The 56,339-nt window shown below is 70.2% G+C and carries 56 protein-coding genes and 1 tRNA gene (1 of these 57 running past the window's edge); 33 read left to right on the forward strand and 24 right to left on the reverse strand.

Features of this window, described 5'->3' with window-relative positions; all coding sequences use genetic code 11:
• Positions 1–275 precede the first annotated feature (275 nt).
• From OUY22_RS03105 to OUY22_RS03130, 6 genes are all read right to left on the reverse strand, one after another.
• Positions 276–881 carry a hypothetical protein gene (locus OUY22_RS03105; protein WP_270153166.1) on the reverse strand — a complete coding sequence of 202 codons (606 nt, stop codon included), beginning with the start codon at positions 879–881 and terminating at the stop codon, positions 276–278.
• A gap of 161 nt (positions 882–1,042) precedes the next feature.
• A complete protein-coding gene (locus OUY22_RS03110) occupies positions 1,043–1,840 on the reverse strand; it encodes a hypothetical protein (RefSeq protein ID WP_270153167.1) in 798 nt (265 codons plus the stop codon).
• Complete coding sequence (locus OUY22_RS03115) at positions 1,837–2,685, reverse strand: ABC transporter ATP-binding protein (RefSeq protein WP_270153168.1); 849 nt, start codon at positions 2,683–2,685, stop codon at positions 1,837–1,839. The genes OUY22_RS03110 and OUY22_RS03115 overlap by 4 nt, the downstream gene beginning before the upstream one ends.
• A complete protein-coding gene (locus tag OUY22_RS03120; RefSeq protein ID WP_270153169.1) occupies positions 2,682–3,488 on the reverse strand; it encodes a zf-HC2 domain-containing protein in 807 nt (268 codons plus the stop codon). The genes OUY22_RS03115 and OUY22_RS03120 overlap by 4 nt, the downstream gene beginning before the upstream one ends.
• Positions 3,485–4,012, reverse strand: a complete 528-nt coding sequence (locus OUY22_RS03125; RefSeq protein WP_270153170.1) for an RNA polymerase sigma factor — start codon at positions 4,010–4,012, stop codon at positions 3,485–3,487. The genes OUY22_RS03120 and OUY22_RS03125 overlap by 4 nt, the downstream gene beginning before the upstream one ends.
• 124 nt (positions 4,013–4,136) lie before the next feature.
• Positions 4,137–5,309 (reverse strand): macrolide family glycosyltransferase, encoded by a 1,173-nt coding sequence (locus OUY22_RS03130; RefSeq protein WP_270153171.1) that lies wholly within the window; start codon positions 5,307–5,309, stop codon positions 4,137–4,139.
• A gap of 42 nt (positions 5,310–5,351) precedes the next feature.
• Between OUY22_RS03130 and OUY22_RS03135 the strand changes: the two genes are divergently transcribed.
• Entirely contained in the window at positions 5,352–5,942 is a 591-nt protein-coding gene (locus OUY22_RS03135) for a TetR/AcrR family transcriptional regulator (protein WP_270153172.1), read from the forward strand.
• Here the strand turns inward: OUY22_RS03135 and OUY22_RS03140 are convergent.
• Together OUY22_RS03140 and OUY22_RS03145 are read right to left on the reverse strand one after the other, a co-directional pair.
• Complete coding sequence (locus OUY22_RS03140) at positions 5,869–6,192, reverse strand: hypothetical protein (protein WP_270153173.1); 324 nt, start codon at positions 6,190–6,192, stop codon at positions 5,869–5,871. The two genes, OUY22_RS03135 and OUY22_RS03140, sit on opposite strands and share 74 nt — an antisense overlap.
• 113 nt (positions 6,193–6,305) lie before the next feature.
• Positions 6,306–6,857, reverse strand: coding sequence for a GNAT family N-acetyltransferase (locus OUY22_RS03145; RefSeq protein ID WP_270153174.1), 552 nt, complete (start codon positions 6,855–6,857; stop codon positions 6,306–6,308).
• 232 nt (positions 6,858–7,089) lie between these two features.
• Here OUY22_RS03145 and OUY22_RS03150 point away from each other — a divergent pair, with 232 nt between their 5' ends.
• From OUY22_RS03150 to OUY22_RS03180, 7 genes are all read left to right on the forward strand, one after another.
• Positions 7,090–7,611: a SigE family RNA polymerase sigma factor gene (locus OUY22_RS03150; RefSeq protein ID WP_270153175.1), complete on the forward strand. Its 522-nt coding sequence runs from the start codon at positions 7,090–7,092 to the stop codon at positions 7,609–7,611.
• Complete coding sequence (locus OUY22_RS03155) at positions 7,608–8,804, forward strand: hypothetical protein (protein ID WP_270153176.1); 1,197 nt, start codon at positions 7,608–7,610, stop codon at positions 8,802–8,804. Before OUY22_RS03150 ends, OUY22_RS03155 begins: the two co-directional genes overlap by 4 nt.
• Before the next feature lie 380 nt (positions 8,805–9,184).
• Positions 9,185–9,556, forward strand: a complete 372-nt coding sequence (locus tag OUY22_RS03160) for an NUDIX domain-containing protein (RefSeq protein WP_270153242.1) — start codon at positions 9,185–9,187, stop codon at positions 9,554–9,556.
• Positions 9,557–10,031: 475 nt separating this feature from the next.
• Positions 10,032–11,657: an MFS transporter gene (locus tag OUY22_RS03165; protein WP_270153177.1), complete on the forward strand. Its 1,626-nt coding sequence runs from the start codon at positions 10,032–10,034 to the stop codon at positions 11,655–11,657.
• A 1,122-nt stretch (positions 11,658–12,779) separates the two neighbouring features.
• Positions 12,780–14,045 (forward strand): ATP-binding protein, encoded by a 1,266-nt coding sequence (locus OUY22_RS03170; protein ID WP_270153178.1) that lies wholly within the window; start codon positions 12,780–12,782, stop codon positions 14,043–14,045.
• An 867-nt stretch (positions 14,046–14,912) separates the two neighbouring features.
• Entirely contained in the window at positions 14,913–15,314 is a 402-nt protein-coding gene (locus tag OUY22_RS03175) for a hypothetical protein (protein WP_270153179.1), read from the forward strand.
• A gap of 84 nt (positions 15,315–15,398) precedes the next feature.
• Entirely contained in the window at positions 15,399–17,465 is a 2,067-nt protein-coding gene (locus tag OUY22_RS03180) for a KAP family P-loop NTPase fold protein (RefSeq protein ID WP_270153180.1), read from the forward strand.
• Positions 17,466–18,030: 565 nt separating this feature from the next.
• Here the strand turns inward: OUY22_RS03180 and OUY22_RS03185 are convergent.
• Positions 18,031–18,579, reverse strand: a complete 549-nt coding sequence (locus OUY22_RS03185; protein WP_270153181.1) for a flavoprotein — start codon at positions 18,577–18,579, stop codon at positions 18,031–18,033.
• Positions 18,576–19,991 (reverse strand): helix-turn-helix domain-containing protein, encoded by a 1,416-nt coding sequence (locus tag OUY22_RS03190; RefSeq protein ID WP_270153182.1) that lies wholly within the window; start codon positions 19,989–19,991, stop codon positions 18,576–18,578. Before OUY22_RS03190 ends, OUY22_RS03185 begins: the two co-directional genes overlap by 4 nt.
• A 346-nt stretch (positions 19,992–20,337) precedes the next feature.
• Between OUY22_RS03190 and OUY22_RS03195 the strand changes: the two genes are divergently transcribed.
• From OUY22_RS03195 to OUY22_RS03235, 9 genes are all read left to right on the forward strand, one after another.
• Positions 20,338–20,640: a hypothetical protein gene (locus tag OUY22_RS03195; RefSeq protein WP_270153183.1), complete on the forward strand. Its 303-nt coding sequence runs from the start codon at positions 20,338–20,340 to the stop codon at positions 20,638–20,640.
• Positions 20,637–20,930, forward strand: a complete 294-nt coding sequence (locus tag OUY22_RS03200) for a hypothetical protein (protein WP_270153184.1) — start codon at positions 20,637–20,639, stop codon at positions 20,928–20,930. The genes OUY22_RS03195 and OUY22_RS03200 overlap by 4 nt, the downstream gene beginning before the upstream one ends.
• A gap of 155 nt (positions 20,931–21,085) precedes the next feature.
• Positions 21,086–21,817 carry a GntR family transcriptional regulator gene (locus OUY22_RS03205; RefSeq protein WP_270153185.1) on the forward strand — a complete coding sequence of 244 codons (732 nt, stop codon included), beginning with the start codon at positions 21,086–21,088 and terminating at the stop codon, positions 21,815–21,817.
• Positions 21,818–21,939: 122 nt separating this feature from the next.
• Positions 21,940–22,356, forward strand: coding sequence for a plasmid replication, integration and excision activator (locus OUY22_RS03210; RefSeq protein WP_270153186.1), 417 nt, complete (start codon positions 21,940–21,942; stop codon positions 22,354–22,356).
• Positions 22,353–22,655: a hypothetical protein gene (locus OUY22_RS03215; protein ID WP_270153187.1), complete on the forward strand. Its 303-nt coding sequence runs from the start codon at positions 22,353–22,355 to the stop codon at positions 22,653–22,655. The genes OUY22_RS03210 and OUY22_RS03215 overlap by 4 nt, the downstream gene beginning before the upstream one ends.
• 87 nt (positions 22,656–22,742) lie before the next feature.
• Complete coding sequence (locus OUY22_RS03220; RefSeq protein WP_270153188.1) at positions 22,743–24,155, forward strand: FtsK/SpoIIIE domain-containing protein; 1,413 nt, start codon at positions 22,743–22,745, stop codon at positions 24,153–24,155.
• Entirely contained in the window at positions 24,152–24,334 is a 183-nt protein-coding gene (locus OUY22_RS03225; RefSeq protein ID WP_270153189.1) for a hypothetical protein, read from the forward strand. The genes OUY22_RS03220 and OUY22_RS03225 overlap by 4 nt, the downstream gene beginning before the upstream one ends.
• Entirely contained in the window at positions 24,331–25,947 is a 1,617-nt protein-coding gene (locus OUY22_RS03230; RefSeq protein WP_333486588.1) for a replication initiator, read from the forward strand. The genes OUY22_RS03225 and OUY22_RS03230 overlap by 4 nt, the downstream gene beginning before the upstream one ends.
• A complete protein-coding gene (locus OUY22_RS03235) occupies positions 25,947–27,083 on the forward strand; it encodes a tyrosine-type recombinase/integrase (protein ID WP_270153190.1) in 1,137 nt (378 codons plus the stop codon). Before OUY22_RS03230 ends, OUY22_RS03235 begins: the two co-directional genes overlap by 1 nt.
• 79 nt (positions 27,084–27,162) lie before the next feature.
• On the opposite strand, the gene OUY22_RS03240 is transcribed toward OUY22_RS03235, so the two are convergent.
• From OUY22_RS03240 to OUY22_RS36745, 7 genes are all read right to left on the reverse strand, one after another.
• Positions 27,163–27,237: transfer RNA gene (locus OUY22_RS03240), tRNA-Val, on the reverse strand.
• A 17-nt stretch (positions 27,238–27,254) separates the two neighbouring features.
• A complete protein-coding gene (locus tag OUY22_RS03245; RefSeq protein WP_270153191.1) occupies positions 27,255–28,205 on the reverse strand; it encodes an ROK family protein in 951 nt (316 codons plus the stop codon).
• A gap of 52 nt (positions 28,206–28,257) precedes the next feature.
• Complete coding sequence (locus OUY22_RS03250; protein ID WP_270153192.1) at positions 28,258–28,566, reverse strand: hypothetical protein; 309 nt, start codon at positions 28,564–28,566, stop codon at positions 28,258–28,260.
• A 13-nt stretch (positions 28,567–28,579) separates the two neighbouring features.
• Complete coding sequence (locus OUY22_RS03255) at positions 28,580–29,044, reverse strand: peroxiredoxin (protein ID WP_270153193.1); 465 nt, start codon at positions 29,042–29,044, stop codon at positions 28,580–28,582.
• A gap of 38 nt (positions 29,045–29,082) precedes the next feature.
• On the reverse strand, positions 29,083–29,511 hold the full coding sequence (locus tag OUY22_RS03260) for a DUF3052 domain-containing protein (protein WP_270153194.1): 429 nt from the start codon (positions 29,509–29,511) through the stop codon (positions 29,083–29,085).
• Positions 29,512–29,628: 117 nt separating this feature from the next.
• Positions 29,629–30,036 carry a secondary thiamine-phosphate synthase enzyme YjbQ gene (locus OUY22_RS03265; RefSeq protein ID WP_270153195.1) on the reverse strand — a complete coding sequence of 136 codons (408 nt, stop codon included), beginning with the start codon at positions 30,034–30,036 and terminating at the stop codon, positions 29,629–29,631.
• Between the two features lie 9 nt (positions 30,037–30,045).
• A complete protein-coding gene (locus tag OUY22_RS36745) occupies positions 30,046–30,516 on the reverse strand; it encodes a DUF1918 domain-containing protein (RefSeq protein ID WP_333486589.1) in 471 nt (156 codons plus the stop codon).
• Positions 30,517–30,658: 142 nt separating this feature from the next.
• Here OUY22_RS36745 and aceE point away from each other — a divergent pair, with 142 nt between their 5' ends.
• The 3 genes from aceE (at position 30,659) to OUY22_RS03285 (ending at position 35,836) form a co-directional block, all read left to right on the forward strand.
• On the forward strand, positions 30,659–33,406 hold the full coding sequence (gene aceE, locus OUY22_RS03275; RefSeq protein WP_456299844.1) for a pyruvate dehydrogenase (acetyl-transferring), homodimeric type: 2,748 nt from the start codon (positions 30,659–30,661) through the stop codon (positions 33,404–33,406).
• 164 nt (positions 33,407–33,570) lie between these two features.
• Complete coding sequence (locus OUY22_RS03280) at positions 33,571–35,085, forward strand: alpha/beta hydrolase (RefSeq protein ID WP_270153197.1); 1,515 nt, start codon at positions 33,571–33,573, stop codon at positions 35,083–35,085.
• A 10-nt stretch (positions 35,086–35,095) separates the two neighbouring features.
• Positions 35,096–35,836: a maleylpyruvate isomerase family mycothiol-dependent enzyme gene (locus OUY22_RS03285; protein ID WP_270153198.1), complete on the forward strand. Its 741-nt coding sequence runs from the start codon at positions 35,096–35,098 to the stop codon at positions 35,834–35,836.
• A gap of 241 nt (positions 35,837–36,077) precedes the next feature.
• Here OUY22_RS03285 and OUY22_RS03290 read toward each other — a convergent pair whose 3' ends face one another.
• Positions 36,078–36,806 (reverse strand): helix-turn-helix transcriptional regulator, encoded by a 729-nt coding sequence (locus OUY22_RS03290; protein WP_270153199.1) that lies wholly within the window; start codon positions 36,804–36,806, stop codon positions 36,078–36,080.
• A gap of 56 nt (positions 36,807–36,862) precedes the next feature.
• Positions 36,863–37,882 (reverse strand): PHP domain-containing protein, encoded by a 1,020-nt coding sequence (locus tag OUY22_RS03295; protein ID WP_270153200.1) that lies wholly within the window; start codon positions 37,880–37,882, stop codon positions 36,863–36,865.
• A gap of 101 nt (positions 37,883–37,983) precedes the next feature.
• On the opposite strand from OUY22_RS03295, the gene OUY22_RS03300 reads away from it, so the two are divergent.
• The 9 genes from OUY22_RS03300 to OUY22_RS03340 all read left to right on the forward strand — a co-directional run bounded on the left by OUY22_RS03300 (position 37,984) and on the right by OUY22_RS03340 (position 46,143).
• Positions 37,984–38,403, forward strand: a complete 420-nt coding sequence (locus tag OUY22_RS03300; protein ID WP_270153201.1) for a hypothetical protein — start codon at positions 37,984–37,986, stop codon at positions 38,401–38,403.
• A 3-nt stretch (positions 38,404–38,406) separates the two neighbouring features.
• Positions 38,407–39,555 carry a glutathionylspermidine synthase family protein gene (locus OUY22_RS03305; RefSeq protein WP_270153202.1) on the forward strand — a complete coding sequence of 383 codons (1,149 nt, stop codon included), beginning with the start codon at positions 38,407–38,409 and terminating at the stop codon, positions 39,553–39,555.
• On the forward strand, positions 39,552–39,983 hold the full coding sequence (locus OUY22_RS03310; protein ID WP_270153203.1) for a DUF350 domain-containing protein: 432 nt from the start codon (positions 39,552–39,554) through the stop codon (positions 39,981–39,983). Before OUY22_RS03305 ends, OUY22_RS03310 begins: the two co-directional genes overlap by 4 nt.
• 70 nt (positions 39,984–40,053) lie before the next feature.
• Positions 40,054–41,178 carry a PucR family transcriptional regulator gene (locus tag OUY22_RS03315; RefSeq protein ID WP_270153245.1) on the forward strand — a complete coding sequence of 375 codons (1,125 nt, stop codon included), beginning with the start codon at positions 40,054–40,056 and terminating at the stop codon, positions 41,176–41,178.
• Between the two features lie 103 nt (positions 41,179–41,281).
• Entirely contained in the window at positions 41,282–42,178 is an 897-nt protein-coding gene (locus OUY22_RS03320; protein WP_270153246.1) for an ACP S-malonyltransferase, read from the forward strand.
• The gene (locus OUY22_RS03325) at positions 42,175–43,131 is read left to right on the forward strand and encodes a beta-ketoacyl-ACP synthase III (protein WP_270153204.1); all 957 of its coding nucleotides are present in this window, start codon (positions 42,175–42,177) and stop codon (positions 43,129–43,131) included. Before OUY22_RS03320 ends, OUY22_RS03325 begins: the two co-directional genes overlap by 4 nt.
• A gap of 74 nt (positions 43,132–43,205) precedes the next feature.
• Positions 43,206–43,445 (forward strand): acyl carrier protein, encoded by a 240-nt coding sequence (locus OUY22_RS03330; RefSeq protein ID WP_148030187.1) that lies wholly within the window; start codon positions 43,206–43,208, stop codon positions 43,443–43,445.
• A gap of 40 nt (positions 43,446–43,485) precedes the next feature.
• Entirely contained in the window at positions 43,486–44,718 is a 1,233-nt protein-coding gene (gene fabF / locus OUY22_RS03335; protein ID WP_270153205.1) for a beta-ketoacyl-ACP synthase II, read from the forward strand.
• Positions 44,719–46,143: an acyl-CoA carboxylase subunit beta gene (locus OUY22_RS03340; RefSeq protein ID WP_270153206.1), complete on the forward strand. Its 1,425-nt coding sequence runs from the start codon at positions 44,719–44,721 to the stop codon at positions 46,141–46,143.
• 64 nt (positions 46,144–46,207) lie between these two features.
• Here OUY22_RS03340 and OUY22_RS03345 read toward each other — a convergent pair whose 3' ends face one another.
• Entirely contained in the window at positions 46,208–46,702 is a 495-nt protein-coding gene (locus tag OUY22_RS03345; RefSeq protein WP_270153207.1) for a DUF3145 domain-containing protein, read from the reverse strand.
• A 178-nt stretch (positions 46,703–46,880) separates the two neighbouring features.
• Here OUY22_RS03345 and OUY22_RS03350 point away from each other — a divergent pair, with 178 nt between their 5' ends.
• The 4 genes from OUY22_RS03350 (at position 46,881) to OUY22_RS03365 (ending at position 51,860) form a co-directional block, all read left to right on the forward strand.
• Positions 46,881–47,894 carry a S8 family peptidase gene (locus OUY22_RS03350; RefSeq protein ID WP_270153208.1) on the forward strand — a complete coding sequence of 338 codons (1,014 nt, stop codon included), beginning with the start codon at positions 46,881–46,883 and terminating at the stop codon, positions 47,892–47,894.
• 72 nt (positions 47,895–47,966) lie between these two features.
• Positions 47,967–48,503, forward strand: coding sequence for an RNA polymerase sigma factor (locus OUY22_RS03355; RefSeq protein ID WP_270153209.1), 537 nt, complete (start codon positions 47,967–47,969; stop codon positions 48,501–48,503).
• On the forward strand, positions 48,500–48,946 hold the full coding sequence (locus tag OUY22_RS03360) for a hypothetical protein (RefSeq protein WP_270153210.1): 447 nt from the start codon (positions 48,500–48,502) through the stop codon (positions 48,944–48,946). The genes OUY22_RS03355 and OUY22_RS03360 overlap by 4 nt, the downstream gene beginning before the upstream one ends.
• A gap of 94 nt (positions 48,947–49,040) precedes the next feature.
• Positions 49,041–51,860: a CHAT domain-containing protein gene (locus OUY22_RS03365; RefSeq protein WP_270153211.1), complete on the forward strand. Its 2,820-nt coding sequence runs from the start codon at positions 49,041–49,043 to the stop codon at positions 51,858–51,860.
• 123 nt (positions 51,861–51,983) lie between these two features.
• Here the strand turns inward: OUY22_RS03365 and OUY22_RS03370 are convergent, their stop codons facing one another.
• From OUY22_RS03370 to OUY22_RS03385, 4 genes are all read right to left on the reverse strand, one after another.
• Complete coding sequence (locus OUY22_RS03370) at positions 51,984–52,799, reverse strand: sulfurtransferase (RefSeq protein WP_270153212.1); 816 nt, start codon at positions 52,797–52,799, stop codon at positions 51,984–51,986.
• Positions 52,796–53,917, reverse strand: a complete 1,122-nt coding sequence (locus OUY22_RS03375; protein ID WP_270153213.1) for an alkaline phosphatase family protein — start codon at positions 53,915–53,917, stop codon at positions 52,796–52,798. The genes OUY22_RS03370 and OUY22_RS03375 overlap by 4 nt, the downstream gene beginning before the upstream one ends.
• Before the next feature lie 90 nt (positions 53,918–54,007).
• A complete protein-coding gene (locus OUY22_RS03380; RefSeq protein WP_270153214.1) occupies positions 54,008–54,598 on the reverse strand; it encodes a DUF5998 family protein in 591 nt (196 codons plus the stop codon).
• Between the two features lie 94 nt (positions 54,599–54,692).
• A protein-coding gene (locus OUY22_RS03385; RefSeq protein ID WP_270153215.1) for a bifunctional acetate--CoA ligase family protein/GNAT family N-acetyltransferase crosses the window boundary here: on the reverse strand, positions 54,693–56,339 show its 3' portion. The gene runs 1,164 nt beyond the window's last position; 1,647 of the gene's 2,811 nt are visible here — the last part of the coding sequence; the start codon falls outside the window, past its right edge — the gene reads right to left on this strand; its stop codon occupies positions 54,693–54,695.

Genomic DNA, 56,339 nt, shown 5'->3' on the forward strand with positions numbered 1-56,339 from the left:
TCGGTCAGGCCGCCCGCGTCGGCCGTGGCCAGATCCTGTCCCTGCCCGGCGAACGGGTTGCCCGTCGGGACGACGATGGACACGTAGGTGGTCGTGGCCTGCGCGTTGTCGAGCGTCCGGTCGTCGTTCGGCCGCGGGGACCGCTGGGCGTCATCGTCCGAGGAGGTCCGCGATGGGGTCGTCGTTCATCGCGGTCATCGGCTGACGTCAGCGGGCCCTTCGAGATCCCATGAGTTCCGGCGCTCCCAGGAGTTGTCCCGGTCCCACGAATCGTCCTAGTCCCAGGAGATATCGCGGTCCCGCGAATTGTCCCGATCCCAGGAGTTGTCCCGATCCCAGGAGTCGTCCCGATCCCAGGAGTCGTCCCGATCCCACGAGATATCGCGGTCCCGCGAATCGTTCCGATCCCAGGAGTCGTCCCGCTCCCAGGAGTTGTCCCGATCCCAGGAGTTGTCCCGATCCCAGGAGTTGTCCCGATCCCAGGAGATATCACGGTCCCGCGAATTTTCCCGGTCCCAGAAATTGTCGCGGTCCCACGAGATATCACGGTCCCGCGAGTTGTCCCGGTCCCACGAATTGTCGTAGTCGCGGGTGTCCCAGGAGCGGTCCGGGTCGTCGGCGTTCCAGCGGTTGGGGCGCTCGCCCGAGACGGCGCTGTCAGGACCCGGCCGGTCGGCCGTGCCGGCGTACGCGGGTCCCCATGAAGCCAGGGGAACCGCGAGAGTGATCGACGCCGCGGCGACCCAGAGCAGGCCGTTCCGGCGATGTGCCTTCTGTGTTTGTCCTCTTGTCATTTTTCTTCCCGTATACGTCCAGGCGCGGCTATTGCTTTCCTGTCGCTTCGCCTCTGTACGACTTATACGGAAATACCCGTAGGCCATCCGCCGAACCTGCCGATATCGCCAGCTACCGGCAAAGTCCTACCATGCGAAAATGCCGCGACGACCCGCCAGGAACCGCATAAATCACCATTACAACCGATTCCTCATATCGGCAATTTGCCCCTATTTAGTCCGCTTCAGGAGCATGCCGGTCATGGGGATCACCACAGTTGGGCCATCCCGGTCATGACCGCGCTCACCACCGCCGCCACCCCGGACGCCAGCCAGATCCCGGGCCGCGATCCATCCTTGAGCATCGCCAGCGCCCCCGCCCCGAGGCCCAGCGACAGCAGGTAGAGCGCGTGCGGCCCGCCGTGCACCGGGATGAACCCGACCGCGTCGAGGTACGGCGAAGGACCCCAGAGCGCGAACTCCAGGTAGATGGAGAACATGTACCAGTCCCGGGTGTCGATCAAGAACATGTTGACCGCGATCAGGCCCAGCATGACCAGCACCGGGGCCCCGCGCCACGGCAGCCACCGGGCCACGGCGACCGCGAGCAGGCATCCCGCCAGCATGTTCACCGGCCCGGCGGCCAGCTCCCCCAGGGTGGGGAAGCGCTCCAGCTCGTTGCCCGTCACCTCGTACAGCCCGACGAGGACCGCCAGGGCGGCGCAGGACAGTGCGAACGGTCCCAGAGCGGCCAGGCAGAGCGCCGCGGTGCGCCTGGCCTGGTCGCTCGGGACGGCCGCGAACAGCTCCTCGGCGCGCCTGGCGGAAGTCGCCACCAGGTGCGCGGCGAAGAACAACGGGATCCCCCAGTAGATGGTCATCTCCGAGGTCAGCGCGCTGAACGCGGGCCGCGGCCCGTCCCAGCCGTCGTCGGCCACCCGCAGGACCCACAGGGTCAGGCCCACGAGCGTCAGCGGATGCCTGACGAAGCGCCAGGCCTCCTTCATCGCGAGCGCCGGCAGGACCTGGGGCTGCTCGGGCGGCGCCCACATTCCCTCGGCCCTCATACCGCCGCCTCCACCTTGTCGCCGTCGAGCAGCAGCAGGTACCCGTCCTCGACGGTCGGCGGGACGAGCGTCGCGTCCGCGGGCGGCGAGCCGATGTTGCGGAAGTCCCCCTCACCGGTGCGCCACGACAGCACCCCGGCCCGTCGCGGGGACTGCCACACCCGGCCGCGGGCGACCCCGCGCAGTTCCTCCGGGGTCCCGGCGAAGACGCAGCGGCCGTCCTTCAACACCACGGCCCGTTCGCACAGCGCCGCCACGTCCTCCGTCTGGTGGGTGGACAGCAGCACCGTGCGGTTCTCGCCGATCCGGGAGATCAGCGCGCGGAAGCGCAGCCGCTGCTCCGGGTCGAGCCCCGCCGTGGGCTCGTCGAGCAGCACCAGCTCGGGGTCGCCGAGCAGGGCCTGGGCGATGCCGACCCTGCGCCGCATGCCGCCGGAGAGCGTCCTGATCTTCTTGCCGCTCACGTCGGCGAGCCCGACCTCGCCGATCACCCGGCGGACCTCGTCGTGCCGGGCGCGGCGGTCGACCATCTCCTTGAGTATCGCCACGTAGTCGACGAACTCGAACACGGTGAACCCGCGCTGGTACGCGGGCTCCTGCGGCAGGTAACCGAGCCTGCGCCGGATCTCCAGCCTGTCGTACACCGGGTTCCAGCCGAGCAGCCGCACCCGGCCGGAGTCGGCGGCCAGCACGGTGGCCAGGAGCCGCATGAGCGTGGTCTTGCCCGCGCCGTTCGGCCCGAGCAGGCCGGTCACTCCCTTCCGCGCGGTGAAGGACAGCCCGGACAGGGCCCGGCTGCGCCCGAACGACTTGCTCACGTCGTCGACGACGACCGTGTCGTTCACGAGAACTCCCTGCGACGAATGAAGATCACGAACGCCGACACGGCGAACACGGCCAGCGACGCGAGCTGGCCCACCGAGCCGAACAGCACCGGCCGCACCTCGTACACGGCCACGGCGGCGAACCCGGCGAACCACAGCGCGGCGACCGCGCCCCCGCTCATCAGCGGGTCGAGCCACCCGGCCAGCGCGAGCGTCAGCGTGGTCAGCGCCAGCGCGGGCAGCAGCCATACGGCCATCAACCCCCCGTCGCCCAGCACGGCGAGCCCGATGACCAGCGCCAGCGCCACGCACACCCCGAGCACGGCCGCGGCGCGCAGCAGCGTCAGCCTGACGACGGAGTACGGGGCGGCGAACGCGATCTCGTGAGCCGGGTCGGCGCCGCGCCCATAGGCCAGCACCACGCCCGCCACCGGCAGGATCGGCGCCACCGCGAGGAAGACGAGCGTCCCGAACCGGCTCGTCTCCCCACTGGCCAGGGCCGCGAACAGCAGCGCCACCGCGCCCGCCGCGATCCACGCCGGCTTCAGCGAGGACGTCACGGCGAGCAGCCGCGCGGTGTGCTCGGGCACGCCGAGCACCCGGAGCAGCCGTTCGAAGGACGTCGGCCGCGGCGCGTCCACGGCCGCCGTGATCTCGTCCCAGACCCGGTCCAGCCGAGCGCGCGGCACCTCGGGCGCCAGCTTCCCCCGGCAGGCGGCGCAGGCCAGCAGGTGGGCCTCGACCGACGCGGCGAGCGTCGGCCCGGTCCGCCCCCGGGCGTAGTCAGCGGCCAGTTCGTCGTCCATGTGCCAGGCCGTGCTCATGCCAGCACCTCCCTCAGCTGCGCCTTGGCCCGCATCATCCGGGTCTTCACCGTTCCCGCCGGGATGCCGAGCAGCTTGCCCGCCTCCCGGGTCGTCAGCCCGTCCAGCACGGTCGCCTGGACGACCGCGCGCAGCTCGGGCGAGAGCCGGTTCAGCGCCGTCCCCAGCTCGCCGTACTCGATGCCGAGCAGCACCTGCTCCTCGGCGGACACCACGATCTCCTCGCCCGCCCTGACCAGGGCGAGCGGCCGGCCGCGGAGCTGGTCGAGCAGCCGCCGGATCCCGATCCCCCAGATCCACGCCGCGACCTGACCCTTGCCGCGCCAGGCGCGCGCCGTCCGCCACACGGCGACGAACGTGTCCTGCACGGCCTCGTCCACCACGCCCGGATCGGCGCACCGGCGCGACAGCCGCACCACCAGCCAGGGCGCGTGCCGTCCGTAGAGCGTCTCGAAGGCCCGCCGATCACCGTCGGCGACGGCCTCCAGCAGGTCTGGATCGCTCCACCCCGCGTAGTCGTTCATCACATTCCCATCCGTTCCACGCCCTACCTGTCGCACCACGGGAGCGGAACGGTTCATCATGTCCCATTTCTCGCCTGGTGGGCCCGTAGGGAAGGGCGAGCTCAGGTCGGCGGGAACGGCGGTCTCATGGGCGCGGCACCTTCTCGATCTCGTCGGCGGCGGCCTGCGCGCCGCCCGCCGCCTCCAGCTCGCCGCGCATCCAGTCGAGCCGGTCGCGCACGCGGGCGTCCGACGCCACGTCCTCGATGGCCTGCCACAGCGTCGCGGCCGTGACCCGGTCGGGCGGCAGGGCTCTGCCGAGGCCGAGTTCGGCGATGCGGTCGGCGTTGGCGCGCTGCTCGGCCATCTGCGGCACCGCCACCAGGGGGACGCCGAAGTGGAGGCCCTCCATGGTGCCGCCCATCCCGGCGTGGGTGACGAACACCCGGGCGTGACGCAGGACCGCGAGCTGCGGGACCTGCCGGTGGACCTCGACGTTGGGCGGAATCGGGCCCAGGGCGGCGGGGTCGGCCTGGCCCGACGCGAGCACGACCCGCCACGGGCGACCGGCCGCCGATTCCAGGACCGTACGGTAGAAATCCGGCCGGTCGTTGTAGCCCGTGCCGAGAGAGACGAGGACGACGGGTAGGTCGTCCGGCGGCTGCCAGTCGCCCTGGAACGCGCGGCCGGTCAGGGCCGGCCCGACGAAGCGGTATCCGGTGCCGAAGGTCTCGCCCGCGTACTGGAAGGCGCGCGGCAGCATGACCAGCCGCATCGCCGCCCGCGAGCCCTGGAGGAAGCCCGGGAGGTCGCCGCCGACGCCCTCCCGGCGCAGGAGCGCGGACAGGCGCGCGAGCAGGAGCAGGAACCTGGGGCTGAGCGGGTTGAAGGTCGTGTAGTCGCGGTGCAGCGACCAGTGCTCGTTGCCGACCAGGTTCGGCCAGGTCTCGACCGACGGGACGCCCCACTTCCTGGCCAGCACGCGGCCCCACCAGGCCATCGGGCCGTCGTGGACCACCAGGTCGGGGCGTTCGGCGTCGCGGAGCTGGGCGAGCACGGCCTTGGTCTCGGCGAGCAGCAGGTGGGTGGCCCGGACGAACTCCTTGCCGTGCATCTGCGGCGGCCCGGTGCCGTCGAGCTCCTTCCACGTGGAGGTGAACGGGACGACCTCGGCGCCGGTCTCGGCGACGCGGGACGCGAACTCCTCCGTGGTGGCGTAGGTGACGCGGTGGCCCCGGCGCACCAGTTCGGCGGCGACGCCGAGGGTGGGGTTCACGTGGCCGGCGGCGGCGGGGGCGAAGAAGGCGATGGTTCCCATACTGGTGTATTTTAATACATATATATTAAGTAAGGGGAACCCGTGCCGAAGAAGGTCGACCACGACGAGCGCCGCGCTCACATCGCCGAGGCCGTGCTGCGCATCGCGGGCCGCGACGGGCTGGACGCCGCCACCCTGCGCGACGTCGCGACGGAGGCGGGCATGTCACTCGGCGCGGTGCAGTACTACGTGCGCAGCAAGGAAGAGATGCTCCGTCACGCCTTCGCCCACCTCGGCGAGCGGGTCACGGCGCGGATCATGGCGGGCATCGACGCCGAGCCCGTGACCGTACGGAACTTCTTGGTGTCCATGGCGACGGAGATGCTGCCGCTGGACCCCCGCAGAAGGGCCGAGCGGCGGGCGTGGCAGGCGTTCGTGGTCCGCGGCGGTGAGGTGCCCGAGCTGGCCGAGGCGCTGCGTGAAGGGCGTTCGTGGCTGCTCGGCAAGGTGGCCGAGCTGATCGCGGAGGGGCGGAGAACCGGCGACGTGCCGCCGGAGCTGGACCCCTGGCACGAGTCGGTGGCGCTGCTCGCGGTGATAGAGGGCCTGTCCGCGGACCTCATGCTCGGCCTGCGGGAGCCGGAGGCGACGCTGGCCACCGTCCGCTACCACGTGCGCCGGATCCTGCCCTGATCACGATCAGGACCGGCGCCGTTCCCCAGCGGTCCCAGAGGGCGGGCAGCTCCGTCTCCAGGAAGCGGTACAGCTCGGCCACGTTCGCCAGGCGCTCGCGGCGTCCGGGGTCGGCGCCGGACAGGACGGCGAGGCCGCGCTCCGCCACCTGGCGGAAGGCCGCGGTCTTGGCGTAGCGGGCGGCGAGCATCCGGCTCCAGCCGTCGGCGGCGATGCGGAAGTACTCCTGCCGATCGCCGCGCCGGCGCACGCCCTCGACCAGGCCGCTCGGGGTGACGGCGGTGAGGACGGGGATCGCGTGCCGCCGGCTCAGCAGCGCGTTGTCGTTGCCGCTCGATCATCCCGGCGCCGCTCCCCCGCTGCTCAGCCTTCGTGCGCCCGGAGATCCTTGTGGTAGACGCGGAAGTCGCAGGCCCCGGCCAGATGCGGGGCGAGCTCGGGATAGCTCTCCTCCAGCAGCCCCACGCGCACGAGCCGGTAGCCGATCCGGGTGTACCACCGGCTCAGGTACTCCTTGAAGGGATGCCTCCCCTCCCGGGGCGCCAGCAGCTCCAGCCGCATGACCTCCGCGCCGCGCTCGCGGCCCAGCTGCTCGGCGAAGTCCACCAGCCGCGAGCCGATGCCGGCCCCGCGATGCGCGGGATCGGTCGCCAGCATCCCGAACTCGGCCTCCCCGCTCTCCAGCCGCCGCACCCGGACAGCGCCCACGATCCGCCCGTCCAGCCGGGCCACCGCGATCTCCCCCGCGCCGATCAGCGCCGCCATCTCCTCCGTGCTCGTACGGGACACCTCAACGGCCCACAGCCCCTCCTCGGCCGCCCGGTAGACGCGGTTGACCAGCTCGGTCAGCTCGTCGACGAGCGCGCCGTCGCCCGCGGCGGCGGCGGGCAGCAACCGGACCTCGACCTGCGCCATCGGACCTCCGCACCGGCGTGACAAGGGGTGGGCGCGCACCAATCTACGCCGCGTTCCACCGTCACGCCGAACCCCGCATATCTCCTGCGTTGATCTCTCAGACAGGCGCCGCGCTCGGCCTCCGTGCGGGAAGAGCGCCACCGCTACCACCGCCGGCCCCGGCAGTTCCAGTCCCGGCGGACCCAACCTTTCGACACGTCACCGGAGTCGGTAACGGTCGAAAGGAGTCGCCTTGGATCGCAATGACAGCTTCCGTGAGTTCGTCGTCGACCATCAGCAGGCGCTGATGCGCACCGCGTACCTGCTCACGGGAGACGCCCACCAGGCCGAGGACCTGCTGCAGAACGTCCTGCTCAAGGTGCTCGGACGCTGGTCCAGGCTGGCACGCGTCGAGCACCCCGAGGCGTACGCGCGTAAGGCGCTGGTCAACCAGCACATCTCGTGGCGGCGGCGGCGGGTCAGGAGCGAGTTCCCGACCGCCGAACCGCCCGACCGGCCGTACTCCAGCGAGGACTCCACCGTTGTACGGCTCGTCATGCGGCGGGCACTCATGCGGCTGCCGCCCCGGCAGCGGGCGGTGATCGTGCTGCGCTACTACGAGGACCGGACCGAACGCGAGACCGCCGAGCTGATGAACTGCTCGGTCGGCACGGTGAAGAGCCAGGCCCACTACGCGCTGGCCCGCTTACGCGAACTGGCGCCCGACCTCGCGCCGAAGCTCACCGATCTCGAAGCCGAGGAGGCCTACCGATGACCTGGCTGCGTAACGTACTCGTCGACCTGGCCGACGACTCTCCGGAAGTGGACCTCGCCGAGCGGACGATCGCGGCGCATCACCGCAGACGGCTCACCGCGATCTCGTACGGCGCGGCAGCCATGGTCGTGGTCGTCGCTCTCGGTGTGACGGCCGCCATCCGCCTGCTGCCGGGCGTGCCGCAGGACGCCGCTTCCGTACGCGACCTGCCGGCACGCGGGGTCGGGCCGTTGAGTCACGCGTACCAGACCTTCTGCAAGCCCCACAGCGGGAAGGCCCCGGCGGGCTGCCGGGACGGAGGGTGGCGGGTGGTCACCCGGAGCGGCAGGACCTACCACGTGCCGGAGGCGCTGCCCGGCCTCGCCCCCGGTCGCACCGGCGTGCGTGACAGCCCGCTGGCGATCAGCCGGGACGCCCGGAAGATCGCCTACTACAGCGCCGAGGAAGGCACCTTCCAGGTCCGCGACCTGGCCTCGGGCCGGACGACGACGGCTGCGAGGAAAGTGCCGGAAACCCGGCTGGGCAGGCTCTCGCGGCTGATGCTGTCGGACGACGGGCGGTTCCTGGCCTTCAGCAAGGTCCCGGATCTCACGGATCCCGCGGTGCTCTTCGACCTGCGCGACGGGATCGCCCGCGACCTGCCGAACCGCTGGGTCCCCATCGGCCTGTCACCGAACGGCTCCACCATCACGCTCGCGGAATACTCCCCCAGGTCACGGCTGCGGACGATCTCCAACCTGTGGCCGAGTTCCTCGAAGAGCGACACCACCTCGGTCACCCTGCCGGCGCACTACCTCATCAGCCCGCTCGCCCCCGACGGGAAGACCGTCGCGGTGATCGAGAACCTCAGCACCGCCGAAAAGCCGTGCCGTCACGGCAGGCTCGCCTTCATGGACACGCTCACCGGCGAGAAGCGGAAGACGACGGCCATCAGCGGCCTGCCTTCTGACGTCTCCCAGATCTCTCTGCGTACCTGGCTCAACACCGAGGAGGTCACAGCTCTCACCTCGTCCGTGCGGTGCAGGCCCGCGTCCGAGGAGCCGATCAAGGTGGGCGTGGCGATCGAGCAGCCGTACCGGACCATGACCGCCTACGCCGTGAACGTCAGGACCGGCAAGGCCAGGAAACTCGCCACGTACAGAGCGCAGGGCATCGTCGCGATCGTCCTGCCCGGCCCACCCGGGACGCGGTGACCTCAGATCTCGGAAGCTCTCAAGCAGGCTGTCAGGGCAGCGCCCGGCCGTACTCCAGATAGACGGTCTCCCCCAGCTCATGGGCGGTGGCGGCGGCTTTGAGGCGGCGGGCGAGAGGCCCGATCAGCAGATCGTCAAGCTCTTCGACAGGACGGAACTCGTACGCGCTCAGCCAGCCTGATCAGCGTCATCCGGCTCAACCGCTCCACCAGCATCCCGCGGGCATGGCAGTGTGCATCACGCCAGCCCCGCGACCCGCCTGGGCAGGAGGCTACGGATGGACCGAAGGGAGCATCGTGAACAGACTGGTCAGCCGCCTATGGCTGCTCATCCGCGGGCCACTCCAGTGGCGGCTCCTCTGGCTATGGCACGCGAAATTCATGATCGGCGTTACGGGCGTCGTCCGCGACGAAGAAGGTCGCGTGCTCCTCCTGCGGCACCGCATGTGGCCCCCGGAACGGCAGTGGGGCTGCCCCTCCGGCTACGTCGAAAAGGGCGAGACCTGGGAGGACACCATCGTCCGCGAGGTGCGCGAGGAGACCGGGCTGCACGTCAAGGTCGGGCGTCTCCTCCACCTGAAGAGCGGATACCAGCTGCGGGTCGAAGCAACCTACGAGGCCCTGCTCACCGGCGGCACACTCAAGATCGACCCTGCTGAGGTCCTGGAGGCGAAGTGGTGTTCGCCGTACGACCTTCCCGATGGGCTGCAGGAGTCGCACCGGCTCCTGATCCAGCAGATCGCCAGACTGTAGCCCTGGGACCGGACATCGGTGCCGGCTGTCGGGTCCCCCTTCGCCATCAGTACGCGACCTGATCCGCGTTCAGGTGCGGGCCAGGTCCGCGCCGGCCTGCCGCACCACCGCTACCGGCACGACCGGCCCGCTGCCGCTCTCCCTGATGATCGCGCCCCTCAGACCTGAACAATCGGGCCTGCATTACAGGAAGATCGCTGAGAGCAAGATCCGCACACGTCGTTTCACCTGTGGGCGGTGGCGCGAGACGTTCGACCTCGGCTTGCTGCCGCATGACCTCCAGGTCCCTGGCACGCGCCTGCCGAGCGAACCAGCTCCTCAGCCACAGATATCCCACGGATACGGCAGGCGTAAAAGGCCGCCGCCCGAGATGGGATTCTCACGGCACCCTCTTCGTGGACCTTTTGCGCACTTCGAGGATGCGACCACGGCGAGCCATCGAGGTACGCCGCTCCGCCGCCCGGATCATGTGTGGATGAGCGAGTCCGCGCAAGCCGCTTCGACGAGGCTCGTCCTGCTGACGCTGGCCGCTGGACAGTTCTTGATGGCCCTCGACACCTCCGTGATGAACGTGGCGATCGCGACGGTGGCCGAGGACGTGGGGACCACGGTGGCCGGGGTCCAGGGCACGATCGCGGCGTACACGCTGATTATGGCGGTCTTCATGATCCCCGGCGGCAAAGTCGGGGCGATCATCGGCCGTAAGCGCGCGTTCATGCTCGGTTGCATGGTCTACGGCGCCGGATCGTTCACCACCGCGATATCTCCGAACCTGCCTGTCCTGCTGCTGGGCTGGTCGTTCCTGGAGGGCATCGGGGCGGCACTGATCTTGCCCGCGATCGTGGCACTGGTCGCGGGAAACGTTCCCCGGGAGCAGCGGCCGGCCGCCTACGGGCTGGTGGCGGCGGCTGGGGCGATCGCGATCGCAATCGGCCCCCTCGTCGGGGGGCTCGCCACGACGTACTTCTCATGGCGATGGGTGTTCGCCGGGGAGGTTGTGATTGTGCTGGGCATCCTGCTGTTCGCCCGGCGGGTAGCCGACGCGCCCCCGGTCCGCCGCCCGCGCATTGACGTCGTCGGGGCCGTGCTCTCGGGGCTGGGGCTCGGGATCTTCGTGTACGGGGTGCTGCGATCGGATGAGTGGGGTTGGTTCAGCCCCAAGCCGAACGGTCCCGCCTGGTTCGGGATCTCTCCTGTCGTGTGGCTCATGCTGGCGGGCCTGTTCCTGATGTGGATGTTCCTGGAGTGGGAGGGCCATGTCGCACGGCGCGGCAAAGAGCCCCTGGTAGACCCCGGACTGCTTCGCAACAGGCAGCTCGTGGGCGGCCTGACGATGTTCTTTTTCCAGTACCTGACGCAGCTCGGCGTCTTCGTCGTCATCCCGCTCTACCTGTCGGTCGCCCTAGGGCTTTCCGCCTTGGCCACCGGCGTGCGCATCATGCCGCTCTCCCTGCCGCTGCTGGCAGCGGCGCTGGTCATCCCCCGCCTGCTTCCCGAAGCCTCTCCGCGGCGGCTGGTCAGGGCGGGGATGATCTGCGTGATCCTGGGCGCCGCGGTCCTGCTGGCGGCCTTGGAGGTCGAAGCGGGGCCAGAGGTCGTCACTGTTCCGCTGCTGCTGGTGGGGCTGGGCATGGGCACACTTGCCTCCCAGCTCGGGGCGGTCACCGTTTCCGCGGTACGGGACGAGCGGAGCGCGGAGGTCGGCGGTGTCCAGAACACCGTCACCAACCTCGGCGCCTCCATCGGCACCGCGTTCGCCTCCTCGATCATGATCGCCACGCTGACGGCCTCATTCCTCAACACCGTGGAGCTCAACCCGGCGATCCCCCCGCAAGTCAAGCAGCAAGCCCAGGTGCAGCTCATCAGCGGCGTGCCGTTCCTCTCGGACGCCCAGCTATCGGCAGCCCTTGACAAGGTCGGCGTGCCTCCCGACGTGGCCCAGGCCGCGCACGACGCCAACGCCAACGCCCGCATTGTCGGGCTCAAGGCCGCCCTCGCCATCCTGGTTCTCACAGGACTCATCTCGCTGTTCTTCGTCCGCCTGATCCCCACAACCCAGCCCGGCTCGGCCCGCCGCGAGACCTTGCCTCCCCACTCCTGATCCCCCATTGCGGGAGCTTTCGACCTGAAATATCCAGAAGCCGGCGCTCGTGCCTGAGAGGCGCTTGATGCGCCATGATGGATTTAGTCCAATGGCACGCTGATCATGCCACCGGACTGGTCCAGCAGCGAGAGAACCTGACGGTATGACGGATCAATGGCGATCAGGAATCGCCGTCCGCCGGGGACGGTGAGACAGACAACCGTCGCGTTCAGCACGGATCGGGCTTCTGCCGCAGTAGCGGCACGGATTACGACGAAAGCATCCTGACGCGGAATCACGCGCCGTAAGATCTTTCCTTCGCGATCGATCGAGTGGTCACAGTGTCAGCCGCGACAGTGACATATCCGCCTATCCAGCCGCGGTGGGAGGCGTAGGATGGCACGTTGAAGCCGTAAACCAGGCCCGGAACCGTAACGGAGCCGTCGGGATGTGACACGGGACGAGCCATTCCCCGCCCCCTGCCCAGCCTCTCGCCTATAAGGCCGCCGAGCCAATCTGCGATCACTTCCAGGAGAAATCCGAGCATGGCATCCTCGCATTGATCCGCCGTCACGGAGTCCGGATTCTCCTGGGCAACGAATCGAGGCTGTTTCAAGTTCCTTTCGCCATTCCTTCACCCATCAAGGGAGCGGACAGGGCTCAGGATGTGCGGTGGGCCGGGCTGAGACATCCGATGGGCGGGACGTGTCAAATCGTGTGGAGCGGTCGTCGACGCGAGCGGCGAGATGTGGGCGCGACGAGGTGCGCGTCGGCGGTTCCTCCGGCGCGCGGGGTTCGGGGCTGGGAAATCCTCAGCGACAATGGCGATCAGCCCGCGTGGATTCGCAGGGCGGCGGCATGGCGATCGCCGTGTTCTTTGCGTCGGTCGTGGTGAGCGCGGGTGCCAGGTGAGGCGGTCAGGGCCGCGAACGACCACACCAGAAGCTCCTGTCCAGGCAGCTGCAGCCGCACGAGACGGGCCACTGCTCTTGCAGGGGGCTGCCCGGGCGCGAGGGCGTGCGAGCCGCTCGGCCAGCGACCAACAGCCCATATCAGTGGCGACCATTTCACCATGAACATGGCGACCAACTCACCGCGGGTACGGCGACCAATTCACCGCGAGGGATTATGATAGAAAGCATGGTCACCACCCCGCTCGGGCGCCTGATCCACCGTCACGCGGAGCAAGCAGTCGCGGACGCCTTGGCCGATACGCGCGTCGTCCTGGTCAACGGCGCACGACAGTCGGGCAAGAGCACGCTGGTCCGGCGGCTCGCCAAGACGGACGGCACCGAGTGGCGCGACCTCGACGATCCGCTGACCTTGCAGGCTGCGTTGAGCGACCCCAGCGGCTTCGTGGACTTTCCGGAGCCCATGGTCATCGATGAGATCCAGCGTGCTCCGGAGCTACTGCTCGCCATCAAATCTCAGGTGGACGCCGATCCGAGACCCGGCAGATACCTGCTCACCGGCTCCTCCCGGCTACTCGCCCTACGCGGTCTGCCGGACACCCTGCCCGGTCGGATGGAAACCATCGAACTGTGGCCTTTCGCGCAGGGCGAGATCGACGGCCGTCCCGATGCCTTCATCGACGCGGTGTTCACGCACGGCCCGGCCCTCCGGCACACCTCCCGGCTCACCCGGGCCGACTACGCGGACCGCCTGGTCCGCGGCGGCTACCCCGAAGCTGTCGCCCGCACCAACCCTCGACGCAGGCAACGCTTCTTCGACTCCTACGTCGGCGATCTGATCAACCGTGACGTGATGCAACTGTCGGAGATCGAACGTACCGCGGAACTACGCGCGCTGGTCAGGTCTCTGGCGGCCAGATCCGGTCAACTCCTCGTCGTTCAGGCGCTGGGCCGTGACCTCGGCCTGCCCGGCACAACCACCGCCAGATTCCTGGCACTGCTGGAAGAAGTCTTCCTGATCAAACGCGTGCCCGCCTGGTCGAAGAACATCAGCAGCCGGGCCGTACACACCCCCAAGGTCACCTTTGTCGACTCGGGAGTGGCGGCGAACCTGCTGGGCGTCGACGCCCACAGCCTCCTCCGGCCCGGGTCCGCATTCGGGCCGCTGCTCGAGGGCTTCGTCCTGACGGAACTGGCCCGGCAGACGACCTGGGCGCACACCTTGGTCGACCTTTACCACTACCGGACCAAGGACAAGGTGGAGGTGGACGCCGTCCTGGAGAGCCGCCAGGGCCGGGTCGTGGGCATCGAGGTCAAGGCCGCCTCCACCGTACGACCGGACGACTTCAAAGGACTCCGCCACCTTGCGGAACGGGTGGGCCCCGACTTCGTCGCCGGTCTGGTCCTGCACACCGGCACGCAGACATTCTCCTTCGGCGACCGAATGCTGGCCGTCCCGGTCAGCGCCCTGTGGGAGGCAACGGCCACGACCTAGCCGGCCGCCACTCGATATACCACCGGACCCCCACGAGCCCTGGAACAGGTGGGCGGTACTGGGTTCGAACCAGTGACCCCTCGCTTGTAAGGAGCCAAGATCTCCCCTGGCGGTACGCTGACCTGCGATCCGACCTGGGACCCCGATCCCCCGCCGACCGTCTCCGAGCTGCCCTTATGGCACGCTAATGGCACGGTGATCATGCCTCTTGTCGCAGCTCGCAACCTCATATGATCACGGTTTGTCGGCCACCTTCCCGCCGTCAAATGGCACGCTAATGGCACGACGATCAAGGGGTGTCCCGCGAGGTGCAGACCTGCACGCATCTCCCCTGCCTGATCTTCCCGTCTGCCTCGACCCACCGCGAAGCGGCAGCGGGCCGGCGACGGAAGGTCAAGCCCGTCCTCGCGTGTACCTCAACCGGCCGCCGTTCCTCGATCATCAGACGCCAACGGCCACGGACGGGCTTGAGCTGGAGGAGTCGGGCTGCTGGGCTCTGCCTGGGTCGCGGCAGGCGGGAAGATCAGGCCCACCTCAGCCACTACGGACCCGGCTCGCGCTCGTCGCGATCATCCCGGAGCCGAGGCCCCCGCCGGAGGCGCAATACGTCGGCAGGAAACTTCGACGGCGTCTGGAGAGTTAAGAGTGGAGAACCTATGGCGGAGGGGCTAAGTGGCACTGAGCGACACCTTAGTCTCGACCTTGACAGGCGGCGCTTTGGCGACCCTCGGCACATGGCTTGGGACGCGATGGCAGGGACGTGAGGCCAAAAGGTCGAGGTTGGAACAATACGAGAGGGACGATCGCCTTCGGCACGAAGCCGATCGCCGAGCGCTATATGCGCGGTTTGCAAGACTCCTTACTGAGGTGCTCGACTTAGTAGATGCGCCCGAAGCTTACGACAAGCTCGAGGACCTGGAGCGGCTGTATTGGGAAATAGCCATGATTGGCTCCGCCGACGTGGTCTACCGCGCGAGGAGTGCCATCATGGCTGTGGCAACCGGACTTGAGGTTGACCCTGAGCTGCTAGTGGCATCTTTCGTGAGGTCTGTTCGCGAGGAGCTTGGCTTGGCGCAGGAAGGACTACCCCGCAATCTGCTGAGAGACAATGAGCAGCACCTTAGTCGGGAAGCTCAAATCTCTCGCCAACTGCGGATGACCGCCCTCGCTCAGGAACAGGGAAAATCTCGAGGACGGCCCACGCTGGCCGCGCGCGAGAACGGCCCCCAGGCCGCACGCGCAGCGCGGCGGCCGAGCGTGGAGCCGTAAGGCGGCGCGGAGCGCCGCCCTTGATGTCTAAAAGAACAATTCGGCAAGCGATCTAGTGATACTAGCTCGTATGAAAATCCAGAGTTGACGACGGAGGCTGCAGTGATTGTTGGAGATGACCCGGTATACGCAGAGAGTGACCGCCTGGGACGGAAATCTCTGGCCGGAAACTGGGCCGACACCATTATCAATACAAAGGCGCCATTCGGCCTCGTATTCGCTGTTACTGGCCCGTGGGGGTCAGGAAAGACTTCCATGCTGAATATGATGGAAGAAAAGCTACGGGCATCAGATGTGACAGTACTCAAGTTCAACCCATGGCTATTTTCTGGCACCGATCAACTAATCAGCCATTTTTTCGGAGAGATGGCGAGCCAACTCGATTACGAAGACCCCAAACAGAAGGAGATTGCAGGCAGACTAAAGAAGTATGGCACCCTATTCTCCCCCCTTAAGGCAATACCGGTTATCGGTAGCACTCTTGGCGGCGCAGCAGACGCTGCTACGACTATTGGAAAGTATTTGGAGGACACGCAAAGTCGAGGCGTGGAAGAGCAACGAAGATTGATCGAGGATTCTTTGCGGGAACTCGATAGCCCCCTGGTTCTAGTCGTCGACGATATCGACCGCCTCACGGGTCAAGAAATACGCGATGTACTCCGAATGGTCCGTCTTACCGGCGCGTTCCCCAACCTCATCTATCTACTTTCCTTCGATCGACAGCGCGTTGAATTGGCGCTGAACGAGGACGGCCTTCCCGGAAGAGCCTATCTCGAGAAGATTGTTCAGGTTATGTATGATGTTCCGGTTGTCGTACGAGACAGCCTGCGCAATATTCTGCTAGACGAACTGAATCATGCCGTTCAAGACACCGGCTACTCCCGATTCTCAGCCGAAGCATGGCCGGACGTGCTGGTTGAGATCATTGATCCACTCCTGAATAACATTCGCGACGTTCGGCGCTACATAGGCCCACTGCGAGCAGTCCTCACCTCTCTAGAGAACGAAGTTGAACTTGTCGACGTCTTAGCTCTGGAGGCTCTGCGCATATTTCTCCCCGATTCCTATGCACTGCTGCCCCACGCTGCTCGTTCGTTGACTGACACGGCAGACGCGAGCCACGAGTCTTCTGAGCTTAAAGCGCAGGCCGAAGCGTTCGTCAACTCAGATCAAAATCATGCGAACATTCTTCGTTCTCTTTGTGCGCGAATTTTCCCTGCATCGCGACGCCGTTTGGGCGAGTACCAACGCTATGGAGGCGATTGGGAACGGACATGGCTACGAGAACGCAGAGTGGCCAGTAATTCCGTCCTATCTTTCTACCTCGAGAAATCCATGCCCTCGACTGTGAAGAGTGCCATCACTGCCGAGACTATCTTCAGCCGGTTTGAGGACCGAGCCTACCTTGAGCATGTCTTCCAGGACATGGATCCCGCCGGCGCGGAAGAAGTAATCAGAGCTCTGGAAGCATACGAGGAGCAGTTTTCCAATTGCGACCCGATTCCTTCGGCCATAGTGCTGCTCAATCAGCTGCCACGCCTACAGCGTCCTAAGCGTGGGCTCCTTGACCCAGGCCCTACGATAACCATATCAAGGGTCGTACTTCGCCTTCTCCGCCCGATCGCTGACCCCGAGCAGGTCCTAAGGATTGTCAAAGACATCCTCCCCAATCTAGAGCAGTATTCTACAAAGTTCGAGCTTACGAGACTAGTAGGACACGCGAAAAATGCGGGGCACAAGCTGATATCAGAAACAGCATGGAAGGACCTCGAAACAAGTCTTAAGAACGAGGTGCGTGGCGCTTCCGCTGATTCTCTCGCGACGGAATGGGATCTGTTGCGCCTTCTCTGGCAGACAGGCCAAGGCGAGGATTCTCAGGAATGGCATATACCTCTCGAGTTTATCGATCACCCCGCTCTTGCTAGAGCAATTCTCACCGACTCTGTCGGAACGACGCAGTCTCAGAGCCTCGACTCCCGAGCGATCACCAAAAAGAAGCATCTCGCCTGGGACATCTTGGTGGAGGTTCTCGGCGACGAGAATGCAATTATTCGCTGTCGAGATGCCGCTGCAAGCATCGATGAAACAGCAAATGACGTGATAGAGCTGGTTGATCTATACCTATCAGGGTGGCGTCCCCCTAGGTGGTAGCGCCACAAAAGGTGGAGCCTTCACAGGCAGGCTTGGCGCGGATCAGCTGCTCCTTGATCGAGGAGCGCGCCAAGCCTGACTCCTGCATGTATCACTGTCAGCCTAAGACCTACTTACCTTGGGGATAGTAGGATATCTCTAGTACGCGAGGACAACAGCCGGTACCTTCCAGCCGTGGCAACCAAAAGCGGGAACCGTCTGGTCAAGTATTGGGGCTTCATAACTTTTGGAATTCTTGTGGCGGGCATCTTCGGATGGATTCCAGACTTGGCTCCGATACTGCTAGTGGCTTTGTCCATAGCGACAAGCTACTTCTTCATCTTTCGAATGCCCGTATGGTGTGGTGCCGTGAACAGAGATGGGACCTACTGTCGCGAGAACGCTTACGGGTTGCTCTTGGGCTGCCACCGCCGGCAGCACAAATGGCAGAAGCTCAAGATGCGCGTGGCACGATCAAAGTGGGCGCAGCTCAATCGAGGACTTTGGACTCAACCACGCGACTGCATCGCCACGCTCGGCGGAATTGCAACTGTGTTATCTGGAGTAGCAGCTGTCATTCCTTTGATCATGAAGTGAGCGGCGCTCGGCCTAGGCACGTTAACGTCAGGTGCCAAGGGTAGGAATCGATGCGGTCCCCTCCCATACTTGCCGGGTGAGGCTGAAAATGGCCAGGGCCTAGGAGAACCCGAACTCCCTCCACACGAAGCGTCTCGACGCTGCGCTGGAACGGCTCGCGAGCTGCGAGGGCGCTGTTTACGAAGGGCAGAATCACCATCGGGATACCGAGGCCGGGCGCTTCGGCGAGCAGGCCGAGGGCGTAGGTGTCGGCGATACCTTGAGCGAACTTGTTGATGGTGTTGTAGGTCGCGGGGGCAACGATGATCGCATCCGCCCTCGGCGGCTTGGGATCGCCTGGTTTGCGGTACTGGCTGCGCACGGGGCGGCCGGTCTGCTTCTCCAGCGCGGGCACGTCGATGAAGTCGAGCGCGTTCGGGGTGGCGACGATTTGGACGGTCCATCCGTCGTCCTGTGCCATCGTGACGAGCTTGCCGACGTCGCCGGCGGGTCCTGCGGCGCAGACGATGATGTACAGGACCTTGCCGGTGTTGGTCACGCGGTGACTCCCAGAGATTCGGCGTACTCCCGCGCTTCGCGTCGGATGCTGATCGGCGCGGTGGCGAGGATGTCGCGGACCAGCCTATGAGTGGTGGGGCGGCTGGTGATTTCCTCGGGGGCGATGTCTCCGGCGGCCCGCAGGATGTACAGGGCGCGGTCGTGCTTGCCCCACGCGAGGAACGCGCGAGAGGTGTCCAGGAGGACGGTCGCCTTGCGCTCATTGACGGGCAAGGCGTTGATGTCGATCCTGCGAGCGTTCTCGATCGCGCTTCCGGCATCGCCAAGGGAGAGGGCGATGTTCACCCGGTGGCACAGGACGTTGTTCGGGCCGAACGCGGTCCACATGTGGTTGCCGTCGTAGCCGAGTCGCCGGCCTGCGTCCTCGGCCTCGTCCAGGAGTTCGGCGGCGGTGTGCCGGTTGCTGTGCTGGGCGGCGGCAACGGCCCCGCGCAAGAGGAGTGTCCCGTACACCGACAGGTCGTTCGGGGACGGATGGGCCAGGGCGGCGTTCAGGCGTTGAGCGGCGCTGCTCGCCATGCCGGTCGCTGCTCGGTGGTGGCCACCGTCCATCAGGGCGTGGGTGATGATGCGGGCGCTTGAGCCCATCATCAGCGGGCTCTCGCTGGCCTGGGCGGCGTGGACGCTGCGGTCGGCAGCAAGCCAAGCGAGGCCCTTGTCCTCCTGCTTGAGCAGGATGGAGGCGGCCACATGGTGCGCCTCAGCGGACAGGGCGTGCGCCTTGAGCCGAGCGTCCCCGTCGAGCGTGGCGCACGCAAGGCGCAGAGAGCGGATCAGCGTGGGAAGCATGGCCGCGACCTCGGAGTATCGGCACGCCTGGTAGCTTCGCTTCGCCCTGGTGACAGCGGAGGCAAGTTGCGACAGCTCCGGGAGCTGGGGGCCGGCGACCGGGTATTCGGTGAGGGCTGCGGCGAGATCGTCGGCGCCGGCGGCTTCCTCGTCGCGGGTGAGGGGCTGGGCTACTACGGCACTGAACAGGGCGGCCCCCGCGAGGCCGACGAAGTCACGACGTCGCACTTCGGTCTCGTCCTCTCCGTGTCGGACGAGATCAACGGTAGGCGGCGGACCTGCTGGGCGGGCATCCTGCCGTGGGATGGCTGCGGCGGCCAGGTCGCGGGGAGCGAGGCCGAGAGCCATGCGGGCATGGTCAGGCATGTGCAGGCCATCCGCGATGCGCTCGAACACCTCCAGGGCGGTGACCTGCTGGCTTCCGCTCATGATGGCGCTGACCTTGCCCTGGCTGTAGCCGGTCAGGCTGCCGATCGCGGTCTGGCTCAAGCCCCCGTACTGGCGGACGAGGCGGAAGACTGCGCCGATGTCGCGGGCCTTGAGCGCAGCGAGCATGTCGGAGCGGTGCCATAGCGAGGCGGGGACCTCGTACGGCTCGGCCATGCGTGGCGGCATCCGCGGGCTTTCCCTTCGCACCGGGCGGGCAACGGAAAGTGCCTTCCACTGCTACGCGGTCGCGACCTATCCCGTCAAGGGATGCCACGCGGGGATGGGCTGGGAGAACGAGAATTCCGACCCTTGATCCCATGGTTACGGAGATGGACAGATGCGGAGCCTGCCGGGGGAAGGGCTGGCGGTTCGTTCGGAAGTCCTCGGCCGATGCCCGGCTTCGGCTTGACGGTGTGGCCGTGGAGTTGGTGGCGGTCGACTGCTTCGACTGTGCGGGTACCGGCCTGCCGGCGGCGGCGTGATGGGCGCTGATCAGCTTGTGTACGGTCGGCGGCCCCCGGTGGTCACCGCTGCCCACACTGCGGAGCGGCTGCGTGTGGAGCTGGAGCAGTACGGCGTGGCGGCCGACGTGCACGAGGGGTACGGGTTGGCGCTGGTGTCGGTCTGGGTCGAGCTGGTCGTGTGGACCGATGGCCATTGGTTCCGCTGGCGCTCGGGCCGTACCTCGACCAGCGGGCGGCCCGTCTACGCCTTCGCCCCGGCCTCCGACGTCGTCACCGCCGCGCGCCGGGTGGCGCATCGGTACGGGCAACTCCGCCACGTCCACCCGTGCCTGCCGTACCTCGCTGGCGAGGGCTCGTGAACGACCTCGACGAGCCTGATCGCCTGCACAGCGCACACGTCCCCATCCGCCGGGGCAACTTCCGGAAACTGGAGTGGTGGAAGCCGACGCCCGCGCGGCGCGTCCGGGTCCTGGCCTGGACGTGCGACTGTCAGGCCCGGTTCTACGAACTGTGCCAGTCGGGCGGTGTCGCCTTCATCCGGCGCACCGTGCAGAACGAGGACGCCCCTGAGATCAGCGAGACCCACCGCTGGCGGGTGGGGCAGGGCTGGGAGACCTGGTCGGCGCTGCTGACTGGTCAGGTCCGATAGACGGGCGCGGCGGCGTGGTCGACTCCATCAAGGCGCGGGTGTCCTGCGCCGTCGCGCTCAGGGGGTAGGAGTTCATGTCGGCGGAAGCCCTTCGCAAGGATCGCATGCACTGCTAGCCTGCTTGGCTAGACAGGCATGTTGAATGTGGGGCTCTGATGTCATTTGAATACACCCCTCCCAAATACGCGCAACTGATCGCCGAACTGGAACGGCGCATCGAGTCCGGCGAGTACCCGCCCGGCTCTCCCCTACCGAGCGAACATCAGCTCATGGCCGAGTTCGGCATGGCACGGCCGACCGTCGTCAAGGCCCTGGGCGTGCTGCGCGATCACGGCTGGATCGTCACCCACCAAGGCAAAGGCCGGTTCGTCCGGGGACGCCCGGCCATCGCCTCCACCCAACAGGTACGCACCGGACGTGAACTGCTCGACCGCAAAGAGGTCCAGGTCTCCAGCCGACTCCTCACAGCGGGGCCGGCCGAAGCGCCCAACCGCATCGCCTCCTACCTCGGCATCACACCGAAGTCGCCGGTGATGCTCCGCAAGACCCTCGTCACCCGCGACGACGAGCCGTCCGAGGTCTCCTCGACCTGGGTCCCCGCAGACGTGGCCGAAGGCACGGCACTGACGGACTCGGCCGATCTCAAGCAGGGCGTACGGCGCTACGTCGAAGCCGCTGCCGGCGTCGAACTGGACCACATCGTCGAGCACGTGACTGCCCGCAACCCCACACCGGAGGAGCGAGACCTCCTCGGCGTCAAGGCCTCGGCCGCACTGCTGGCCGTCTATGCCGTCGCCTGCGACGCCACCGGTAAACCCTGGATCGTGGTGGAGACGGTCCTCCCCGGCGACCGTCACGAGCTCGAAGACGCCTACCCCATCCGGTAATCCAACTTTCCTCCGCGAACCCGCTTGGTGTACTTGACTAGCCAAGCGGGTTTCGCGTTTCATGGAGAGGTAGCTTGGTCAGTCAAGCTGACCGACAGGACAAGGTGAGGAGGTGGTGCCACATGGCTCTACAGGGACCCATTCCGATCTGCTTCGGCCAGATCTTCCCGTACGGGTGCTATGCGGTGGGTGAGGTCGAGCCGGTCAAGGACTTCGAGGCGTCGAGCAACGGCCGGTTCGTCCAGGCGAGGGACAAGCAGACGGGCGAACTCGTCTGGCAGATCCCCGTGATGGACGCCGACCCGTCGCTGAAGGCGGCGCAGAAGACCGTGGCCGTCAAGATCCTCGCTCCGGTGCAGCCGGTGCCCCCGGCCGCGGTGGCGGGCCTGCCGTTCACGCCGGTCGAGTTCGACGGGCTGACCGTCACCCCGTACGTCAACGGATCCGGACGGCTCGCCTACTCGATTCGGGCTCGGGAGATGCGCGCTCCTCGCGCTCACGCCAAGGCGGCCGGCAACGGCAAGGAGGTGGCGGCGTGACCGGGCGGCCGTACACGCATCTGTCGATGTCGATCGACCCCGGTGAGCGTCCCCGTATCGGGATTTCGTTCTATGCCTCGATCACTCGGGCGCGGGCTCGGGTGCTGGAGTCCGGGCGGCCGTACCTGGTCCTGGAGTCCGACGAGGCGGACGTGACGGTCTCGACCACCGGGGCCGGGCCGGTCACCGCCGAAGACCTGGACATCGCGCGGCAGATCTTCAACGCCGCCGCGCGCTACCTGGCCGACTGCGAACGCATCCACGCCGAACACGCCCAGGCCACCGACTCGGCGGCCTGACATGCAAGCGGGGCCGCAGGAAGCGGCAACTTCCGGCGGCCCCTCAACTCTCCCTGACTGCGAAATCACGAGAGGACACGAAGTCTAATGTTCCGAAAACTGCCTGGCGACGAGGCGCGTAACCTCGTCTCCACCACACCGGACACGGCCGTGGTCTTCCGCCCGGCTGTCGTCCGAACCCCCGCCATCGTCACGATCGTGATCTGGCTATCCCGCCTGGTTGCGGGCCTGGTCCGTCTCGTGGTTCGGCATCCGGTCGCGGTGGCCGTGCCGGTCGCCTTTGGGGTGATCTGGACCCTGTACGGCTGGCGGCTGGCCCTGGTGATGGCCGGGTTCCTGCCCTCGGCGGGCCTGTCGTGGGCGCTGCTGGATCGGGCCTCGTTTCTGCGCCTGGTCGGCTGGCGACTGCTGGCCTTCGCCCGCTGGTTCTGGATCTATCGGCGGCACTGGCAACCCGTCATGGTCGTCTCCGGCCTCGGGCGGCACATCCGGGGACGCGACTACCTGCCCCGCTTGATCCGCGTGGAGTGCGACGGGTGGGCCGACCGCGTGAGCGTGAAGATGCTCAACGGCCAAGCGGTCACCGACTGGGCGGACCGTATCGAGCACCTGGCCCACGGCTTCGGCGCTGCATCCTGCCGGGTGGCCGTTGCTCGCGCTGGGCGGCTCGTGCTCACCTTCCCCCGGCGCGACCCCCTCGCCGAACCGCTGCCCGCCGTTCCCATCCCTGATGTGGCCTCGGTGGGGCCGGTGGAGATCGGACGGTGCGAGGACGGCACTCCGCTGCGGCTCAAGGTCCACGGCACACATGTCCTGATTGCGGGCGCGACCGGGGCCGGTAAGGGCTCCTATCTGTGGTCGACAATCCGCGGCCTCCTCCCGGCGATGCGGGCGGGCCTGGTGCAGGTGTGGGCGCTCGATCCCAAGCGCATGGAGCTGTCCTTCGGCCGTGCGCTGTTCGGCGCGAGGTACGCCGCCGACCCGAAGGAGTGCGCCGACCTGCTCGACGAGGCCGTGTGCGTGATGCAGGAGCGGGCCGACCGGTTCGCCGGCCTCCAGCGCTCCCACACACCGACCGTCGATGACCCGTTCGTCCTGGTGCTCGTCGACGAGGTGGCGTTCCTGACGGCCTACCAGCCCGACAAGCACCTGAGGCAGCGCATCGTGGCGGCCCTGGCCACGCTGACCACGCAGGGCCGGGCGGTGGGCGTCGGGGTCATGGCCGCGTTGCAGGACCCGCGCAAGGAGGTCATGAACATCCGCAACCTGTTCCCCGACAAGATCGCCCTCCGGTTGGACGAGTCGGAACAGGTGGACATGGTCCTCGGCGACGGGGCACGCGACCGGGGAGCTCTCGCCGATCACATCTCACCGGTTCCCGAGCTGGGCGCGGGCGTCGGCTACGTCGGGCTGGAGACCTCCCCTGATCCACTGCGCGTGCGTGCGGCGTACGTCTCCGACGCCGACATCCGGGCGATGGTCGCCGGGGTGAGCCGATGATGCGCCTGGCTCACATCCTCGACGGCCTGCGCTGCTCCTGCTGCGGCGCCCTCGATGTGCTCTGGCTCGACCCCGTGCGCGGGACCGTCGAGTGCCACGAATGCGGCCAGAAAGCCACCGTCATCGTTGACGGCCTCGACCTGGTTGACGCCCTCGACAGGTGCGGGGGTGACTGGTGACCAACCGGCACGACCGCTCCACTCCTCGCGCCGTACGGATGGCTCAACCGCTGGCCCGCGAGGTCGTGGAAGAGATCGCCAAACAGTACGGCGTGTGCATCCGGCCGGTTCCGCTGAGGCGGCAGGACATCCTCATCGGTCAGGTTGAGGTCATTGACGTTCCCTGCGGGGCGACGTTGGAGAGCAAGTGCCCGCCGTGCGCGAAGCGGAATCGCCAGTTGCGGCGGGCGCAGTGCCGGGAGGGCTGGCATCTGGAAGCCGAGCCGGTCAACCTGCCCGACAACCCCGATGAGTATCAGCGCCACCTCGTGGAGCTGCGGGCCGACGCCCAGGCGTGGCGGGATGAGGTGGAAAAGGCCGGCGGCGACACCACCGACCTGGACGCCGCGATCGTGGAGCTGGACGAGGAGATCAACCGGGCGGGCATGCGCGGCAACGTCCTCGGCCGTACCTCCGGCAAGCGGTCGCGCTCGACCAAGCGGCGGCAGGACGCCCCGGACCTGCCCAAGCGGCAGATGACCAAGACCACGCTCGGGCGGACCTTCACCGGCTCGGACGGCAAGGTCTACCGGCCCTCGATGTTCATCACGCTCACCCTGCCCTCCTACGGGCGGGTGCTAGAAGGTGCGCCAATCGACCCTGACCGGTACGACTACGCACGGGCGGCTCGCGACGCACTGCACTTCTCCAAGCTCGTCGATCGCTTCGTGCAGAACCTCCGCCGGGTCGCCGGATACGACGTGCAGTACTTCGCCACCGTCGAGCCTCAGAAGCGGCTCGCGCCACATCTGCACATGGCGATCCGCGGGACCCTGCCCCGTGCGGAGCTGCGGCAGATCATCGCCGCGACCTACCACCAGGTGTGGTGGCCGTCGACTGACCACGTGCGATTCGAGGGGGACTGCCTGCCTGTGTGGGAGGACGGGGCCGGCTACCTCGACCCGATCACGGGGGAAGTCCTGCCGACCTGGGACCAGGCCCTCGACCAGCTCGACCAAGACGAGGACGCGCAACCCCTGCACGTCCTGCGCTTCGGCGACCAGCTCGACATACAAAGCGTCCTCGCCGGAACCCCGGACGCCGACCAACTCATCCAGTACCTCTCCAAGTACCTCACCAAGTCCCTCGGCGACGCCCTCGGCACCGACGACCTACGCCGCAAGGCTCACGCCGAACGGCTGCTGGAGGCTCTGCGGTTCGAGCCGTGCTCGCCGACGTGCCCGAACTGGCTGCGCTACGGGGTGCAGCCGAAGGGCGCCAAACCGGGGATGGCTCCGGGCCGGTGCAGGGGCAAGGCGCACAAGCCCGATCACCTTGGCTACGCGGGCCGCCGCGTGCTCGTCTCGCGGAAGTGGTCCAACAAGACCCTGACCGAGCACAAGCAGGACCGGCGTACCTGGGTCCTGGAAGCGCTCGGCCTGCCTGACGAGCCGGTCGATCCCCACCGCTACGTCTGGCGACCGGTCAAGCCCGGTGATCCCGAGCTGGCCCCGATCGGCGTGCGGCTGCTCCGCTCGGTCCACGAACGCCAGCGCTGGCGCAACCACATGAACCAGCTCCAGGCGCTCGGGGACGGGCCGAATCTTTCGGCAACGGAAGCGAGGGCGGCCTGATGGCGAACAAGGCAGGTCACCGTCGCTTCGGGAGCATCCGCAAGCTGCCGTCCGGGCGCTTCCAGATCCGCTATCCCGGACCGGACGGAAAGCTGCGCAGCGGAGAGACGACATACGAGCGGGAGCGCGACGCCGAGCGGGCGTTGTCCCTGCTCGAAGCGAAGATGGTCACCGGGGACTGGACGGACCCGCAGCGGTCCAAGGTCAAGCTCGGCGACTACGCGGCCAAGTGGATCAGTGAGCGGACGGAGCTGCGGCCCCGGACGGTCGAGATCTACAGCGGGCTTCTCCGGCGGCACGTCGCTCCGTATTTCGGCAATGTCCCCCTCGGGAAAATCAATACGGAGATGGTCCGCGAGTGGCGGGCGACTCTGGCGAGCAACGGCGTCGGGGCAACGGAGATCGCAAAGGCGTACCGGTTCCTGCGGGCCGTGCTCATGACCGCGACGGACGACCAGCTCATTCCGCGCAACCCCTGCCGCATTCGCGGTGCCGGGGAGGAGAAGTCGGAAGAGCGGCCGGTCCTCACGGTGGCCCAGGTGTTCCAGCTCGCCGACCTGGTGCCGGTACGGCTGCGCGCGTTGATCCTGCTCGCCACCTTCGCGAGCCTGCGGTGGGGCGAGGTCGCAGCGCTGCGGCGGATGGACCTGGACCTGAACGCCGGGACGGTCAGCGTTCGGCAACAGCACGTCGAGTTGGACACGGGCGAACTCCTCGTCGGGCCGCCCAAGTCCCGTGCCGGTCTGCGGACGGTGGCGATCCCAGAGGCGATCATTCCGGCGCTGCGTCAGCACCTCGACCAGTTCACCGAGCCAGAACCGACCGCGCTCGTCTTCACCGGGGCGAACGGCGGCATCCTGCGGCGCAGCAACTTCCGGCGGGCGGCCAAGTGGAGCGAGACGATACGCAAGCTCGGCGTCCCCGGGCTCCACTTCCACGATCTTCGCCACACCGGGAACACGATCGCGGCCAGTGCCGGCGCTTCCCTCCGCGACCTGATGGCACGGATGGGACATGACAGCGTGCGCGCCGCGATGATCTACCAGCACCGAACAGCGGAAGCAGACCACAAGATCGCCGACGTCATGAACGGCAAGATCACACAGGTCCTACCGACCGAGGCGAGTGGTCACTGAACAAGATCGAGTGCATTCGCTAATGGCACGTTAATGGCACGAGCCCCGTTTTCCCTGAGGGAGACGGGGCTTGTTTCGCTGGTGGGCGGTACTGGGTTCGAACCAGTGACCCCTCGCTTGTAAGGCGAGTGCTCTACCGCTGAGCTAACCGCCCCTGATCGGCACTACACCTTACGACACCAACGGCGCCGCTCGCACGTCCGTGTCCCAGCCGGGCCCGAGTTCGGGCCGGCCGGCCGCGCGCCAGCCGAGGAGGGCGGCGCCGAGCATGCCGGCGTCGACCCCCAGGGCGGCGGGCAGCAGCGGTGGCGCCTTTCTGAAGGTCAGGCGGTTCGTCAGGCGGGTCCGTACGGGGTCGAAGAGGGCGGGGCCCGCCTGGGAGAGGCCGCCGCCGAGCACGATCATGGCGGGGTCCAGCAGCAGCGTGTAGGTGGCCAGGGCCAGCGACAGGGCTTCCACGGCCTCGTCCCACACCTCGATGGCGATCGGGTCGTCGGAGATGACAACCTGCTCGGCCCTGGCGCCCTCCAGGCCCGCCCGCAGGCCGTAGCGCCTGCCGACGGAGGCGGCGGAGGCGTATGTCTCCAGGCAGCCGTACTGGCCGCAGGCGCACTGCTCGCCGTCGGGGAAGACGGGGATGTGGCCGATCTCGCCGCTCCAGCCGGCGTCGCCCTCGTACGGGGCGCCGTTCACGATCATGGCGCCGGCGATGCCGGTGCCGATCGGCAGGAACAGGAAGTCGGCCGCGCCGCGCCCGGCACCGAGGACGCTCTCGGCGAGGCCGCCGGTGCGGACGTCGTGGCCGAGGATGACGGGCACGTCGAGGTCGGTGAAGTCCTTGGCGGGGACGTCGCGCCAGCCGAGGTTGGTGGCGTAGATGGCGGTGTCCTCCGACACCAGCCCGGGGACGGCCAGGCCGACCCCGGCGGGAGGGCCGTCGCCGGTCTCGGCCAGGTGGCCGATGAAGTCGCGGATGGCGGTCACGACCGCCTCGGGGCCGTCGGCGCGCGGCGTGGGGCGCCGCTCGGCGAGCAGGACGGCGCCGTTCTCGCCGACCAGGCCGCCTTTCATGGACGTGCCGCCGACGTCGAGGGCGACGACGTACGCAGGTGTGTTGGCCACGGAAGGAGACGATAGCGCAGCTCAGCGTTTGTCTGGAAAAGTCCCCTGCGATTCAGGTACGGCCGAGCACGCGGTCGAGCGCGGCCGCCACCTCGGCCGACAGCCCTGGCGGTGAGCCGGAGGCGGCGGGGGCGCCGGCCTCGGCGATCCGCACGGCTCCGCAGGCGCGGCACTCCACCTCGCCGAGCCGTCGGATCAGCGCCGCCGAACCGCATCCGGCGCAGGTGTCGAGATCGAGGTCGTGCAGCCGTTGGCAGTCCGGGCAGACGAGCACCTGGGTCTCGCGGCGGACCCCGCGTCTCCACGGGCTGGCGCCGCGGACCGGGTCGGTCTGCCGGGCCCCGCAGCGGTAGCAGGGCATCGTTCCTCCCGTTTCAGGCCGGCGTGTGGGGGATGTCGGCGAGTGCCTGGAGATAGTCGGCGACGTCGCGTGCCTCACCGATCGGGTTGACCACCGACCAGCGGATCACGCCCTCGCCGTCGATGATGAAGGTCCCCCGGTGCGCGAAGCCCCTCTCCTCGTCGAAGACACCGTACGCCCGCGCGACCTGTCCGTGTGGCCAGAAGTCGGAGAGAAGCGGGAACGTGTAGCCCTCCTGGTCCGCCCACGCGCGGTGGGTGAAGAGGGAGTCGACGGAGACGGTGAGCACCTGCGCGCCGGCCGGGAAATCGCGCAGCGCGGAGAGCTCACCGTGACACACCCCGCTGAAGGCCAGCGGGTAGAAGACCAGCACGACGGGCCTGCCCCTGAACTGGGACAACCGTACCGGGCTGCCGTGCTGGTCCTGAAGCTCGAATTCCGGAGCGGCGGCGCCGACCTGGGCAGGATGTCCGTTCACACGCCTCATCCTGCCGTACGGGCTGGCGCTCTCGCTTCTTACCGCCTGCCTTTGGGCGTGACGAGCCGGGTCCCCGACCAGTCGGGGGCGGCGGAGATGCTGCTGGTCTGCGAGAGACCCGCGGTGACGGAGTCCTCGCCGATGTCGCTCGGCTCCACATGGCCATCGCGCCCGGCCTTGGGAGTCAGCAGCCAGATCTGGCCGCCCTCGGCGAGACCTCGCATGGCGTTGGTCAGGGCGTCGAAGAGATCACCGTCGCCGTCGCGCCACCACAGCAGCACCACGTCGACGACGTCGTCGACGTCCTCGTCGAGCAGTTCGTTGCCGGTCAGGTCCTCGATGGACTCGCGAAGCTTCTCGTCGACGTCCTCGTCCCAGCCGATCTCCTGCACCACCTGACCCGGTTTGAGGCCGAGCCTTTCGGCCAGGCCGCGCTCGCCCTGCGCCTGACCCGCGGTCGCGCTCACGTTTATCCCTCCTGCTTGAGTGGCCCCGCATATGCGGTTTATCGCTTCGGGACAGTCCACACGCTGTGACCCTCAGTCGTCAACGGTCGCCACGGGTACGGCCGTACTCGGTCGGTCTCAACCCGGCAGGAACGACAGCCGGACCTGGCGTCGCGGGTTGTCGACGTTGAGGTCGACGAGCGCGATCGACTGCCAGGTGCCCAGCGCCAGTCTGCCGCCCAGCACGGGAATCGTGGCGTACGGCGGAATGATCGCGGGCATGACGTGCGACCGGCCGTGGCCTGGTGATCCGTGTCTGTGGCGCCAGCGGTCGTCGCCCGGCAGCAGCTCGCGCAGCGCGGCGAGGAGATCGTCGTCGCTGCCCGAGCCCAGCTCCAGCACGGCGACGCCGGCCGTCGCGTGGGGGACGAAGACGTGCAGCAGCCCGTCCTCGCCCAGCGCGCGGACGAAATCGGCGCATGCGCTGGTGATGTCGTGCACCGTCTCCCGGGAGCCCGTGGTCACGGAGATGAGTTCGGATCTCACATGGGAATCCTAGTGAGGCACGATGACGGCGTCAGGGCCGGGAAACACCAGCCCGGTGTGGCCGTCGTCGAACCTCACGCTGTAGGGAGGCCCCCCGTCGGGGCCCTGGACCTCGATGATGACGCCGCCCCGGTCCCTTTCGCCAACGGCGTTCCCGTGCACCAGGAGGCGGTCGCCTACCGTCGCATTCATAGCTCCAGACTCGTACGGGGAAGGCCAGACGAAAAGAGGGGATTCGTCCGCGTCCGCCCAAGAGCGGGTAACGGTCGGCCGGACCTGGGCGCGAAGCTCGAAGCTGAGACTTTCCTGGCAATCTTCCCGGAGCTTGGAGACGGGCGGAACCTGGTCGTACCCACCCCGGGTGATGACGCGGCCCCCATGCCGGGGGATACTCGACCTGTGAGGCAAAATTCCGTAGCTTTTCCGGTCTTGGTAAATTGACCGGCCGTTGTAACCTTGGCTCACGATTCGTCCTACCATCGGTGGTCTAGGCCACCGATGGCGGCCCTGCCAGCAGGGACGTCCTGGTTACTCACCGGTAGAGATGCACTTTCCGCCGGGAGCGACCAGGATGGAAAGCGACCCAGACCAGACATCAGTCATCCTCGGAAGGCGAGACCCAGTGGCTTCCGGACGCCAGCGATTCTCGATCATCAGTGACGGCCTACCCAGTCAGTTGCCTGATGTCGATCCCAGTGAGACCAACGAGTGGCTCGAGTCCCTCGACAACGTCGTCAAGACGGAGGGCCGCACCAGAGCTCGCTATCTGATGCTCCGCATTCTGGAGCGGGCCCGCGAGCACCAGGTCGGCGTGCCGGGGCTGCGCAGCACCGACTACATCAACACCATCCCGCCGGAGCGCGAGCCCTGGTTCCCCGGCGACGAGCACGTCGAGCGGCGCATCCGCGCCTACATCCGCTGGAACGCGGCGATCATGGTGTCGCGGGCCAACGCCCGCACCAACGTCGGCGGCCACATCGCCACCTACGCCTCCGCCGCGTCGCTCTACGAGGTCGGCTTCAACCACTTCTTCCGCGGCAAGGACCACGGCGAGTCGGGCGACCAGGTGTTCTTCCAGGGCCACGCGGCGCCCGGCATCTACGCCCGCGCCTTCCTGGAGGGCCGGCTCAACGAGAGCCAGCTCGACGCGTTCCGGCAGGAGCTCTCGCACGGCTTCCACGGCCTGCCCTCCTACCCGCACCCGCGGCTCATGCCCGACTTCTGGGAGTTCCCGACCGTCTCCATGGGCCTGGGCCCGATCAACGCGATCTACCAGGCGCGATTCAACCGCTACCTGCTCAACCGCGAGATCAAGGACACCAGCCGCAGCCACGTCTGGGCGTTCCTGGGCGACGGCGAGATGGACGAGCCCGAGTCGCTGGGCGCGATCGGCGTGGCCGCCCGCGAGGAGCTCGACAACCTCACCTTTGTGATCAACTGCAACCTGCAGCGCCTCGACGGCCCGGTACGCGGCAACGGCAAGATCATTCAGGAGCTGGAGGCGTACTTCCGGGGCGCCGGCTGGAACGTCATCAAGGTCGTCTGGGGCCGCGACTGGGACCCGCTGCTGGCCGCCGACGTCGACGGGGTGCTGGTCAACCAGATGAACACCACGCCCGACGGCCAGTTCCAGACCTACTCGGTGGAGTCGGGCGCCTACATCCGCGACCACTTCTTCGGCACCGACCCGCGCCTGCGCAAGATGGCCGAGCACCTCAGCGACGACGACATCCGCAAGCTGTCGCGCGGCGGCCACGACTACCGCAAGGTCTACGCGGCCTTCAAGGCGGCCCGTGAGCACGTCGGCCAGCCGACGGTCATCCTGGCCCAGACCATCAAGGGCTGGACCCTCGGCAAGGACTTCGAGGCGCGCAACGCCACCCACCAGATGAAGAAGCTCACCAAGGCCGAGCTGAAGGAGTTCCGCGACCGGCTCTACCTGCCGATCCCGGACTCGGCGCTGGAGGGCGAGCTGCCGCCGTACTTCCACCCGGGCGAGGACGACCCCGAGATCCAGTACATGAAGGAGCGCCGCGCGGCGCTCGGCGGGGTGCTGCCCAAGCGGGTCAACCGCGCAAAGGCCGTCAAGCTGCCCGGCGAGGAGGCCTACAAGACCTTCACCAAGGGCTCCGGCAAGCAGCAGGTCGCCACCACGATGGCGTTCGTCCGGCTGCTCAAGGACCTCATGCGCGACAAGGAGATCGGCCACCGGTTCGTGCCGATCATCCCGGACGAGGCCCGCACGTTCGGCCTGGACGCGATGTTCCCGACCGCGAAGATCTATTCGCCGCACGGCCAGATGTACGAGGCCGTCGACCGCGAGCTGCTCCTGTCGTACAAGGAGGCCGTGCAGGGGCAGATCCTGCACGAGGGCATCAGCGAGTCGGGGTCGATGGCGTCGATGATCGCCGCCGGCACCTCGTACGCCACGCACGGCGAGCACATGATCCCGATCTACATCTTCTACTCGATGTTCGGGTTCCAGCGGACCGGCGACCAGATGTGGGCCCTGGGCGACCAGATGGGCCGCGGCTTCCTGATCGGCGCCACGGCCGGCCGCACCACGCTCAACGGCGAGGGCCTGCAGCACGAGGACGGCCACACGCCGCTCATCGCCTCCACCAACCCGGCGGCGGTCATCTACGACCCGTCGTGGGCGTTCGAGGTGGCCCACATCGTCAGGGACGGCCTGCGCCGCATGTACGGCGACAAGCCCGAGGACCTGTTCTACTACCTGACCGTCTACAACGAGCCCTACCTGCAGCCCGCCCAGCCCGAGGGCATCGACGTCGAGGGCCTGCTGCGGGGCCTCTACAAGTACGCCGACGGGCCGGGGACGCAGGGGCCGAAGGCCAACATCCTGGCCTCCGGCGTGGCCGGGCCGTGGGCGATGGAAGCCCAGCGGATGCTGGCCGACGACTGGGGCGTGTCGGCCACCGTCTGGTCGGCCACCTCCTGGACCGAGCTGCGCCGCGAGGCGCTGACCTGCGACGAGCACAACCTGCTCAACCCCGACGCCGAGCGGCGCGTGCCGTACGTGACGCAGGTGCTGTCGGATGCGCAGGGCCCGTTCGTGGGCGTCAGCGACTACATGAAGGCGGTGCAGGACCAGATCGCGCAGTGGGTGCCGGGCGACTGGTCCTCGCTGGGCACCGACGGGTTCGGCCTGTCCGACACCCGTTCGGCGCTGCGCCGCCACTTCCACGTGGACGCCGCCTCCATCACCCTGGCCGTGCTCACGTCCCTGGTGCGGCGGGGCGAGCTCGACGGCGAGGTGCTGCGCGAGGCGATCGCCCGCTACCACCTGAAGAACGGCGTGACCGAGGCCGGCGGCCCCGAGACCAACGACACCCAGTCGATGGGCGTCTGACCTCATCCGCACGACGTGCCCCCGTGAAGCGTTTCACGGGGGCACGTCCCGTTCTGAGGGCAGGCGGCACGGGCGCGGAGGGGTGGCGCGCCGCCGAATCCCGTGCGCGGTCCCGTATTGTGGGCAGCACTTCCCCCGGAGACGACAAGGGGAGACTGTTCGTGATGCGCCGCGTCCTCGCCGCCGCACTCGTGGCCACCACGGCCGCCATGACCGCCGGCTGTGTCAGCACCGCCCAACCCGCCAGCGACGGCTCACCGGAGACCACCGGGGGCGGGCAGATCGCGTGGGGCCCGTGCACCGACATCAAGCGCCCAGACGGCGAGCCGCCGGCCCGCCAGGACCAGAACGTGCGCTGCGGGACGCTGTCGGTGCCGCTCGACTACGCCGAACCCGGCGGCGAGCAGATCAAGCTCGCCATGATCAAGATCCCAGCGGTCGACCAGCGCAACCGGATCGGCTCGCTGCTGTTCAACTTCGGCGGCCCCGGCGCCTCCGGCGTCGACACGCTCGACCAGGCGGCCAAGGCGCTGTCGACCCTGCGCGCCCGCTATGACCTGATCAGCTTCGACCCGCGCGGCGTCGAGCGCAGCTCGGGGGTGCGCTGCGGCACCGGCGCCGACCTGGACGCCTTCACCTCCCAGGACACGCTGCCGCCCGGTGAGGAGACCCGCCGCGAGATCGAGGCGGCCAACCGCGAGTTCGCCCGGCTGTGCGAGCGCGACGCGGGCAGGATCCTGCCGTACGTCGGCACCGTCAACGCCGCCCGCGACATGGACCGGATGCGGATCGCGCTGGGCGACGAGAAGCTGAACTACGTCGGCATGTCCTATGGCACCCAGCTCGGCGCCGTCTACGCCACCCAGTTCCCGGGCAACGTCGGCCGCATGGTGCTCGACGCGCCGCTCGACCCCACGGTCAGCTTCGAGGAGCGCACGCTGGCCCAGACCCGCGGGTTCCAGCAGGTGTACGAGAGCTTCCTGAAGGCGTGCGTCAAGGAACGGTGCGAGATCGGCACCAGCGTGGAGAACGCCAACGCGAACGTGGAGAAGCTGCTCAACGACCTGGCCGCCAAGCCGCTCAAGGTCGGCACGCGGGAGCTGACCCAGGGGCTCGCGGCCACCGGCGTGGCCTCGGCGCTCTACTCGGAGATGACCTGGCCGTTCCTGGAGACCGCGCTCGGGCAGGCGCTCAAGGGCCAGGGCGGCGCGCTGCTCTACCTGGCCGACAGCTACACCGGGCGCAACGAGGACGGCACCTACTCCACCCAGATGACCAGCTTCCCCGCCATCACCTGCGCCGACTCGGCCGAGCGGCCCGACAAGGCGACGCTGCGCCGCACCGAGGAGGCCGCGCTGGCGATCTCGCCGCTGTTCGGCAGCGAGGGCTCGGGCGGGCTGTGCAGCATCTGGCCGGCCCAGGGCGGCGACGAGGCCAAGCGGGTGGACGCCACCGGCTCGGCCCCCATCGTGGTGGTCGGGGGCAGGAACGACCCGGCGACCCCGTACGAGTGGGCGCCCAGGCTGACGGAGCAGCTCAAGACCGCCACGCTGGTCACCTACGAGGGTGAGGGGCACGGCGCCTACCTGTCGGGCAGCCGGTGCGTGACCCAGCTGGTCGACGCCTTCCTCCTGGAGGGCAAGCAGCCGGCGAAGGGCGCCACCTGCCCGGCGGCCTAGGCTCTGGTCCGTGACGGACTACTGTTCCTTGATCGAGAGTGAGACGGCGCGGGTGGCCCGGCCGGCCTCCGCGCCGGCGGACACCCCGGTGCCGGCGTGCCCCGGCTGGACCATGGGCGACCTCATCACGCACCTGGGCACCATGCACCGATGGGTGACCCACATGGTGTCCACCCGCAACCAGGACCCGCTCTGGTCCCGCGAGGTGCCCAACGGGCTGGCCGAGGGCGAGAGCGGCGACGCGGCCTGGCTGGCGGAGGGGTCGGCCGAGCTGGTGCGGACGCTGCGCGCCACTGATCCCGCCACGCCGCTGTGGACGTGGGGGCCCGGCGGCACCGCGGGCTGGTGGGCCAGGCGGATGACGTTCGAGCTGGTCGTACACCGGGTGGACGCCGAGCAGGCGCTGGGCCTGGAACCGGAGCTGGACCCCGCGCTGGCGGCCGACGGCGTCGAGGAGCTGCTCGGCAACCTGGCGGGCGCCCGGTGGGTGAGCCGGCGGCTGGCGGAGCTGGACCTGACGGGCACGACGTTCCACCTGCACGCGACCGACGTGCCGGGCGAGTGGACGTTCACCCAGGGGCCCGGCGGCGTGGTGACGTGGGAGCGCGGGCACGCCAGGGGCGACGCGGCGGTGCGGGCGCCGGCCGGCGACCTGCTGCTGCTGATGTACGGCAGGCGTTCGTGCGACGGGCTGCCCGTGTTCGGCGACCGGGCGCTGCTGGAGCGGTGGCTCGCCGCCGCCGGGCTGTGAGCCCCGGACGCGCCGCCACTCGGCGGTCGGCGGCGTGTCCGGGGCCGGGGGCCGCCGGGAGGGCGGCCGGGCGCGGGCCGGGGTCGCGGGGAAGGCGTGCTCCCGGCCCACGACGATCAATGGCCGTGGTGGAGCCCGAACAGGTCACCCGAGTTGTCGGTCATGCCGTCTCCTCGTTGTCTCCGTACGAGACAAGAATGTGGCGGCGAAGCGACAACCCTATGTCGGTGTTTTCGAACTCCTAATCGAGAACCGCGCCGCGGACGAGCATCTCGGGCACGTCGGCGGCGAACCCCTCCAGCGGCCGGTCCGGGGCGCGCTCGGCGCGGACCTCGGCGTCGACGATGCGGTCGAGGCGGAAGACGCGCACGTCGTCGCGGAGCCGGCACCAGGCCACGAGATACCAGAACCCGCCGCGGCCGCCCAGGAAGACGCCGGGCTCGACGTCGCGGGAGGTCAGCGCGCCCTTGGCGTCGGCGTAGCCGAGACGCAGCACGCGGCGGCGCAGCAGCGCCTCCTCGATGGCGCGTGAGACGCCCTCGGCGCCGAGCGGGCGGGCCGGGCCGCCGGGCTCGGGCGGCTCGGCGACGAGCATCACGCGGCGGGCCAGCTCGCGGGCCAGCTCGCCCTCGCGGCCCGGCATGGCGGCCACGACCTTGCGTAACGCGCTGCGGGCCTGGCGGCCGAACGGCTGGTCGCCGGCCCGGCTGAGCGCCACCGCGATGGCCACGGCCTCGGCCGGGGTGAAGTTGAGCGGAGGCAGGGACATCGTCTTGTCGATCGCGTAGCCGCCCCTGCGGCCCTGCTCGGCGTAGATGGGCACCCCGGACTCCTGCAGCGCGACGATGTCGCGCTCGATCGTGCGCACGCTCACCTCGAACCGCGCGGCGAGCTCCCGCGCGGAACGGCAGCGCGGCGAGATGGCGCGCAGGTCCTCGACGAGCGCGTAGAGCCGGTCGGTGCGGTTCACACTGGTGACGGTACGCTCCGGCACCGACAATCGCGTGCCCACAGGGCTTTCGCGCGTCAGCGGGCCCAGGCCAGGAGATCGTCCGCGGGCCAGGTGTTCACGATCCGCTCCGGCTCGACGCCGCACAGCGCGGCCCGCTCACAGCCGAAGCGCTGCCAGTCGAGCTGACCCGGGGCGTGCGCGTCGGAGTCGACCGCGAACACGCAGCCCTGCTCGTACGCCTGGCGCAGCAGCCGCTTGGGCGGGTCGAGCCGGTCGGGCCTGGAGTTGATCTCGACGGCCACACCGAACCGGCGGCACGCCTCGAAGACCAGCTCGGCGTCGAACTCCGACTCCGGCCTGCGCGCGCCGCGCGCGCCGCCCGCCCGCACGATCCGCCCGGTGCAGTGGCCGAGCACGTCGACGCGCGGGTTCGCGATCGCGGTGACCATCCTGCGGGTCATCTCCGTACGGTCCATCCGCAGCTTGGAGTGCACGCTGGCGACCACGATGTCGAGCCGGTCGAGCAGCTCGGGCTCCTGGTCGAGGCCGCCGCCGGCGTCGATGTCGACCTCGATGCCGGTGAGGATCCGGAACGGGGCGAGCCGCAGGTTGAGCTCGGCGACCACGTCGAGCTGCTCACGCAGGCGGGCCGCGGACAGGCCGCGGGCGACGGTCAGGCGCGGCGAGTGGTCGGTGAGCGCCAGATAGCCGTGGCCGAGCGCCCGGGCCGCCAGCGCCATCTCCTCGATCGGCGAGCCTCCGTCGGACCAGTCGGAGTGGCTGTGCAGGTCGCCTTTGAGCGCGGCGCGCAGCGCGGCGGCCTCCTCCCCCAGGTCGGCGCCCTCGGTGGCGCGCAGCCTGCGCAGGTAGGTCGGGACCTGCCCGTCAAGCGCCTCGCTGATCACCAAAGCGGTGACCTTGCCGATGCCGGGCAGCTCGGCCAGGCCGCCCGAGCGCGCGCGCCGTTCCAGCTCCTCGCGCGGCAGCTCGGCGACGACGGCGGCGGCGCGGCGGAAGGCGCGCACCCGGTAGGCGGGCTCGCCCGCGCGCTCCAGCAAAAAGGCGATCTCTCGGAACGCCTCGACCGGTTCCATACGTTCATGCCTATCAGAGCGACCAAGCGCGGAGCCGCCCGGAATTGAACGGCGGTCCCCCGCGCCGCTAGGCTGTGTGATCGCAAGAGAGCAGGAGCCAGATGGCCAAGACGCCGCACCACGCCCCCCGGCCCGGCAAGGCGCCACCCAAGAAGAAGTCGTCCAACGTCGTGACCCTCACCGTCATCGGTGTGGTGTCGGTCATGGTGGTCGGCTACTGCGCGGCCGCCTCCCGCTCCGAGGAGGTCACCGCCGACTGCGTCGACACCAGCCAGCGGGCGGACGACGGCACCTACGTCGTGGTCGACGAGTCCTTCTGCGACGACGACGACCGCGGCGGCGGCACCTACCTCTACAGCGGCTCCCGCGCGGCCTATCACTGGTACTACGGCGGCACCCGGGTCGGCGACCGCGTGCGCGGCGGCACCACGCTCCGCCCGTCCGACGCCAGCATCACCAGCCGCGACGGCCGCACCATCCAGCGGGGCGGCTTCGGCAGCTCCCGCGGCGGCGGGAGCTGAGCGGTGCGGCGCGAGCGCGGCGTCCCCCGCGCGGGCTGGGAGAAGACCATCGAAGGTCAGGGCCTGGCCTACCACCGGGCGGCCCACCCCCAGGGCCTGAGCAGACCCTACTGGGACGAGTCCGTCCACTATGTCTTCTCCATGGCGGAGGTGGAGTCGCTGGAGGAGCAGGTCGAGGAGCTCCACGCGATGTGCCTGCGGGCCGCCGCCCACGTGGTCGAGACCGGGCGCTTCGCCGACTTCGCCATCCCCGGGTGGGCCGCCGAGGAGGTGGCCCGGTCCTGGGAGCGGCGCGACGCCCACCTGTACGCGCGGTTCGACCTGCGCTACGACGGCACCGGCCCGGCCAAGCTGCTGGAGTACAACGCCGACACGCCCACCTCGTTGCTGGAGTCGTCGGTGATCCAGTGGTTCTGGCTGCAGGACACCCACCCCGGCGACGACCAGTGGAACTCCATCCACGAGCGGCTCATCGACCGCTGGCGCGCGCTGCCGCTGCCACCTGGCCCCACCCACTTCGCCTGGACCAACATGGACGAGACGGGCGAGGAGGCCATGACCCTGGCCTACCTGCAGGAGACCGCCGAGCAGGCGGGCCTGCGGACCGTCGCCGTCGCCATGGAGGACATCGGCTGGGACGAGCTCAACCGGCGCTTCGTCGACATGGACGAGCAGATGATCCGCTCGATCTTCAAGCTCTATCCGTGGGAGTGGATGCTGGGCGAGCCGTTCGGCCGCCACGCGGTCCGCCACTCCACCTGGATCGAGCCGCTGTGGAAGGCGCTGCTGTCCAACAAGGCGCTGCTGGCCGTGCTCTGGGAGCTCTACCCCGGCCATCCCAACCTGCTGCCCGCCTATCTCGACGGCCCGCGCGACCTGGAGTCCTACATCGCCAAGCCGCTGCTCGGCCGCGAAGGCGCCTCGATGCGGGTGGTCACCCCCGCCCTGACCCAGGAGACGCCCGGGTCGTACGGCCAGGAGGGCTACGTCTTCCAGGGCTTCGAGGCGCTGCCCGAGTTCGACGGCCAGCGGCCCGTGCTCGGCGCCTGGGTGATCGCCGACGAGGCGGCGGGGCTGGGCATCCGGGAGACCACCGGCCTGATCACCGACGACACCTCGTCCTTCGTCCCTCACCGAATCGAGCTCACATGACTCTCCTGGAGACCCTCGCCCGCGGCGCGGGCGCCATCGCCTCCTACGCCGCCGTCGGCGTCATCCTGATGATCGTCGGCTTCTACGTGATCGACCTGGCCACGCCGGGCCGGCTCAGCGAGGTCATCCGCACCCAGCGCAACCCGAACGCCACGCTGCTGGCCTCCTCGGCGATGGCGGCCGTGGGGCTCATCGTCGCGGCCTCCATCTGGTCCTCCGGCGGCCGGCTGGCCGAAGGGCTGGCGGGCACCGCCGTGTTCGGCCTGGTCGGCATCGTGGTCCAGACACTGGCGATGCTGCTGTTCGACCGGGTGGCGGGCATCTCGGTGCGGGAGCTGGTCAAGGACCCCGAACTGCAGCCCGGCGCGCGGCTGCTGGCGGTCACCCATGTGGCGATCGGCCTGATCACGGCCGTCGCGGTCATCTGACGGGACCTGGCACTCTAGGAGCGTGACAGACCGGACGCGGGAGGACACCACTCGAAGGCTCGAACGCGCCATGGGCGCGCTCGGCACCGCCGCCATGGCGCGCATGGACGATCAGCTGCCTTGGTTCCGGGCGCTCAGCGCCGAGGACCGCTCCTGGGTGGGGCTGGTGGCGCAGGCCGGCATCGCCGCGTTCGTGGAGTGGTTCCAGCACGCCGGCGAGGACCGGCCCACGCCCAGCATCGAGTTCTTCGGCACCGCCCCGCGCGAGTTGAAGCGCTCGATCTCGCTGCAGCAGACCGTCGACATCGTCAGGGTCGTGGTGGAGGTGGTGGAGGCGCAGGTCGACCAGCTGGCCGCGCCCGGCGGCGAGACCCAGCTGCAGCAGGCCATGCTCCGCTACACCCGCGACGTGGCGTTCGCGGCCGCGCACGTCTACGCCCGCGAGGCCGAGGCCAGAGGCGCCTGGGACGCGCGGCTGGAGGCGCTGATCGTGGACGCGCTGGTGCGCGGCGAGGTGGACGACGGCCTCCACTCGTGGGCCGCCGCGCTCGGCTGGACGTCCTCGCCCGTGGTGGTGATCGCCGGACACGCGCCCGACGGCGACCCGCGCGAGGTGATCGACGGGCTACGCGAGCGGGGCCGGCGCATCGGCATGGAGCTGCTCGCCGGGGTGCAGGCCGACCGGCTGATCGTGATCGTGGGCGGGGCCGGCAGCCCGAACGACGCGGCCCGGCAGGTCGTGGCCCGGTTCGGCCAGGGCCCGATCGTCATCGGCCCCGAGGTGCCCGACCTGCACGCCGCCGCCAACTCGGCCAGGGCCGCGCTGGCCGGGCTCAAGGCCAGCTCCGGCTGGCCCGACGCGCCCCGCCCGGTGCACGCCGAGGAGCTGCTGGCCGAACGGGCGCTCGACGGCGACGACGACGCCAGGGAGCAGCTCGTGGAGAGCGTCTACCTGCCGCTGGCCGGCACTCCGCTGCTCGACACGCTCGCCACGTACCTGGAGCAGGGCACCTCGCTGGAGGCGACCGCCCGGCTGCTGTTCGTCCACCCGAACACGGTGCGTTACCGGTTGAGGAAGATCACCGAGCTGACCGGCTACCAGCCGACCGAGGGCCGTTCCGCCTTCACGCTGCAGGTCGGCCTCATCCTCGGCAGGCTCGCGGAGAGCGCTGTAACGTGGCGGGCCCTAACGTAACGGGGCCGAAACCCAAACTGTGGGCTTCCTACAAAGCACCATGGACAAAGTGTGTTCAGATCTTCATCAGCGTGTCGGACTTCTACAGGGCATGGTGGACTTCGTGCTTGTACTCGTCGCGCCCGGCCAAGGCGCCCAAACTCCTGGCTTCCTCACTCCGTGGCTCGAGCTTCCCGGCGTGGCGGACCGGCTTGCCGCCTGGTCCGAGGTGGCGGGGATCGACCTGATCGCCTGCGGCACCACCGCGGGAGCCGACGAGATCCGTGACACCGCCATCGCGCAGCCGCTGCTCGTGGCCGCCGCCCTGGCCTCCGCCGAGGTGCTCGGCGCGACGCCCGACGTGCTGGCCGGCCACAGCGTCGGCGAGTTCGCCACCGCCGCGCTGGCCGGGGTGCTGACCCCGGAACAGGCGCTGGACCTCGTCAGTGAGCGCGGGCAGGCCATGGCCAAGGCCGCGGCGATCACCGACACCGGCATGACCGCCGTGCTCGGCGGCGTGGAGGCCGACGTGCTGGCCGCGCTCGACAAGCACGGCCTGACACCCGCCAACATCAACGGCGCCGGCCAGATCGTCGCGGGCGGCACCGTCGAGCAGCTCGCCGCGCTCAAGGCCGACCCCCCGGCGCGCGCCCGGCTGATCCCGCTGTCGGTCGCGGGCGCCTTCCACACCGTCCACATGGCCCCCGCGGTCGAGCAGCTGCGCGAGGCCGCCCTGCGGGCCGAGCCCGCCGACCCGAAGGTCACCCTGCTGTCCAACGCCGACGGCGCGGCCGTCACCGACGGGGCCGAGGTCATGCGCCGGCTCGTCGACCAGGTGAGCAACCCCGTCCGGTGGGACGCCTGCATGGCCACCATGGCCGAGCTGGGCGTCACCCGGATGATCGAGCTGCTGCCCGGCGGCACGCTGACCGGCCTGGCCAGGCGCGGGCTGCGCGGCGTCGAGACCGTGGCGCTCAAGACCCCCGCCGACCTCGACGCCGCCAGGGAGCTGATCAAGTGAGGATCCCCGACACCGCCCCGGGGGCGAAGGTGCTGGCGCTCGGCCACTACCAGCCGTCCCGGGTGGTCACCAACGACGACCTGTCCAAGACCATGGAGACCAGCGACGAGTGGATCCGGTCCCGCGTCGGCATCCAGGAGCGCCGGATCGCCGGCGACGCGGAGAGCCTGGAGGACATGGCCGCCCAGGCGGGCGGCAAGGCGCTGGCCGCGAGCGGCCTGGCCACCTCCGACATCGACCTGGTGATCGTGGCCACCTGCACGCTGGAGAGCCAGATCCCCAACGCGGCCGCCGTCGTCGCCCACCGCCTCGGCATCTCCTCGCCGGGCGCCTTCGACGTCAACGCCGCCTGCGCCGGCTTCTGCTACGCGCTCTCCACCGCCGACTCCGCCATCCGCTCCGGCTCGGCGAGGAACGTGCTGGTCATCGGCGCCGAGAAGCTGTCGCAGTGGCTCGACTGGACCGACCGCTCCACCGCGGTGATCTTCGCCGACGGCGCGGGTGCGGCCGTGGTCGGCCCGTCCGACACCCCGGGCATCGGCCCGGTGGTCTGGGGCAGCGCGGGCGACAAGTCCGAAGCCATCATGATCCCCGACCGCCACGGCTCCCTCCACCAGGAGGGCCAGACCGTGTTCCGGTGGGCCACGACCGCGCTCCACCCGGTCGCCAAGCAGGCGTGCGAGCGGGCGGGCGTCGACCCGGCCGAGCTGGCCGCCTTCATCCCCCATCAGGCCAACCTGCGCATCATCGAGGCCATCGCCCGCAGGCTGGGCGCCGAGAAGGCCGTCGTCGCCCGCGACATCGTGCTCGCGGGCAACACCTCGGCCGCCTCCATCCCCCTCGCGCTCTCGCGCATGCTGGAGCGCGGTGAGGTCCGCTCGGGCGAGCTCGCGCTCGTCCTCGGCTTCGGAGCCGGACTCACCTACGCGGGCCAGGTCATCGAGATTCCCTAGACCCCCCGTACGATCTCTCAGAGCCTGCACGGCTCGACCGTGCAGAACCCAGGAAACTAAGGAGAACCAACGACATGGCTGCCACCGAGCAGGAGATCCTCGAGGGCCTCGGCAAGATCATCAACGAGATCACCGGCATTCCGGCCTCCGAAGTGACGCCCGAGAAGAGCTTCGTGGACGATCTCGACATCGACTCCCTGTCCATGGTCGAGATCGCCGTGGCCGCCCAGGACGAGTTCGGCGTCGAGATTCCCGACGACCAGCTCAAGAACCTGAAGACGGTCAAGGACGTCCTCACGTTCATCCAGAACTGACATCCGGCAACACCAAACTGATCGACAAGGAGTGCGGAACGTGAGTGCAAACCGGGTACGTGTCGTCGTCACCGGGCTCGGCGCGACGACGCCCGTCGGTGGAGACGTCACTTCCTCCTGGTCGGCGCTCCTCGCCGGTCAGTCGGGCGTCGCCACGCTCACCGACGACTGGGTCGACACCGTCCCCGTGAGGTTCGCGGGGACGGCCGCCGTCGACCCGGCCGGGGTGCTGCCGCGTCCCGAGGCCCGCAGGCTCGACCGCAGCGAGCAGTTCGCCATGGTCGCCGCCCGCGAGGCCTGGCAGGACGCGGGGGCCCCCGAGGTGGCCCCGGAGCGGCTGGGCGTGGTGGTGTCCAGCGGCATCGGCGGCATCAACACCACCCTGTCGGCCTACGACACCTACAAGGAGCGCGGCTGGAACCGGCTGTCGCCCTTCACGGTGCCGATGCTCATGCCCAACGGCCCCGCCGCCTGGATCGGCCTCGACCGGGGCGCCCAGGCCGGGGTGCACGCCACCGTGTCGGCGTGCGCCTCCGGAGCCGAGGCCATCGGCTACGCGATGGACATGATCAGGGCCGGCCGGGCCGACGTGGTGATCGCCGGCGGCACCGAAGCCGCCATCCACGGCCTCAACATCGCGGCGTTCGCCGCCGCCCGCGCCATGTCCACCCGCAACGACGACCCCGAGGGCGCCTCGCGGCCGTGGGACCGCGACCGTGACGGGTTCGTGCTCGGCGAGGGCGCTGGCATCCTGGTCCTGGAGAGCGAGGAGTTCGCCAGGGCGCGGGGCGCGCGGATCTACGCCTACGCCGCCGGCGTCGGCTACTCGGCCGACTCCCACCACATCACCCAGCCGGAGCCCGAAGGCCGCGGCGTCATCATGGCGATGACGCAGGCCCTCACCGACGGCGACCTGACGGGACAGGACGTCAAGCACGTCAACGCGCACGCCACCTCCACCCCCGCGGGCGACGTCATCGAGGTCCAGGCCCTGGCCAAGGCCATCGGCACCCACCCGCTGGTCACCTCGACCAAGTCCATGACGGGCCATCTCCTCGGCGGCGCGGGCGGCATCGAGTCCGTCTTCACCGTCAAGGCGCTCCACGAGCGGATCGTCCCCGCCACCATCAACCTCAACGACATCGACGACGGCATCGAGGTGGATCTCGTCCACGGCGAGAACCGCACCCTGCCCGAAGGCGACATCGCCGCCGTCAACAACTCGTTCGGTTTCGGCGGCCACAACGTGACCGTCGTCTTCAAGGGGGCTTGAATGACCGTGCTCGACAACCGTCTCGCCACCGAAGGCTCCGACCAGGAGCCTGCCGATCCCCGAGACCCCTCCATACGACTCGCCGCGCTCCTCGACGAGGGTTCGCTGCGGCTGATCACCCCCCAGGACAAGAGCGGCGTCCTCGCCGCCATGGGCCGCGTCGAGGGTGTCCCCGTCGTCGCCTTCTGCAGTGACGCCCGCTTCCAGGGCGGCGCGATGGGCAGCGAGGGCTGCGAGCACATCGTGCACGCCTACGACGTGGCCGTCCGTGAACGGGTGCCGATCCTCGGGGTCTGGCACTCCGGCGGTGCGCGACTCGCCGAAGGCGCCGAGTCGCTGCACGCCGTCGGCCGCGTGTTCGCGGCCATGACCAAGGCGTCCGGCGTCGTGCCGCAGATCTCGGTCGTGGTCGGACCGGCCGCCGGCGGCGCCGCCTACGGGCCGGCGCTGACCGACCTGGTGATCCTGGCCGACTCCGGCCGCATCTTCGTCACCGGCCCCGACGTGGTGCGCAGCGTCACCGGCGAGAGCGTCGACAGCGCCGCGCTGGGCGGCACCGAGCCCCACAGCAAGCGCAGCGGCGTCGTCCACGTCATCACCAAGACCGAGACCGAGGCGCTGCTCAAGGCCCGCCAGCTGGCGGTGCTCCTCGGCCACCAGGGCAGGGTGCGTCCCGCCGCCGTGACGGAGGTCGACTTCTCCGCCCTGCTGCCGGAGTCCGCGCGCCGCGCCTACGACGTCAAGCCGCTGGTCAACGACCTGCTCGACGAGCCGGGCATCGAGCTTCACCCGAAGTGGGCGCCCAACATCGTGACCTCGCTCGGCCGGCTGGGCGGGCGCACCGTGGGCGTCATCGCCAACAACCCGATGCGGCTGGGCGGCTGCCTCGACGCCACCTCGGCCGAGAAGGCGGCGCGGTTCGTCCGCATGTGCGACGCCTTCGGGGTGCCGCTGGTCGTGCTCGTGGACGTGCCCGGCTACCTCCCGGGCGTCGGCCAGGAGCACGACGGCGTGGTGCGCCGGGGCGCCAAGCTGCTGCACGCGTTCGCCGAGGCGTCGGTGCCCAGGATCACGCTGGTCACGCGCAAGGCCTACGGCGGCGCGTACATCGCGATGAACTCCCGGGCGCTGGGCGCCACCAAGGTCTTCGCCTGGCCGACGGCCGAGATCGCGGTCATGGGCCCGGTGGCGGCGGTGCGCATCCTCAAGCGGCGCGAGCTGGCGGCGGCGCCGGAGGAGGAGCGCGTGGAGCTGGAGCACCGGCTCGCCGAGGAGCACGAGAAGCTCGCCGGCGGGCTCCCCCGCGCGCGGGAGATCGGCGTCATCGACGAGGTGATCAAGCCCGAGGAGACCCGGGGCGCGATCGCCAAGGTGCTCGCCCAGGCCACCCCGGCCAGGGGCGCGCACGGCAACATCCCGCTGTAGACGCGACGGGGAAGGGCCCCGCACCAGGCATGGTGCGGGGCCCTTCCGCGTGTTCGGGGGCGGGTCACACGGCGGCGTGCAGCCAGCGGACCGGCGCGCCGTCGCCGGCGTAGCGGAACGGCTCCAGCTCCTCGTCCCAGGGCTTGCCGAGCAGCTTGTCGAGCTCCTCCTCCAGCACGCACCGCCCCTGGGAGGCCATGAGCATGGCGGCGCGCAGCCGGTCTTCGGAGATCATGATGTCGCCGGAGGCCCCGATGACGGCGCTGTAGGGGCCGAGGGTCGGCGTGTAGGCGTGGCGGGACCCGTCGACGCCCGGCGAGGCATCCTCGGTGACCTCGAACCGCAGGCGCTGCCATCCCATGAGCGAGGAGGCGATGGCGGCCGCGATGCCGGGACGTCCCTCCCACTCCGCCTGCGCCCGCACGACATTGGGCGCGGCAGGTTGCGGGGTCCACGTCAGGTCCACGGGCACGCCAAGGACACCCGCGACCGCCCATTCGATGTGCGGGCACAGCGCGGGCTGGGCCGAGTGGACGTACAGCACGCCACGAGCAGACACCGGACCTCCCGATTCGGTACGAGGTGCGCCTTCCCCAACGGCCTCGTCCAGCGGGAGTGATCACAAGTGACTAGGGAGAGACTACCGTCGGTCGCAATCCGGCACCAGAGGGGGGCCATACCAAGTTGGTGCGCGTGTGACGCGTGACAGCCGCTCCGACGGGGATAAATACCCGCTCATGGACATCGAACCCGCAGGCCAGGCCCTCATCCGGCCGGGCCAGGTCCTGACCGACCGGGGCGCGCTGTCGGCCGCGGCGCGCTGGACCAGGGCCGTGTCCGAGGCCGACGGGGTCTGCGTGGTCCATCTCTCGCCCGGCGTCGACCCGCGCGAGCTGACCGCCGAGCTGCGCGAGCAGGGGTTCCGGGCCTCGCCCAACCACGTCTTCACCGGGCAGCCGCTGTTCTTCGGCGGGCCCGCCTCGCGGCCGTTCCCGTGCGAGCCGGTCCCCTACCGGCCGGGACGGTCGCGCTCGGAGGTGACGGTGGGCCTGCTGGACACCGGGGTGGCCGGCCATCAGTGGTGGGCCGGCGCCGAGTGGTTCGAGGCCGTCCCCGAGGACGCGCGCGACGCCGCGGAGGGCGCCCAGGCCGGTCACGGCACGTTCATCGCCGGGCTGCTGGCCCGCCAGGCGCCGGGCGTGTCGCTGCGGGTGGCGCGGGTGCTCGACGGCGAGGGCGTCGGCGACGAGGCGACCGTCCTCCGGGTGCTCCACCGCATGCGCGAGCGTCCCCCGCAGGTGCTCAACCTGTCCTTCGGCGGCCACACCTTCGACGACCGGCCGCCGCCCCTGCTCGCCGACGCGCTGGCCGGGCTGCCCGACACGCTGCCGGTGGCGTGCGCCGGCAACACGGCGTCCGACCGGCCGTTCTACCCCGCCGCGCTGAACGGCGTGCTCGCCGTCGGCGCCGTGGACGCCGACGAGCGCCGGCGGGCCCCCTACTCGGCGCATGGCGGCTGGGTCGACGCCTGCGCCCGCGGCGACTGGCTGGCCAGCAGCTTCCTGGAACGCGACGGGTTCGCCGGGTACGCGATCTGGTGCGGCACGTCCTTCGCCGCCGCCGTGGTGGCCGGCACGATCGCCGCGGCCGCCTCCGACCGACCGGCCAGGCAGGCGGCCGAGGAGCTTCTCAGCCTGAAGGAGGCCCGGCAAATTCCGGATCTGGGAGTCCTCGTACCGTCGAGTCTGTAGAGTTCACTCTCAGTTCCCAGGCGATCACGAGGAGTCGACCCCCGCTCCTCCGCCGGTCCGGAAGGAGGCCGCATGCCCGATCCGCGCCAGCTTGCGGAGCTGCTGCTCGCGGCCGACTCCGGCGACCAGAGCGCCTGGGACGAGCTGGAGGCCCGGTTCGGCCCCCGCATGTGGGCCGTCGCCCGCGCCTGCGGGCTCAACGAGCCGGACGCCGCCGACGCGGTCCAGGGCGCCTGGCTCCGCCTGCTCGAACACCTCCACGACATCAGGGAGCCCGCCGGGGTGGGCGCGTGGCTGGCGACGACCACGCGCCGCGAGGCGCTCCTGCTGATCAGGAAGAGCAGGTCCGCGCCCGCGCCCTTCGAGGTCGCCCACGATCCCGACCCCGAGTCGGCCGTCCTGGAGGCAGACGGCAACCGCCTGCTCTGGAAGACGGTCTCCGCGCTGAAGGAGCCCTGCCGCAGCCTGCTGACACTGGTCGCGTCCGACCTCGGGAGCCGGCAGGTGGCCGTGCGGCTGGGGCTGCCCATCGGCAGCGTCGGCCCGACGAGGGCCCGTTGCCTGGAGAAACTGCGCACCCTGATCTCACTGCAGGAGACGGTGCAATGATCGACGACGAGTACTTCCTGGCGGCCCTCCGGCTGGCCTCCGGGCACGACCCGATCCCCGCTCACGTGTCCGCCGCCGCCCGCCAGGCGTTCGCCCTGCGGGTCCCGCACGCGGTGACCGCCTGCCCGGCCGGCTACAACGCCGCGCGGGGCGTGCGCGGCGCCGAGAGCCCGCAGACGGTCCGGTTCGTCACCGACGCCCTCACCTTCGACCTGGAGGTGACCGTCGGCGACGGCCTGATCGACGTGGCCGGTCAGGTGTGCCCGCCGCCCGGCGAGGGGTGCCACGTCGACATCCGCACCCTCCACCTGACGCTCACCAGGCGTCTCGCCAGTACGGGCCAGTTCGCGGCCACGGGCCTGCCTCCGGGCTGGCTCAGCGTCGTCTGCCACCGGCCCGGCCACGCGCCCGTCCAGACGAGTTGGGTGCGCGTCCGACCCTGACCCCCGACCCTGACCCCCGACCCTGACCCCCGGCCCGGGGCCGAGGGCCCGCACCCCCTCCGGTCCCGGCCGCTTCCCCTTCGCGAGGCGGCGCATGGCGACACCGCGGCTCACCCGTACACCGGGCCGTTCCTCCGGCGGCGCGCTGCTCGTGCGCGCGGCCGAGATGGCGGTGCTGCGCTCGGTGATCGACCCCCAGCAGGCGCTGCGCGCCGGGCGCAAGGTGCTGGAGGCGGCCGAGAAGGCCGGCGACGGAGAGGCCGCGTCCGTGGCGCTGCGCGCGATGGCACTGGCCTCGCGCGAGCTGGGTGATCTGCAGGCCGCCGAGCAGCGGCTGCGGCAGGCCGTCCGGACGCCGGGCGCGCCCGCCGAGCGGGTGGCGCAGGCGAGGCTCTCCCTCGTCACCGTGCGGACCGAGCGGGGCCACCCGCTGCAGGCGCTCAGGATGGCCGCGCTCGCGTGGGCCTACCTGTCGCCGCTCGACCGGGCCAAGCTCGACACGCAGCGCGCCGTGGCCCTCGCCCACCTGGGGCGCTACCAGGAGGCGGTGGCCTCCTGCGACCGGGCGCTGCGGGCTCTCGTGGCGGCTCCCGGCACCGTCGACGACCGGCGGTTCCTGGCCGGCGGGCTGCTGAACCGGGGGCTGGTGCACGCCTACCGGGGCGACTGGGACCAGGCCATGCGCGACATCACCGCCTGCCTGCAGATCGCCCGTCACGCCCGGCTGTCCCACCTGGTGCGGCTGGCCGCCGCCAACCTGCCGTTCCTGGCCGTACGGCGGGGCGACATCGGCGGGGCGTTCACCCACTACCGGGAGGCCGAGGACACCCTGTACGGGTTCCCGGAACGGCTGGCGACGATGCGGGCCGACTTCGCGGGCGCGCTGCTGGCCGCCCACCTGCCCGGCGAGGCGCGGGCGCTGCTCAGCCTGGCCGTGCCCGACCTGGAGGAGTCCGGCGCGCGGGTGGCGCTGGCCGAGGCGCGGCTCAAGCTCGCCCAGGTGGAGCTGCTGACAGGCGACGCGCGCGAGGCCGTGGCGGTCGCCGAACGGGCCATGCGGGAGCTGTCCGATCAGGACCGCCGGGCGTGGCTGCCCCTGGCCAGAGAGGTCGTGCTCCGCTCCCGCCTGGCGCTGGAGCCGCCGACGCCCGCCTTGCTGGCGGAGCTGGTCGCGTGCGCGGACGGGTTGGAACAGGACTCCGCCCACCTGGCCGAGGCCGCCTCGCTGCGGCTGACGGCGGCCGAGACCGCGCTGGCGCTCGGCGACCCCGCCGCGGCCTCGGCCCAGCTCGCCCGCCTCACCGAGGAAGCGCCGGCGATCCCGCCCGGCGGGCGGTACCCCCAGGAGTGCGTCCCCGCCGGGCAGGTGCCGCCGCTGGTGCGCCAGCACGCCCTGGCGCTGGCGGCGGCGCTGCGGGAGGACATCACGGCCGCGTTCCGCGCCGCGCAGGAAGGGCTCGCCGGGATGGGCGGCCGCATGGACAGCCTGGACGACCCGTCGGTGCGGGCGCACGCGGCGCGGGCGGGCGAACGGCTGGCGGCGTTCGGGCTGCGGCTGGCGGTGCGCGACGGGTGCGCCGAGGAGGTGTTCGAGTGGGCGGAACGCTGGCGGGCCGTCGCGGCCCCGGTCCACGCCCGCTCCGCGCACGGCGCGGGCGAGACCGACGGGTGGGCCGAGCTGCGGGCCGCGCTCGGACGGGCGGCGCTGGTCGAGTACGTCACGGACGACAGCTCGCTGTTCGCCGTGGTGGTGACGGGTGAGCGGATGGCGCTGCGGTCGCTGGGGCCGCTGCGTGAGGCCGGTGAGTCGCTGGTCCGGCTGCGCTACTCGCTGCGCCGGGCCGCTCTGCACGACGGCGCCGCCGGGGCGGAGGCGATCGCGGCGGCCGGGGCCGAGCTGGAACGGTTCCTGCTGGCTCCGCTCGCCGCCGAGCTGGGCGATCGTCCGCTGGTGCTGGTGCCGACCGGCGTCCTGCACACCCTCCCCTGGTCGGCACTCCCCTGCCTGCGGGAACGCCCGGTGACGGTGGCGGCCAGCGCCCGCTCCTGGCTCACCGCCGCCCGCAGCGCCGCGTCCCCATGCCCCGGCCGAGCCGTCCCCTCATCGGCGCAGCCCCCGGGCACCGCACAGGCCGACCACGCCGTCCCCTCGCCGGCGAAGCCCTCGGGCATCGCCGGGCCCGGCCGGGCTCCGGTCCCGCACGGTGCGCCCGCCGGACGGTCCGCCGGGCCGGAGAGGGGCGCGGCGGGATCGCTCCACGTGGCCGCGGCCGCAGGACCTGGCCTGGCGTACGCGCGAGAGGAGGTGGACCGGGTGGTGGCCGCCCATCCCGGCGCGCGGCCGGTGGCGGCCCGGCGCGACGCGGTGCTGGCCGCCCTGGCCTCCTGCGACGTCGTCCACCTGGCGGCGCACGGGGTGTTCCACGCCCGCAGCCCGCTGCTGTCGAGCATCACCCTCGACGACGGCCCGCTCATGGCCTACGACCTGCTCGACGGCCCGCGCACGGCCCGGCTGGTGGTGCTGTCGGCGTGCGACTCGGGCATGGCCCGCACACCGGCGGACGGCGCGCCGCTGGGGCTGGCGGGCGCGTTCCTGGCGCAGGGCGCGACGTGCGTGGTGGCCGGGATGGTGCCGGTGGGAGACGAGGACGCGCTGGCGGTGATGAGCCGGTTTCACGAGCTGCTCGCCACCGGCCACACCCCGGCCTCAGCTCTTGCCCTCGCCTCCGCCTGGACGGGCATCACCGCGTTCACCTGCTTCGGCGCGGGCGACCAGCCGCTGGTGCCGCGCGAGCCGGACCCACCCGCCGCCGGTGGCCCGGCTGCCGGGCCCGCGCCGGCCGGGCGTCCCGGCGAAGGAGACCTCCGGCCTCCGCCGCGCACCCGTGAACGGTCCGCCCGGCCACCCGCGTGACCGTAGCGGCCTTCGGGCGTCCATCCACCCCGCCGGGATGACCGTGCGACACGCGTACGCCTCACGTGCCAGTTGACCGTACGACACGCGGGCCTGCCCGCGACCCGTACGGATCGTGTGGCGTCAGCCGGTGGCGACCGGTCTGGACGGGTCGGTGACCCAGTGGGACCAGGAGCCGACGTAGAGGGCGGCGGGCAGTTCGGCCACCTCCATGGCGAGCACCTGGTGGGCGGCCGTCACGCCGGAGCCGCAGTAGACCCCGGCCCGGCGCGCTTCGCGGACGCCCAGCTCGGCGAAGCGCCGCCGCAGCTCGCCCGGAGGCAGGAAGGCGCCGTCGGGGGTGACGTTCTCCGTGGTCGGAGCGCTGACCGCGCCCGGGATGTGGCCCGCCACCGGGTCGATCGGCTCGGCCTCGCCGCGGTAGCGTTCGGCGGCCCTGGCGTCGAGCAGCACGCCGGTGGAAGCCAGGGCGGCGGCCTGTTCGGCGTCGAGCACGGGCATCCCGCCCGGCCGGGCCGTGAAGTCGCCGGGCGCGGGCACGGGCTCCTCCTTGACGATCGGCAGCCCGGCCGCGCTCCAGGCCGGCAGCCCGCCGTCGAGGACCCGGACGTCGCGGTGCCCGAAGTAGCGCAGCGTCCACCAGGCGCGGGCCGCCGCGGTCGAGGCGGTGTCGTCGTACACCACGACCGGCCGCGCGCCGGAGACGCCGAGCCGCCGCATCGCCCGCTCGAACGCGTCGGTCGCGGGCAGCGGGTGGCGCCCGCCCTCGCCCGGCGGCCCGGCCAGGGCGGCGTCGAGGTCACAGAAGACGGCGCCCGGCAGGTGGCCTTCGCGGTAGAGGTCCAGGCCGGACGGGCCGCCGAGCCGCCAGCGCACGTCGAGCAGGGTGATCTCGCCGAGCGCGGCGAGAGCGGACGGGGTGATCAGCGGACCGGTCACCGGGTGCTCACCTCCAGGAGCGGGATGTTCTGCTCGAATGGCGTCATCGAGCCGTGGTAGCCGGTGAAGAGGGCTTCGATCCGGTGGATGGACGGGGCGGTGATGGCCAGGTCGGTGTACGGGACGGCGATCACGTCGCCGATGCGGCCCAGCCACGCGGTCCGCACCCGCGGGCCGAACCAGCCGGACTCGACGGCCTCCTGCCGCGACACCACCCAGGCCCGGCCGCGCAGCGCCTCGCGCCAGGCGGCGAGCACCTCGCCGGCGGCTCCCTCCCGGGCGTAGACGTGGCGGGCGCGGGCCTCGCCGCCGAGCATCTCGACCCCGTGGGCCAGCTCGGGGGTGGCCTCGGCGTCGAGCTTCTCCGAGGCGTTGACCATGCCGTGGTCGGCCGTCACGTACAGGGCCGAGCCGGGAGGCAGCCCCGCGGCGATGCGCTCGGCCATGGCGTCGACGACGGCCAGCTGCTCCAGCCATTCCGCGCTGCCCCAGCCGGTCATGTGGCCCATCGCGTCGAGGTCGCCGTAGTAGACGGTGACGTGGGCGCGCGGGCGGCGCAGCTCGGCCAGCACCCGGGCGACGCGGTCGTCGGCGGTCTCGGCCGCCGCGTAGCGGACGCCGCGGAAGACGGCGCCGGTCAGCCCCGTGCCCTCGAACGCGGCGGGCGCCACGTAGACGGCCTCGACGCCGGCCGCCGCCGCGCGCTGGTAGACGGTCTCGGCGGGCTGCCATTCGAGCGGGTCCATGGGGAGCCCGGACCAGCTCAGGCAGTTGAACAGGCGTCCGGTGCCGGGGACGGCCAGGGTCAGGCCGACCATCCCGTGCTCACCGGGCGGGGCCCCGGTGCCGAGGGAGCACAGGCTCGTCACGGTGGTGGCGGGGAATCCCGCGTTCAGCGTACGGGAGCCGCCCAGCAGGCTCGCCAGGAACGGCGCCGCCGAGGCGTGCGCGGCGAGCAGCTCGGCGCCGAGGCCGTCGACCAGGAACACGCACGTGCGCTCGGCGGGCGGGAGGCCGAGGGGGTTGGGCACGTCCAGGCCCAGGGCCGCCAGCAGCGATGGGGACAGGTCGGGCAGCGAGCCGGCGCCGTACGCCGGGACCAGGGGCCCGTTCGTCATGCCCTGGATCCTATCGGCCCCCGTTCCTCGCCGGCCCGGGCGAAGATCCCTCCCTTGCCGGGAGACCCGACGCCGGCGCCGCGGCCCTGGTCAGGCGGCGGTGCGGGCGGTGGCCTCCGACAGGGCCTTGGCGAAGGACAGGACGTGGGTGACCGCCTCCGGGCCGTCCGCGGCCTCACTGACCCGCAGGGACAGGTCGTCGGCGGTGATGGCGCCGGTATAGCCGTGGTCGGCCTCGCAGTTCTCGTCGCCGCAGGTGGCCGGCTCCAGGTCGACGTGGGAGATGGCGCCCCAGCCGATCGTCAGCGTGACCTCCGTCGGAGGGACGCCGGGAACGTACGAGGCGGGCTCGGGAACCACCCGGGTGACCGCCACCGACTGGATGCGGCCGAGCTGGACGGCCTCGGTGGTGGTGGAGGCGTGCGCGGTCGAGACGCCCTCCACCGCCGGATGCTCGTCGGTGTGGCAGACCAGGAGTCTCCCGGCCGTCAGCACCAGCACGGTGACGTGCCTGCGCACCTCCATCGCGGGGTCGAAGGTGGCCTCGTGGTGCACCACGAAGGCCGTGACGGCCTCCTTGCCCAGCGCGGATTCGACCGCATCGGTGACGAGGTCGGGATAGTAGCCGCTGCGCTCGATCGCTTCACGCAGGCCCGCGGCTGAGACTCGGGTTTCCCTCATGGATCCAGTTTGCCAGGGCCACGCAGTGCAACCACCCGCGCGGCGTAACGCTCTATAACGTCTCGCGTCCCGTACCGCCTGGGAGCCGGGACGGTCAGCTCAGCCTGCGGGGGCCGCCGTCGAGGCGAGGGCCCGCCGGGGTGCGCAGGACGGCCCTGGCGCCGAGCACCGTCACGCCGTCCTCGCCGACGAGCACCTGGTCGAGGTCGAGCCGGGCCAGCTCCGGCAGGTCGTGGGCCAGGCGGCTGACCCTGACCAGCAGGTCCTCCAGGGCGTCCACCGCGACCGGCGGGTAACCGTACTCGCCGAACAGCAGCGGCGCGGCCCGCACCGAGCGCACCAGCCCGGCCGCGTCCTCCCGGGTGAGCGGCGCCAGCCGGAAGCCGCGGTCCTCCAGCAGCCGGGCGGTCACCTCGCCCAGCCCGAACGACACGACGGGGCCGAACGCGGGGTCCTCCACGACGCTCACCACCGTCGGCACGGCGGGTTGCGGCGCCATCCGCTGCACGGCCAGCGCGGTCGCCTCGCCGAACTGCTGGGCGAACTCCCCGTACGCGTGCCGGACGGCGTCGGCGGTCGGCAGCCCGAGGCGCACGGTGCCCGCCCGCCTGGAGGCGTCCGGGTCGGCCACCTTGAGCACGACCGGCCAGCCGAGCCGTTCGGCGGCCCTGGCCGCCTCGTCCGCCGAGCCGACCACGTGGGCGGGCCAGACGGCGATGCCGTAGCAGGCGAGCAGTTCGGTGGCGTCGGCCTCCACCGGCGGGCCCGCCGCCGCGAAGTACGGCGCTCTGCCGTGTGCCGTGCCCTCCCGTGTCCGGCTCCCGTCGTCGCCGGGTTCGCCCAGGTCGGAAGAGCCCGTCGAGGCGCCGGCCGGTCCGGTCGCCTGTCCGTCGGCGCCGGCCGGCTCCGGGGTGCCGACGGCGGGCGGGGCGCTCGCGGGTTCACGGGAGTCCTCGGCGAGGGCGGCGGCGAGCTTCTCGGACGCCAGCGCTCGGGCGCGGGCGGTGTCGGCGTCCTCCAGCTCGGGAGGCGGCGCGGTGGGCTCGGCGCGCCACCGGGCGTAGCGGACCGCCTGGGCCAGGGCGCGGACCGCTTCCTCGGGGGCCGCGTACGAGGGGATCGAGCCGCGGTCGGGCACCGGGCCGGTCTGCAGGTGCGGGTGCATGCCGAGATGCCCCTGGAACGTGGCCAGCACCGGCTTCTGAACGCCCTGGGACACCCTCAGCAGCTCGGCCGCGACCCCGGCCGCGTCGCCGGGGATGGGCGGCATGTAGATCACGACCGCCGCGTCGACCTCAGGTGAGGCCAGCTCGCCGGCGAGTCCCGCACCGAACTCGGACGGCCCGGCGCCCGGGCCGAGGTTGACCGGCGCGCGCGGCGACAGGCCGGCGGCCACGCAGGCGTCGGCGGCGAGCAGGCCGAGCGCGTCGGAGTTGGTCACCACGGCGACCCGGGGCCCGGCGGGGAGCGGCTGGTAGGCCAGCAGCTGGCCGACGTCGAAGAGCTGGATGAGGTCGTCGACCCGGATCAGCCCCGCCTGCTCGAACAGCGAGCTGATCGCGGAGTCGGGCAGGCCCAGCTCCTGGGCGGAGTGGCCGGACGGGGTGCCGCCGCTCTTGACGACCACGATCGGCTTGCTGCGGGAGATCCGCCTGGCCAGCCGGGTGAACTTGCGCGGGTTCCCCAGCGACTCCAGGTAGAGCAGGATCACCTCGGTCGCGTCGTCCTCCTCCCAGTACTG

The sequence above is a fragment of the Nonomuraea corallina genome (assembly GCF_027620315.1).
GTDB classification, from domain to species: Bacteria; Actinomycetota; Actinomycetes; order Streptosporangiales; family Streptosporangiaceae; genus Nonomuraea; species Nonomuraea corallina.

Excerpts from the sequence above, each read along its gene's own strand:
- OUY22_RS03105 (WP_270153166.1), bottom strand. The coding sequence starts at position 881 with ATGGCCTACGGGTATTTCCGTATAAGTCGTACAGAGGCGAAGCGACAG.
- OUY22_RS03110 (WP_270153167.1), bottom strand. The coding sequence starts at position 1,840 with ATGAGGGCCGAGGGAATGTGGGCGCCGCCCGAGCAGCCCCAGGTCCTG.
- OUY22_RS03120 (WP_270153169.1), bottom strand. The coding sequence starts at position 3,488 with ATGAGCACGGCCTGGCACATGGACGACGAACTGGCCGCTGACTACGCC.
- OUY22_RS03125 (WP_270153170.1), bottom strand. The coding sequence starts at position 4,012 with ATGAACGACTACGCGGGGTGGAGCGATCCAGACCTGCTGGAGGCCGTC.
- OUY22_RS03130 (WP_270153171.1), bottom strand. The coding sequence starts at position 5,309 with ATGGGAACCATCGCCTTCTTCGCCCCCGCCGCCGCCGGCCACGTGAAC.
- OUY22_RS03145 (WP_270153174.1), bottom strand. The coding sequence starts at position 6,857 with ATGGCGCAGGTCGAGGTCCGGTTGCTGCCCGCCGCCGCCGCGGGCGAC.
- OUY22_RS03155 (WP_270153176.1), top strand. The coding sequence starts at position 7,608 with ATGACCTGGCTGCGTAACGTACTCGTCGACCTGGCCGACGACTCTCCG.
- OUY22_RS03160 (WP_270153242.1), top strand. The coding sequence starts at position 9,185 with ATGATCGGCGTTACGGGCGTCGTCCGCGACGAAGAAGGTCGCGTGCTC.
- OUY22_RS03165 (WP_270153177.1), top strand. The coding sequence starts at position 10,032 with ATGAGCGAGTCCGCGCAAGCCGCTTCGACGAGGCTCGTCCTGCTGACG.
- OUY22_RS03170 (WP_270153178.1), top strand. The coding sequence starts at position 12,780 with ATGGTCACCACCCCGCTCGGGCGCCTGATCCACCGTCACGCGGAGCAA.
- OUY22_RS03190 (WP_270153182.1), bottom strand. The coding sequence starts at position 19,991 with ATGGCCGAGCCGTACGAGGTCCCCGCCTCGCTATGGCACCGCTCCGAC.
- OUY22_RS03205 (WP_270153185.1), top strand. The coding sequence starts at position 21,086 with ATGTCATTTGAATACACCCCTCCCAAATACGCGCAACTGATCGCCGAA.
- OUY22_RS03210 (WP_270153186.1), top strand. The coding sequence starts at position 21,940 with ATGGCTCTACAGGGACCCATTCCGATCTGCTTCGGCCAGATCTTCCCG.
- OUY22_RS03220 (WP_270153188.1), top strand. The coding sequence starts at position 22,743 with ATGTTCCGAAAACTGCCTGGCGACGAGGCGCGTAACCTCGTCTCCACC.
- OUY22_RS03225 (WP_270153189.1), top strand. The coding sequence starts at position 24,152 with ATGATGCGCCTGGCTCACATCCTCGACGGCCTGCGCTGCTCCTGCTGC.
- OUY22_RS03235 (WP_270153190.1), top strand. The coding sequence starts at position 25,947 with ATGGCGAACAAGGCAGGTCACCGTCGCTTCGGGAGCATCCGCAAGCTG.
- OUY22_RS03250 (WP_270153192.1), bottom strand. The coding sequence starts at position 28,566 with ATGCCCTGCTACCGCTGCGGGGCCCGGCAGACCGACCCGGTCCGCGGC.
- OUY22_RS36745 (WP_333486589.1), bottom strand. The coding sequence starts at position 30,516 with ATGGTAGGACGAATCGTGAGCCAAGGTTACAACGGCCGGTCAATTTAC.
- OUY22_RS03280 (WP_270153197.1), top strand. The coding sequence starts at position 33,571 with ATGCGCCGCGTCCTCGCCGCCGCACTCGTGGCCACCACGGCCGCCATG.
- OUY22_RS03295 (WP_270153200.1), bottom strand. The coding sequence starts at position 37,882 with ATGGAACCGGTCGAGGCGTTCCGAGAGATCGCCTTTTTGCTGGAGCGC.
- OUY22_RS03300 (WP_270153201.1), top strand. The coding sequence starts at position 37,984 with ATGGCCAAGACGCCGCACCACGCCCCCCGGCCCGGCAAGGCGCCACCC.
- OUY22_RS03310 (WP_270153203.1), top strand. The coding sequence starts at position 39,552 with ATGACTCTCCTGGAGACCCTCGCCCGCGGCGCGGGCGCCATCGCCTCC.
- OUY22_RS03315 (WP_270153245.1), top strand. The coding sequence starts at position 40,054 with ATGGGCGCGCTCGGCACCGCCGCCATGGCGCGCATGGACGATCAGCTG.
- OUY22_RS03330 (WP_148030187.1), top strand. The coding sequence starts at position 43,206 with ATGGCTGCCACCGAGCAGGAGATCCTCGAGGGCCTCGGCAAGATCATC.
- OUY22_RS03340 (WP_270153206.1), top strand. The coding sequence starts at position 44,719 with ATGACCGTGCTCGACAACCGTCTCGCCACCGAAGGCTCCGACCAGGAG.
- OUY22_RS03350 (WP_270153208.1), top strand. The coding sequence starts at position 46,881 with ATGGACATCGAACCCGCAGGCCAGGCCCTCATCCGGCCGGGCCAGGTC.
- OUY22_RS03355 (WP_270153209.1), top strand. The coding sequence starts at position 47,967 with ATGCCCGATCCGCGCCAGCTTGCGGAGCTGCTGCTCGCGGCCGACTCC.
- OUY22_RS03360 (WP_270153210.1), top strand. The coding sequence starts at position 48,500 with ATGATCGACGACGAGTACTTCCTGGCGGCCCTCCGGCTGGCCTCCGGG.
- OUY22_RS03365 (WP_270153211.1), top strand. The coding sequence starts at position 49,041 with ATGGCGACACCGCGGCTCACCCGTACACCGGGCCGTTCCTCCGGCGGC.
- OUY22_RS03375 (WP_270153213.1), bottom strand. The coding sequence starts at position 53,917 with ATGACGAACGGGCCCCTGGTCCCGGCGTACGGCGCCGGCTCGCTGCCC.
- OUY22_RS03380 (WP_270153214.1), bottom strand. The coding sequence starts at position 54,598 with ATGAGGGAAACCCGAGTCTCAGCCGCGGGCCTGCGTGAAGCGATCGAG.